Here is a 53,506-nt window from a genome sequence, read left to right as displayed (position 1 = left end):
GGCTGTGGAGGCCGACATCTCCCAGCTCGACATCCTGTTTGCGCTGCACCGGCGCATGGACCCGGTGATCGACACCAGCGAGATCGCCACGGAGATCGGCGCCCGCGTTCGCGAGGAGCTCGACTACCAGCGCGAGGCCAAGCATATCGCGCTGTATCAGGAGGTGCTGGCGCAGACGCCGGAGATCCGCGTGCCGGCGCTGGAGAGCTCGCTGTCGACGAAGCGTCTGTTGACGATGCACTGGCTCGAGGGCGACGGCATCCTGACCCACAAGCAGGACGAGCAACAGGCGCGCGACCGGATCTCGACGGCGATGTTCAAGGCCTGGTGGCGGCCCTTCAGCCATCACGGCATCATCCATGGCGATCCGCATCTGGGCAATTACACGGTCTTCTCGGAGGATGGCGCCCCGCAGGGCATCAACCTGCTCGACTATGGCTGCATCCGCATCTTCCCGCCGTCCTTCGTGGGCGGGGTCGTCGATCTCTATCGCGGCCTGCTGGAGGGCGACGAGGCGCGCGTCGTCCATGCCTATGAGGTCTGGGGCTTCAAGGGGCTGACCAAGGAGCTGGTCGACACGCTCAACATCTGGGCCCGCTTCATCTACGGGCCGCTGCTGGAGGATCGCGTCCGGCGCATCGCCGAGGATGTCAGCCCGGCGGAATATGGCAGGCGCCAGGCCTTCGAGGTGCATCAGGCGCTGAAGACGCGCGGGCCGGTCAAGGTGCCGCGCGAATTCGTCTTCATGGACCGGGCCGCGATCGGGCTCGGCGGGGTGTTCCTGCATCTCGACGCGGAATTGAACTTCCACCGGCTGTTCGAGGCGGAGATCGAGGGTTTCAAGATCGAGACGGTCGCGGCCGATCAGGCCTCGGCCCTGGCGCGGGCGGGGTTGGTGGCGACGGCTTAGGCCGGATCGCACAGCGACCACCCCACCCTCGGCGTCATTCCGGCCAAGCCGCGTCAGCGGCGCAGCGCCGGAATCCATCGTAGTGCAACATCGTGCTTTACGATGGATTCCGGGTCTGCGCTTCGCTTGCCCGGAATGACGGTGTTGGTTGTTCTGGGGCCTTTCGGGTTTTCCACCCGATTCGGCGCTTGCTTCCCCGGCACCGGGCGGTCTAGATCGCGCGCTTCCCGTCCAGCGTTCCGGAAGCGCTTCCCGCCATGGCCAAGCCGTCCCCGCCCGTCGCCATCATCATGGGCAGCCAGTCCGACTGGGCGACCATGCGCCATGCCGCCGAGACGCTCGATGCGCTCGGCATCGGCCATGACGACCGCATCGTCTCCGCCCACCGCACGCCCGACAGGCTGTTCGATTTCGCTCGCGGCGCCAAGGCCGAAGGCTTCAAAGTGGTGATCGCGGGTGCCGGCGGTGCGGCGCATCTGCCGGGTATGGCGGCCTCGCTGACGCCGCTGCCGGTGTTTGGCGTGCCGGTGGAATCCAAGGCACTGTCGGGGCAGGATTCGCTGCTCTCGATCGTGCAGATGCCGGCCGGCATTCCCGTCGGCACGCTCGCCATCGGCCGCGCCGGTGCGGTCAATGCGGCGCTGCTGGCGGCGGCGGTGCTGGCGCTGTCGGATGAGGCGCTGGCGGAGCGGCTCGACGCCTATCGCGCCCGCCAGAGCGCGGCGATCGCCGACCGCCCCGTGAAGGACGAGGCGTGAGCGCGCCGGTGGTCGAGGGCGTGCCTTCTGAGGGACTCGCGCCCGGCGCCGTGCTCGGCATCATCGGCGGCGGCCAGCTCGCCCGGATGATCGCGCTGGCGGCGGCCGATCTCGGCATTGCCTGCCACATCTTCGCGCCGGAGCCGGAGAACCCGGCCTTCGACGTGGCGGCGGCAAAGACGGTGGCTCCTTACGAGGACGAGGCGGCGCTCGCCCGTTTCGCCGATGCTGTCGATGTCGTAACCTATGAGTTCGAGAACGTGCCGGCGGCGACGGCTGCCTTCCTCAGCCAGCGCAAGCCGCTGCATCCTGGCGCGCGGGCGCTGGCGGTGACGCAGGACCGGCTCAGCGAGAAAAGCTTCGTCGCCGAATGCGGGCTTGTGGTCGCGCCGTTCCGCGCGGTCGATTCGTTGGCGGACCTTGAAGCGGCGGTTGCCGTGCTCGGCCGCCCCTGCGTGCTGAAGACGCGCCGCTTCGGCTATGATGGCAAGGGCCAGGTCAAGATCCTGCCGGATACCGATCTGGCGCAGGCCTATGAGGCGATCGGCCGCTCGCCGGCCGTGCTGGAGGGTTTCGTCAGCTTTTCGCGCGAGGTCTCGGTGGTGGCGGCGCGTGGGGCGAATGGGGCTTTTGCGGCCTTCGACCTCTGCGAGAACGAGCATCGCGACCATATCCTCGCCTTCACGCGGATTCCCGCGCAGGTCTCATCGGGAACCGAGGCGGCGGCGATCGAGGCGGCGCGGCGGATCGGCGAGGCGCTCGGCTATGTCGGCGTCTTCGCGGTCGAGCTGTTCGTGGTCGGGGAGGGCGCGGCCGAGAGCGTCGTCGTCAACGAGATCGCGCCGCGCGTGCATAATTCCGGGCACTGGACCAGCGAGGGGGCGCTGACCTCGCAGTTCCACCAGCATGTCCGCGCCGTCTGCGGCTTTCCGCTTGGCTCGGCAAAGCGGCGCGGCCGTGTCGAGATGGAGAACCTGATCGGTGATGCCGCGCTGCGCTGGCGCGAGCTTCTGGCCGAGCCCGGCGCCTATCTGCATCTCTACGGCAAGCGCGAGGCGCGGGCGGGTCGCAAGATGGGCCATGTCACGCGGGTATGGCCCGAGCGGGGCTGAAGGCCCCTCACAGCACGCGCTGCAGCCGCTCGCCACGGGCCAGCCAGAACGCCTTGAGCGGGGCGGGCACGATGCCCAGCTTGCGATAGAGCACCATCGCCAGCGTGCCCGGTTCGGCGCCGCCGGCAGCACGGTAAGGCTCCATCAGCCGCTCCAGCACGATCTTGCGATGGCGCTGGCGCGCGACCGGGCGCAGGCCTGAAGACGGCGTCTGCATCACAAGCTGCACGAGGCGGTCGAGGATGGCGCCCTCGGTCGTTGGGGCGAGGCGCGTCACCTCCTCGTCCAGCACGGCCTGCTTGGCGTCGGCCAGCGTCTTGCCCCTGGCATAGGCCTGTTCGACCCGCTCCCAGGCCGGGTGCGCGAGGTCGCTGGCGAGCAGCATGATGCGGCGCTCGCTCTCCGAATCGGATGGCTGTTCAATAGCGGCATTCTGCATCGATTTTCCCGGTTTCGCGGCGTGGACAGCCAGAGTGATTTCTGGTATCCGCACGATCCTTCGGACGAGCTGCGTCGCAGTGTCGCCCATCCGACCTTTTAGACCAACCCGCTAAAGACGGACACTCCACGTGCAGGTTCTCGTTCGCGACAACAACGTCGATCAGGCTCTCCGCGCCCTCAAGAAGAAGCTGCAGCGCGAGGGCGTTTTCCGCGAGATGAAGCTGCGCGGGCATTACGAGAAGCCCTCGGAGAAGAAGGCACGCGAGAAGGCCGAGGCCGTCCGCCGCGCCCGCAAGCTGCAGCGCAAGAAGCTGCAGCGCGAAGGTCTGCTGCCGGCGCCGGTGAAGCCCAAGCGGCCCTGATCCCGGCCGCTTTGCAACCGCATCGCGCATCGACGATCCCTGTCAGACAAAGCTGCGCCTGGAGTTCTCTCCGGGCGCTGTTGCTTTTCCGGGAACGTTAACCAACTCTTGGCACAAAGCGGGCGTTCTCTTCACCAGGGCGCCCTCGGTTGGGGGGACGCGGCAATGCGGTAGCGGTCCGAGGCGGACCGACGGCGCAGACGAGGCACGGAAACCGGACCGATGAGACAAAACATGATGCGTGGCAGAAACTGGCTGGTCGCGGCGGGCCTGGCGCTGGCGCTGGCCGGTTGCGATACGGTCTCCGGCCTGTCGGGGCCGCCCGTGGCGGAGCTCGACACCGCCTCGGCAGCGGAGGCGAGCGTCAATATCGGCTCGCTGTCGGAGGTCGTCAGCCGCAATCCCAACGACCCCGGCGCCTACAACACGCGCGGCGCGGCGTATGCCCGTGTCGGCCGTTTCTCGGATGCGATCGCCGATTTCACCAAGGCGGTGCAACTCGACCCCAATCTCGCCTCGGCCTACACCAATCGTGGTCTCGCGCTGCGCCAGACCGGCCGCAACGATGCAGCCCTGGCAGATTTCAACCGCGCCACGACGGCGTCTCCGACTTATGCCCCGGCCTTCATCGCAAGGGCCAATCTGCTGCGCGCCCAGGGCAACAGCCAGCAGGCGCTGGCCGATCTCAACACCGCGATCCGCCTGAACCCGGAATCGGCGGAAGCCTTCCATGCGCGCGGGCTGGTCTACCAGAAGGAAGGCCAGCACCAGTACGCGATCTCGGATTTCGATTCGGTGATCGACCGCAACCCCTACAACGCGCCGCCTTATATCGCGCGCGGGCAGAGCCTTAACGCGACCGGCAAATACGACTCGGCGTTGGAGGACTTCACCGCCGCGCTCAATGTCGATAACCGCAATGCCGATGCCTGGGCCGGTCGTGGTTTCTCGCAGGAGAAGCTCGGACAGAAATCCGAGGCGAGCCAGAGCTATCAGCGCGCGCTCGGTCTCGACGGCAACAACGCCGCCGCCCGCGCAGGGCAGGGCCGATTGGGCGGCGGCGGGCTGTTCCGGAGCTGAGGGTTCGCCGGGTCGTCAATCAAGGACGGCGTCATCCCGGTCGGCCTTCGGCCGTCCAGGATGACGGATAGTTGGCTCCCAAACCCCCAGCCGATGATCGGAAACCTCACTCCCCCACGCTGCGGCTTTCCGCGCCCGCAAGCGTCCCGCTGCCCACATCGGCGAGGAAGTGCCTGATCTGCGCCAGCGAGCCATGGGTCGGCAGATCCTCATGGCCGCCCTGTGGGAAGTGCAGGAAGCGCTTGGGTGCGTTGGCGAGGCCATAGAGGGCCTCGCCCTGGGTGAAGGGAATGACCCTGTCCCGCTGCCCATGCAGGACCAGAAGCGGGGCCCGCACCCGGCCGATCACCGCATCCGAGCGGAAGGGGTCGAGCATCAGGAGTTCGACGGGTACGTAAGGGTAGACGCCCTGCGCCACCGCGACGGTTGAGAGATAGGGCGCCTCCAGCACGACAGCCGCCAGCGGCACCTCGGCCGCGAGTTTGAGGACGACGCCGGTGCCGAGCGATTCGCCGTAGCCGACGATTTGTGAGGCGCCGAAGCGATCCGCAGCCGCGCCGTAGGAGGCGCGCGCGTCGAGATGCAGCCCCTCCTCGGATGGGCTGCCGGTCGAGCCGCCATAGCCGCGATAGCTCACCGCGAAGAGGCCCGTGCCGTCCTCCGTCAGTGCCCGGAAGCGCCCGACGCGGCCCGGTCGGCCGAGATTGCCGGCATTGCCGTGGAAATACAAAATCACCGGCTTGCCCGCGCGGGGCGGCACGACCCAGGCGACGAGCCGTTCGCCATCGGCCGCCGTCAGCGTCACCTCCTGGGCGCCGGCCAGCCCGGCCCGGGCGATGTCGGCGCGGGTGGCGTCACGCGGGAAGACCAGATCGCGCTGCCGCAGATAGAGCATGGCGAGCAGCGCGGCATAGACCGCGACGGCAGCGAAGAGCAGACGGGCGAACCAGCGCATTACCAATTCTCGCGGCTCGACACGGCGCCGGGACGGCGGTCAATCGATGATTTTTGCCATTTCAAGCGCAAATCCTTTGAAGCCCGCGCGGCGATAGGCGTTAAGCGCGATGTCATTGCCGGTCAGCACACCAAGGTGCAGCGCCTTGCACCCAGCCTCGCGAGCGAAAAGCTCGGCACGCGCCAGCAGCATCTGGCCGACGCCCGTGCCGCGCCGAGCCGCCGCAACGACGATGTTCTCGATATAGACATGGTCCCGCAGATGGTCATGCAGAAAGGGGCCGGTCCGCCCCAGCCGCAGCGCGAGATACCCGATCGCGCGGCCGTCCATCTCCGCGACGAATTGGCCGCCGCCATGCTCTGTAGCCTTCTCGGTATCATCGGCCAGACAAGCGGCTGCAGCAGCCGGGCCGGTGGCGCGGTCGTCGCTCAGCGTCGCCTCATGATCGGTGAGTTCGCCGAGCAGGCCCAGCACGGCCTCGCGATCGCTCTCCAGCATCCTGCGGATGGTCGTGGTCAAGGGAACGGCTCCGAACGAAAAAGACCGGCACAAAGCCGGTCTTTCGCGACGAGGGAATGACGATGTCGCCTTAGTGCGCCATCGCCTTGACGATGTCGTCGGTGACCTTCTTGGCGTCGCCGAACAGCATCATCGTGTTGGGACGGAAGAACAGCTCGTTTTCGACGCCGGCATAGCCGGCGGCCATGCCGCGCTTGATGAAGAGCACGGTCTTGGCCTTCTCGACGTCGAGGATCGGCATGCCGTAGATCGGCGAGGCCTTGTCGGTCTTGGCGGCCGGGTTCGTCACGTCGTTGGCGCCGATGACGAAGGCCACATCCGCCTGGCCGAATTCCGAGTTGATGTCCTCGAGCTCGAAGACCTCGTCATAGGGCACGTTGGCCTCGGCCAGCAGCACGTTCATGTGGCCCGGCATGCGGCCCGCCACGGGGTGGATGGCGTACTTCACTTCGACGCCTTCCTTCTTGAGCAGATCCGCCATTTCGCGCAGCGTGTGCTGGGCCTGGGCCACCGCCATGCCGTAGCCGGGCACGATGATGACCTTGCCGGCGTTCTTCATGATGTAGGCGGCGTCATCCGCCGAGCCCTGCTTGACCGGACGCGCCTCGACCGCACCACCCGCGCCGGCGGCCGCATCATCGCCGCCGAAGCCGCCGAGGATGACGGAGATGAAGCTGCGGTTCATCGCCTTGCACATGATGTAGGACAGGATGGCGCCCGACGAGCCGACCAGCGCGCCGGTGATGATCAGCGCCATGTTGCCGAGCGTGAAGCCGATGCCGGCCGCTGCCCAACCCGAATAGGAGTTCAGCATCGAGACGACGACGGGCATGTCGGCGCCGCCGATCGGGATGATCAGCAGGACGCCCAGCGCAAACGAGACCAGCACGATCAGCCAGAAGACGACATGGCTCTCGGTCTTCAGGAAGATCAGCAGCAGCACGACGAGCGCAATGCCGAGCCCGATATTGATGCCATGGCGCTGGGGCAGCATGATCGGCTTGCCGCTCATGCGCCCGTCGAGCTTCAGGAAGGCGATGATCGAGCCGGTAAAGGTGATCGCGCCGATGGCGACGCCGAGCCCCATCTCGAACAGGCTGGCGCCGCTGATGCCGCCGACCTTGCCGATGCCGAAGGCACTCGGCGCATAGAGCGCTGCCGCCGCCACCAGCACCGCGGCGAGACCGACCAGCGAGTGGAAGAAGGCCACAAGCTGCGGCATCTGCGTCATCTGCACGCGCTTGGCCATGAAGGCGCCGATGCCGCCGCCGATGGCGATGCCGCCGACGACCAGGAGCCAGCCCGAGAAGCCGCTCGGCGGGAAGAAGACGATGGTGGTGGCGATGGCGATGCCCATGCCGACCATGCCGTAGAGATTGCCCTGGCGGGACGTCGTGGGGTGCGACAGGCCCCGCAGGGCCATGATGAACAGGACGCCGGAGACGACGTAGAGCAGGGCGGAGAAATTCGCGGCCATCGGCGCTCAGCCCTTCTTCTTGTACATGGACAGCATCCGCTCGGTGACGAGGAAGCCGCCGAAGATGTTGACCGAGGCGAGGACCAGCGCGACGAAGCCGAAGATCTTGGCCCAGACCGGCCCGTCGCCGAGCGCAGGCAGGGCCTCGACGCCCACCGCCAGCAGCGCGCCGACGACGATGACCGAGGAGATCGCGTTGGTGACCGACATCAGCGGCGTGTGCAGCGCGGGCGTCACCGACCAGACGACATAGTAGCCGACGAAGACGGCGAGCACGAAGATCGCGAGACGAAAGACGGTCGGGTCGACCACGCCGCCGGTCGCGGCGCTCGCGCCGACCGCGAGGCTGTCGGCGTGTTGCGCGGCGAGATCGGCGGCCTGCCGCGCGGCGGCGGCAACAGAACGCGCCTGTTCGAGAGTCTGCTCGGGTGCCGGATTAGCCATTGGTGGTGCTCCCCTCGACGACAGCTACGGGTTCGACCGGCGTGGGCGCGGGCTCGACCGGTGCCGGCGCAGTTTTGGCTGCGAAGTTCGGATGGATCACGGCGCCGTCTTTGGTCAGGGCGGTCGCCTTCACCAGTTCGTCGTCCCAGTTCACCGCGAGCGCCTTGGTGGACTTGTCGATCAGCGTCTCGACGAAGGCGAAGAGGTTCTTGGCGTAGAGCTGCGACGCGGTGGCGGCCAGGCGGCCTGGCACGTTGAGATGGCCGACGATCCGGACGCCGTTGTCGGTGACGAAGACCTCGCCGGGCTTGGCCAGTTCGCAGTTACCGCCGCGCTCGACCGCGAGATCGACGATCACCGAGCCGGCCTTCATGCTCTCGACCATCGCCGCCGAGATCAGCTTGGGGGCCGGGCGGCCGGGGATCAGGGCGGTGGTGACGACGATGTCCTGCTTGGCGATGTGGCTGGCGGTGAGTTCGGCCTGCTTGGCCTGATACTCTTTCGACATTTCCTTGGCGTAGCCGCCCGCCGTCTGCGCCTGCTTGAACTCGTCATCCTCGACGGCCAGGAACTTGGCGCCGAGCGATTCGACCTGCTCCTTGGTGGCGGGCCGGACGTCGGTGGCGGTGACGATGGCGCCCATGCGGCGCGCGGTCGCGATCGCCTGGAGGCCGGCGACGCCGACACCCATGATGAAGATGCGCGCGGCCGGAACCGTGCCCGCCGCCGTCATCATCATCGGCAGGGCACGGCCATATTCGGCGGCGCCGTCGATCACGGCGCGGTAGCCGGCGAGATTGGCCTGCGAAGACAGCACGTCCATGACCTGTGCGCGGGTGATGCGCGGCATGAACTCCATGGCGAAGGCGGCGACGCCGGCCTTGGAGAGCGCCTCGACGGCGGCCTCGTTGCCATAGGGGTCCATGATGCCGACGACGAGCGCGCCCTTGGGAAGGTCCGCGATTTCGACCTCGGCGGGGCGGCGCACCTTCAGCACGATGGCCGCGCCCGCAAGCGCCTCAGTTGCGGTGGCTGCGATGGTCGCGCCGGCTGCCTGATAATCGGCATCGCTGATGCCAGAGGCCAGACCCGCGCCGCTCTCGACGACGATCTCGGCCCCTAGGCTCATGAATTTGCGGACGGTTTCCGGCGTCACGGCGACGCGGGTTTCCGCCCCTTGCGTTTCGGCTGGCACGGCGATGCGCATGACGGCGTAACCTCTCGGGCGCTGGGGACGGTTCAGTGGCCTGCGGGCAGAAGCAGGAGGGCGAGCATCAGCAGGCCGAAGGGCACCGCCGGCGCGCGCCAACCGATTCCCTTCGAGGCGATGCCGACGCCCGTGCCGACCAGCGTCAGCAGCGTGCCAATGATCGCGATGCCCCAGGCATGCTTGGTGCCGCCGACCGCCAGGGCGGCCACGATCGCCAGGCAGGCGACGGTGCCGACTTCGGCGAAATGCACGAAGCCCTGATAAGTCCGCTCATGCTCGCGATAATCCATCTGCGGGATGTCGGAGGCGGGGTGTCCGTGGTCGGCCATGGTCTGATCCCAGTGAAACACTCGTTGCACTGCCTGTAGCGCACCTGCGGAAGGTCGGCAACGGAGTGCAGGGCGGCGGCGGGTGCGCCTGTTTTGTGTCAGGCGATGATGTCGGGGGTCAGCGCATCCTCGATCTGCGACATGCGGTCCTTCAGGTAGAGCTTGCGCTTCTTCAGGCGCTGGACCTGGATCTGGTTGATGGCGCCGACCCGCTCGAGTGCGTCGATCGCGCTGTCGAGATCGCGGTGTTCTTCGCGCAGGCGCGCCAGTTCGGATGTGAAGGCCTCGACCTCGTCCGGGCTCAACTCGAATCCCATTGCCATCTCATCATCGCCGCGATTGAGCATGACTATGCGGAGACGCCGGGCGCCCCGCAAGTGCGGGAACGACCGGTTCGGGCGCGGTGTGTCGCATTCGCGCTGTCGGGGAAAGGAGCCGGTTAGGATCACAGAATGTCATGCGGCGCTGCGAGATAGCCCCGCAGACGTGAAGCCGGCTCTATGTCAGACTGCCCTGCGTCAACCGCTCATCAGGAGGATCCAGATGTCGCTGCAGACCCATCTCGTCGAACTCGAACGCAAGCATCGCCAACTCGAGGAAGCCATCGCGCAGGCCGCGTCCCGCCCCTCCTCGGACGATCTCTCCGTGGTCGAGATGAAGCGAAAGAAGCTGCTGCTGAAGGAGGAGATCGAGCGCGTGCGACAGACCTTGCCGGATCGAACGCTGCACTGAGGGCCGATCCGGGCAGATGCGGCCCGGCCAATCCAAGCTGATGTCGTCTCGATTGGCCGGTCCCGCAAGGACCGGCTTTTTTGTCGCCGGTTTCTGGCCGTTCGCATCGCTCGCCTGCCACGCGGAACTTCTGCCGGGCGCTTCTGGTTAGGCGGAGACAGGCAGGAACGAATGATGCGACCGCAAGACGACACAGACGCTCCCGGCGCTGATACGACCCTCCGGGCGCCGCGACTGGCGCCGGCCGGGGCTTCGCGGCGCGAGACGCTGGCGCTGCTGTTGTCCTCCTGCGCGCTCGGGCTGAGCCCCGCCTTCGCCCAGACGGTGCCAAATTCTCCCGCACCAAGCCGAGGCTTCAGCTATGAGGACGTCGTGGCCCAGGCCCGCCAGCTCGGCGAACGGCCTTTCGATGCCGATGCGGCCTCGATTCCGGCGGAGCTGTCGAAGCTGACCTATGACAGCTATCGCGAGATCCGGTTCCGGCGCGAGCGGATATTCTGGCGAGAGGGGGGCTCGGATTTCCGGCTGCTGCCGTTCCATCTCGGCTTCCTGCACGACAAGCCGGTGCAGCTTCACATCATCAACGATGGCGCCGCCATGCCCATCCCCTTCACCACCTCGCTGTTCGAGTACGGCAAGGTCCCGGTGCCCAAGGGCTTGTCGCCCTCGATGGGATTTGCGGGCTTTGCCGTCACCACCACGCTCAACGATCCCCGCCGGCAGGACGAGGTCATCTCGTTTCTGGGCGCGAGCTATTTCAGGTTGATCGGGCGGGGGCATCATTATGGGCTGTCCGCGCGGTCGCTGGCGCTGGATATCGGCGGCGCGCAGCCGGAGGAGTTCCCGTTCATGCGGGCGCTCTGGCTGGAGGAGCCTTCCCGCGAGTCGAGCGAACTGGTGATCTATGCCCTGCTCGATTCGCCCTCGGTCTCCGGCGCCTATCGCTATGTCGTCAGGCCCGGCCAGAAGACCCATGCCGAGGTCACCGCGACGGTCTTTCCGCGGCGCAGCATCGAGCGGCTCGGCATCGCGCCCCTGACCTCGATGTTCCAGGCCGGGGAAGGCGATCTGGCCCAGCGCAGCGATTTCCGGCCCGAAATCCATGATTCCGACGGCTTGATGCTGCAGACCGGCCAGGGCGAATGGATCTGGCGGCCGCTCCGCAATCCGACCAGCCTGCGCATATCGAGCTTCAGCGACGACAATCCGCGCGGCTTCGGGCTGATGCAGCGCGACCGGGATTTCGGCAATTATCAGGATCTCGAGGCGCATTATCACGCACGGCCGGGATACTGGGTCGAGCCGCTGGGCAACTGGGGCCAGGGCCGCGTCGAACTGATCGAGATTCCGACGGACAACGAGGCGTTCGACAATATCGGCGCCTGCTGGACGCCGAACACGCCGCTGCCGGTCGGCGAGCCGTCCGAGTTCCGCTACCGGATCACGGCACTATCGACCACGAGGCATCTGCACGACTACGCCCAGACGCAGCACAGCTTCAATGGTTCCGATCTCGAGGACGGGCATGTCGAGGGACATGGCACCAAGCGCTTCATCGTCGATTTCGCCGGTGGAGACCTCGAATATCATCTCGCCGCGCCTGATCGTGTCGAGATCGCGGCGTCGGTCACCGCCGGAACGATCACCTCGACGATCCTGCAGCCCAACCCAGACGCGAAAGGCTTTCGCATGATCGTCGATGCGCGGCTGCCCGAGGGCGAGACGGCGGAGCTGCGGCTCTTCCTGCGTTCGCGTGGGCAAACCCTGTCGGAGACGTGGACCAGCACCTGGTCGGTGCCCGCCAAGCCTGCCGTCCCAGCACCATAGGGCCAAAAAGAAACGTCAGCCGCCGCTGGCGCGATTCGTTGGCGGACCGGGGATCGCTGCGATCCCACGGAACCTCAGGGCGCCCACTGCATTTCTCCTCGGCATATGGGCGCTGACAGCGAGGACAACATGGGCATTCTTGGAACGATCATCATCGGCTTTCTGGCGGGCATCATCGCCAAATTCCTGACGCCGGGCTCGAACGAGCCGTCCGGCTTCATTCTGACCACCATCCTTGGCATCGTCGGGGCGTTCGTCGCGACCTATCTCGGACAAGCGATGGGCTGGTACGGGCCCGGCGAAGGTGCGGGCCTGATCGGTGCCGTCGTCGGCGCCGTGATCGTCCTTGTCGTCTGGGCGATGTTTTCCAACCGCAGAAGCTCGGTCTGAGCAGCTGTTCCACACGCAGGAGGTTTGGCTGTGAACGATAACGCAAATAGCGCTTTCCCATCACTGACGGCGCTGCTGGGCCTCCTGGCTGTCGCGGGCTATCAGAACCGCGACAAGATCGGCGAGTGGTTGCAGGGCGCGACACGTCCCGATGTCGGGCAGGGGTCGATGGCTGGCACGGCAGGGCAGGGCCAGTCCGGACGCAGCGAAGGCGGCATCCTCGGCAATCTCGGCGGCATGATGGGCGCTGGCGGGATCGGTGGAATGCTGGGCGGAGGGCTCGGAGAACTGATCGACAAGTTCAAGCAGGCTGGCCAGGGCGACAAGGCCGATTCATGGGTCAGGCAGGGTCCCAACGCAGAGGTCGCGCCGCCCGATCTCGAGCAGGCGCTGGGCCCGGAGATGATCGAGACGCTGACGCGTCAGACCGGCCTCTCGCGCGACGAGTTGCTCGCGCGACTGTCCCGCGTGGTGCCGGAGGCGGTCGACAGCGCGACGCCCAATGGCACGCTGACCTACGCCGGTGCCTGATCGGCTACGCAAATAGATGGTGCGGGCTAAAGTGCCCGCGCCATCTCGCGCAGCCTGAATTTCTGGATCTTGCCGGTCGACGTCTTGGGGACTTCGGTGAAGACCACCGTTCTCGGGCATTTGAAGGCGGCGAGGTGATCCCGGCACCAGGCGATGATCTCGGCTTGCGTCGCCGTCTTGCCCGGCTTGAGTTCGATGAAGGCGCAAGGGGTCTCGCCCCATTTCTCGTCGGGCCTGGCGACCACGGCGGCGGTCTGAACGGCCGGATGCTTGAAGAGCGCGTCCTCGACCTCGATCGAGGAGATGTTCTCGCCGCCCGAGATGATGATGTCCTTGGAGCGGTCCTTGAGCTGGATGTAGCCGTCCGGGTAGCGCACCCCGAGATCGCCGGTGTGGAACCAGCCGCCGGTGAAGGCGGCCTCCGTCGATTTCGCGTTCTTGAGATAGCCCTTCATCACGACATTGCCGCGCATCATGACTTCGCCCAGCGTGGCGCCGTCGCGCGGGACGGGCTGCATCGTCTCGGGGTCGAGCACGTCGAGCCCTTCGAGCGCCGGATAGCGCACGCCCTGGCGGGCTTTCAGCGCGGCCTGCTCAGGGGCGGGCAGGGCGTCCCACTCGCCGTTCCAATCGTTGACGACGGCGGGACCGTAGACCTCGGTCAGCCCATAAAGATGCGTCACCTCGAAGCCGGCCTGCTTCATGCCGGCAAGCACAGCCTCCGGCGGGGGGGCGGCCGCGGTGAAGAAGGAAACGGTCTGGGAGAAGGCGCGGCGCTCGTCTTCGGGGGCGTTGATGAGGGCGGACATCACGATCGGCGCGCCGCACAGATGCGTCACGCCATGGTCGGCGAGCGCATCATACATCGCCTTTGCGCGGACCTGGCGCAGGCAGACATGGGTGCCGGCGACGAGCGACAGCGACCAGGGGAAGCACCAGCCATTGCAGTGGAACATCGGCAGCGTCCAGAGATAGACCGGGTGCTTGCCCATATTGCCGGTGATGATGTTCGAGGTCGCCAGCAGGTTGGCGCCGCGATGGTGGTAGACCACGCCCTTGGGGTCGCCCGTCGTGCCGGATGTGTAGTTGAGCGTGATGGCATCCCACTCGTCCGCAGGCATCTGCCAGTCGAAATCCGGATCGCCGGCGGCGATGAAATCCTCGTATTCGACCGTTCCAAGCCGTTCGCCTGGGCCATCATAGACCGGGTCGTCATAGTCGATGACCAAGGGCTTGGCCTTGCACAGCGTCAGCGCCTCTCGAATTGTCTTCGAGAACTCCCGGTCGGTGATCAGGACCTTGGCGTCGCCATGGTCGAGCGAGAACGCGATGATCGCGGCGTCGAGGCGGGTGTTGAGCGTGTTCAGCACGGCGCCGCACATCGGCACGCCATAATGGCATTCGAGCATCGCAGGGGTGTTGGGCAGCATGGCGGCGACGGTGTCGTTCTTGCCGACACCATGGCGGACCAGCGCCGAGGCCAGCCGCCGCGAGCGGGCGTAGAACTCCGCGTAAGAGCGCCGCAGCGGGCCGTGGATGATCGCTGTGTGGTTGGGGAAGACCGAGGCCGCGCGCTCGAGGAAGGGCAAGGGCGTCAGCGGCTGGTGGTTGGCCGGGTTGCGGTCGAGATCGGTGTCGTAGGCGGATGTCGTCATGCGGTGTCCCCTCCCGTTCGGCTTAGCCTCTGCGGGCCTTGTGCGTAATCCATCCCTTTGTCCGATGGTGCGCAAGGGGGCGAGGAGAGCAGGCGCCCCTCAGCCCAGCCAGTGCAGGCCTTTCAGCCCGTCATAGGTCAGCTTCAGCCCGACCAGCAGCAGCAGCGTGTAGATGATCCTGTAAAAGCGCTTCACCGGCACACGGCGCACCAGCCAGACGCCGGCCAACGTCGAGACGATGGCGACGGGGAGCAGCGCCAGCGAGGCGGTGAGGTTGGCGGTCGTGAACTGGCCGAGGGCGATATAGGGCACGACCTTGATGATGTTGATCAGCGCGAAGAACAGGGCGCCGGTGCCGACGAAGACGGCCGGCGGTAGCCGCAGCGGCATGGTGTAGATCTGGTAGGGCGGTCCGCCGGCATGGGCGATCATGCTGGTGAAGCCCGACAGCGCGCCCCAGAAGGTGCCTTGCGGATAGTTCGAGCGCGTCGGCGGCAACTCTGCCTTGCCGCCGGAGACGAGATTGCGCAGCGCGAAGACGACCGAGATCAGCCCGATCGCCAGCACCACGGCGCCATCCGCAACCCGCGCCGCCAGAAGATACCCCGCGAAGATGCCGAGCGCGGCGCCGGGCAGCAGCGTCGCCAGCGTGCGGCGGTCGAAATCGCGGCGATAGGACCAGACGGTCACGACATCCTGCGACATCAGCACCGGCAGCATGATCGCGGCGGCCGTCACCGGGGAGACGACTTGCGCCATCAGCGGCAACGAGAGCAGGCCCAGCCCCGAAAAGCCGCCCTTCGACAGCCCCATCAGGATGACCGCCGGCACCATGGCGGCGAAGAAGGCGGGGTCGAGCAGCATGGTCGGGAGAGGTCCGAAAGGCGAAGGGCGGCGATTGCGCCAGATCAACCGTGGCATCTTCCGAGGCGCGGTAGAAGTTCAAGGGCTCAGGGGCGCCATGTGCGAAAGTCGCTCTCGACGGTGCACGCCGCCTCTGTGAAGGGAAGATCATAAAAACAAGATCTGGGGAGGGCGAACGATGACCGAGGCGGGCCGTTACAAGCAGGTCTATGCGCGCTGGCAGGCCGATCGGGAAGGCTTCTGGGCGGAGGCCGCGCAGGCGATCGACTGGGTGTCGTCGCCGCAGCGGATCTTCGACGCCACGCAGGGCGCCTATGGGCGCTGGTTCCCGGACGCGACCTGCAACACCTGCTTCAACGCGCTCGACCGGCATGTTCGCGACGGGCGCGGCGAGCAGCCGGCGCTGATCCATGACAGCCCGGTGACCGGCACCAAGAGCGTCTACAGCTACGCACAGGTGCTCGACGAGGTCTCGGCGTTGGCCGCCGTGCTGCAGGATCTCGGCGTCGGCAAGGGCGACCGCGTCGTCATCTACATGCCGATGGTGCCGGAGGCCGCCTTCGCCATGCTCGCCTGCGCCCGCATCGGGGCGGTGCATTCGGTGGTGTTCGGCGGCTTTGCGGCCAAGGAACTGGCAACGCGCATCGAGGATGCGACGCCCAGGGTCATCCTGGCGGCGACCTGCGGCATCGAGCCCAGCCGCGTGGTCGCCTACAAGCCGCTGCTCGACGAGGCGATCGCGCTGTCCGCGCACAAGCCCCAGGCCTGCCTGATCCTGCAGCGGCCGCAGGTCGAGGCCTCGATGCATGCGACCCGCGACAGGAACTGGCGCATGCTGGTCGCGGCGGCGAAGGCGCAAGGGCGACGGGCGGACTGCGTCGAGGTCGCGGCGACCGATCCGCTCTATATCCTCTACACATCCGGCACGACGGGCAGGCCCAAGGGCGTGGTGCGCGACAATGGTGGCCACATGGTCGCGCTGAAATGGACCATGGACAACCTCTACGGGGTGAAGCCCGGCGAGGTGATGATCACGGCGTCGGATGTCGGCTGGGTCGTCGGTCACAGCTACATCGTCTATGCGCCGCTGCTGCAGGGCGCGACCTCCGTGCTCTATGAGGGCAAGCCGGTGGGCACGCCCGATGCCGGCGCGTTCTGGCGGCTGATCGCCGAACACAAGGCGGTGGTGCTCTTCACCGCGCCGACCGCATTCCGCGCGATCCGCAAGGAAGATCCCGACGCAACGCTGCTGCCAGCCTATGACCTCTCGCATTTCCGGGCGCTGTTCCTGGCGGGCGAGCGGGCCGATCCGGACACGCTGGTCTGGGCGCAGGACATCCTGAAGGTGCCGGTGATCGACCATTGGTGGCAGACCGAGACCGGCTCGCCAATCGTCGGCAATCCGCTCGGGCTAGAACTGCTCCCCGTGAAGCCGGGCTCCCCGAGTGTGCCGATGCCGGGCTACGATGTGCAATGCGTCGACGAGGGTGGGCGGCCGGTGCCGGCCGGGACGATGGGCGCCATCGTCCTCAAATTGCCCTTGCCGCCCTGCGCCCTGCCGACTTTGTGGCAGGCCGACGCGCGCTTCGTCGAGTCCTATCTCGCAGCCTTCCCGGGCTACTACAACACCTCGGATGCCGGCTTCATCGATGCCGATGGCTATGTCTTCATCATGGGACGCACCGACGACATCATCAATGTCGCCGGCCACCGGCTCTCGACAGGCGGCATGGAAGAGGTGCTGGCCTCGCATCCGGCGGTGGCGGAATGTGCCGTCGTCGGCATCCGCGATGCGATCAAGGGCGAGCAGCCCTGCGGCTTCGTCGTGCTGAAATCGGGCGTGACGCAGAGCCCCGACGCAATCGAGCGCGAGCTGGTGGCGCTGGTGCGCGAGAAAATCGGCCCGGTCGCCGCCTTCCGCCTGGCGCTGACGGTCGGGCGGCTGCCGAAGACGCGCTCCGGCAAGATCCTGCGGGCGACGATGAAGAAGATCGCCGATGGCGAGGATTACGCCGTGCCGGCCACCATCGAGGACCCGGCCGTACTCGATGAGATCGGCGTGGCGCTGAAGGGCAGAGGGCTGGGGTAGGCGCTCGCCCGACGTTGGTTCTTATGCGTTCTTGTGAGGAATTGTGAGTTTTGCTAGGATGCGCGCATGAAACACGATGCCATGCGCCCCCTCACCATTTCGCTCTCGCCCAAGCAGTTGGCGCGGTTGAGCCAGGCCGTCGAGAGCGGCGCCTATGCCTCCAACAGCGAGGTGGTGCGCGACGCGCTGCGCCTCTGGGAGCAGCGCGAGGAAATCCGGGCGCTCGAACTGGCGCGGCTGAAGCAGGCCTATGAGGAGGGGATTGCGAGCGGGGAGCCTGTCGACGGCAAAGAGGCTTTCGCCCGCATTCGCGCTGCTGTCTTTGACACACAAGACGCGTAACGCAGACGGGTTTTCGCATTCTGCCCCGGGCGATGAGCGACATCACATCCATCGCCGCCGGAATCAGTGCAGAAAGCCCTTCCGCCGCCCGCAATTGGCTCGACGCGCTCGACCGCCGCTTCGGCCATCTCGGCGATATGCCAGGCCTGGGGCCGTCACGTCCTGATATCGGTCGGGAGGTGAGGCTGTTCCCGCACGGGCCCTACGTCATTTTATACCGGCCAACGCCCGACGGGGTCGATATCGTCCGTGTCATCCACGGCAAGCGAGACCCGGAGAGCTGGCTCTAGGCGCGGCCCTCCGGAAAACCTCGCGCTCAGCCCTCGTCGTCCTCGTCGACCGGACGCTTCATCTGCTTGAGCTTGGAGAACACCGAATCGACGTCGATCGCGGCCTCTTCCTCGCGCTTGGGCTTGCCCATGTCGGCGAAGGTCTGGCCGATCGGTGCGGATGCAGGCGCGGTGGTTTCTTCCGTCGGCAGCAGGGTCGAGCCGGTCTCGACGATCGCGGCGGGGCGGTCCTTGGCGGCGCGGCCGACCTCGAAGTCCAGATCGATCTGCGAGCACAGACCGAGGCTGACCGGATCGATCGGCGACAGGGTCTGGGCGTTCCAGTGCGTCCGGTCACGGATCTGGGCGATGGTCGACTTGGTGGTGCCGATCAGGCGGATGACCTGGGCGTCCTTCAGCTCGGGATGGTTGCGCAGCAGCCAGAGGATGGCGTTGGGCCGGTCCTGGCGCTTGGAGACCGGCGTGTAGCGCGGGCCCTTGGACTTCTTCATCTCCGGCACCTTCACCTTGCGCTCGGCAAGCTTGAGGTGATGGGCGGGGTTGCCGGCGGCGCGCTCGAGTTCTTCGCGGGTGAGCTGTCCCGAATTGATCGGATCGAGCCCCTTGATGCCGGCGGCGACTTCGCCATCGGCGATGCCGCGCACTTCGAGCGGGTGGAGTTTGCAGAACTCGGCGATCTGCTCGAAGGTCAGGGACGTGTTCTCGACCAGCCAGACCGCGGTGGCCTTCGGCATCAGCGGGGGTAACGACACAGGCTGTCTCCTGAATTTCGAAAGCCGGCGATCGGGGCCGGGTCAACGTCGCGGACAATAGCTCTCGGGCGCCGACCGGCCTTGTCGGCCGGCCATCCACATCATCGACGATGAACAGGATGGCGCGGCTTATAGGCGAGGCGGGCGCCGCTGTCCAAGAAAAAGCACGCTGATCGTGCCACCCGGGCGGCGGTGGCGCGGCGGGGCCATCGAGCTTAAACTCCTGGAGCTGTAGCAACGGAGACCCTGATGGCGCTGTTTTCCGACGATGACCGTCCAAGGCCCAAGCCCGTCCACGAGATCGGGCAGGATCTGTCGATGCTCTCGCTCGCCGAGATCGATCTGCGGGTCGCGGCGCTGCAGGCGGAGATCGAGCGGCTGGCCCGGGCGAGGGAGAAGAAGGCAATCTCTCGCGACGCCGCCGATGCCTTTTTCCGGAAAAACGATTGAAACAGCGGCCGATTCGAAAGGCGTTAAGGGCTGATTAACGATTCCAAAGTATGAATCGAACCGTCCAGATCGTCTGGATGTGAGTGGCTCCTGCCCGCTCTGTTTGACGCCTCCCTGTTGACCTTCGAGCCGCCTCCGGGCGGCTCTTTTTTGCGTTCGGCATCGGCGTTAAGGTTAACCGCACCTTAACAGCGCGGCCCCCCGGCATCGGCGCTATCCTTGCGACATCGACGGCATGAACCGTGGCGCGTGCCATGCGAACACGGTGTTGTGTCGATGGGAGACAGTGCGGTGAACGATCTGGCCATGAACGACCTGCTGCGCGCGCGCGACGCCGAGGACGGCGCAATCTCCTTCACCCGGGGGTTTGTGAAGTCGGATGCCTTCATGGCGCTGTTTCGGGAGGGCATGGGGCTCGTCGAGCAGACCGCGGCCTATCTCGACGGTGAGGGGCGGGCCGATTCGGCTGCGCTGCCGCGGGAGGTGGCGCTGAGCTATGCGACCGAGAGCATGCGGCTGACGACACGGCTGATGCAGATCGCGTCCTGGCTTCTGGTCCAGCGCGCCGTCGCCGAGGGCGAGATGACGGCCGAACAGGCGCGGGCCGAAAACGACAAGGTTCGGATTCCAGAGCCCATCGCGTCCGCCGCGCAGCTTGAGACCGAGCGGCTGCCGCAGGGCCTGCGCGATTTGATGGACCACTCCTTTCGGCTGCAGGTGCGCATCCGCCATCTCGAGGGCCAGATGTCGGGCCAGGTGCCCGTCGCCGACAAGGCCAATCCGGTCCAGGACCAGCTTGCCGGCCTCAAGGCCCGGCTGGGAATGGCTGGCTGAGCAGCAAGACAGCGTCTGGCGGCTCGCGACACGTCGTCACGCCGCCAGGCACAGGCCACGATAAATACATGCCAATCAAAACGGCCCGGTCGAAAGACCGGGCCGTTTTGATTGAGATCAGCGCGGACGAAGGCGCCCGCTGTCAGGTCAAAGCCCGACGATCACTTCTTGCCGAGCGCGCCGATGGCGGAAAAGCGCGAATTGAAGCGCGAAACGCGGCCACCACGGTCGAGCATGTGCTGCGTGCCGCCGGTCCAGGCCGGGTGCGTCGTCGGGTCGATGTCGAGGTTGAGGGTGTCACCCTCCTTGCCCATCGTCGAGCGCGTGAAGTATTCCGTGCCATTGGTCATGACGACCTTGATGGTGTGGTAGTCGGGATGGATGCCGGTCTTGGCCATGGCTAAATCCTCAAACGTCGATAAACGGGCGTGGGCGACTAGCAGGCAAAGCCTGCCCGGCCCGTCGAATAATTCGTAAGAGCCTGTCGTGAAGTCGCGAGCACATATCGTAGCCGCGCCGACAGCGCAAGCAGGACTGGACAAAGACGCGTGGCGGAGTTTCAAAAAGACGCCAAGAAGGCCCGGCCCGATCTTCGCTTGCTGGCTTCCTTCTGGCCTTATGCGCTGAAGAACAAGGGGCGGATCGGACTGGCGCTGCTGGCGCTCGTCGTGGCTTCCGCCGCGACGCTGGCGCTGCCGATGGCGGTGCGCCGGGTGATCGATGTCGGGTTCTCGGCCGGCGAACAGCAACTCGCCAACAGCTATTTCATCCTGCTGATCGGCGTCGTCGCCGTCCTGGCGCTGGCCAGTTCCGCGCGGTTCTATCTGGTGATGACGGTCGGCGAGCGGATCGTGGCTGATCTGCGCGCGGATGTGTTTTCGCATCTGACCCGGCTGGAACCGGCCTTCTTCGATTCCAGCCGGGCCGGCGATCTGGTCTCGCGGCTGACCGCCGACACCACGCAGATCAAGTCGACCTTCGGCTCGACGGCCTCGATCGCGCTGCGCAACGTGATCATGACGATCGGCGCGCTCTCGCTGATGATCGTCACCAGCCCGCAGCTGTCGGCGATCGTGATCGGGGCCATTCCGCTGATCGTGCTGCCGCTGGTGTTTTCCGGCCGCTCCGTGCGCAAGCGCGCCCGCGCGGCGCAGGACCGGCTGGCCGATGCCTCGGCTTTTGCGGCCGAAGCGGTCGGCGCGATCCGCACCATGCAGTCCTTCGGGGCCGCGCGGCAGACGGCGGCGCGGTTCGCATCGGCCTCGGACGAGGCCTATGACGCCTCGCGGGCCGCGACGGCAGGACGCGCGCTTCTGTCGGGCGTTGCGATCTTCCTGGTCAGCGCCAGCGTCGTCTGGGTGCTCTGGACCGGGGCGACCGAGGTGTTCGAAGGCCGCATGACCGGCGGGCGGCTGTCGCAGTTCCTGCTCTATGCGGTGCTGGCAGCCAGTTCGCTGGGGCAGCTCTCCGAGGTTTATGGCGAGATCTCGGCCGCGGCCGGGGCGGCGGGGCGGCTGGGCGAGATCCTGGCGATGAAGCCCGCCATCGCGGCGCCGCCAAACCCCGTGGCGATGCCGCAGCCGCCGCGCGGCGAACTCGCTTTCGAGAACGTCGCCTTCAGCTATCCCAGCCGCAGCGTGGCGGCGTTGTCGCAGCTCAGCTTCACGGTGCGGCCGGGCGAGCGCGTCGCGCTGGTGGGGCCTTCGGGGGCCGGCAAGAGCACGGTGCTGCAGTTGGCGCTGCGCTTCTTCGACCCGGCCTCGGGCCGCGTCGTGGTCGATGGCGTGGCGGCGCCGCAAGCCGACCCCGAGGCCTGGCGAGAGCGCTTCGCCCTGGTGCCGCAGGAGCCGACGGTCTTCGGCGTCTCGGTGCGCGACAACATCGCCTATGGCCGTCCCGATGCATCTCTGGCCGAGGTCGAGGAGGCGGCACGGCTGGCGGCGGCCGATGGATTCATCCGGGCGTTGCCGCAGGGCTACGACACGATCGTCGGCGAGCGCGGCGTGACGCTGTCGGGCGGGCAGCGCCAGCGGCTGGCGATCGCGCGCGCGGTCCTCAAGGACGCGCCGATCCTGCTGCTCGACGAGGCGACGAGCGCGCTCGATTCCGAAAGCGAGCGCGCCGTGCAGAACGCGCTCGACGCGCTGATGAAAGGCCGCACCACGCTGGTCGTGGCGCATCGCCTCGCGACCATCCTCTCTGCCGACCGCATCCTTGTGATGGAGGACGGCTGCGTCGTCGAGGAGGGCACCCATGCCGAGCTCAAGGCGCGGGGCGGGCTCTATGCGCGGCTGGCGGCGCTGCAGTTCGGGCTGGAGGCGGCTTGAGCGGCGCCTCGCGATCAGGAGTTCAGGTTGATCGTGTACTTGCCGGCGTTCGGCACGGTGCCCTTGAAGCCGACGCTGCGTTCGCCCGAGGCGCAGGTGCCGCCGACGATCTCGCGGGTGATCGCGCGGGAGGGCACGCAGAAGGTCTTGTCGACGCCGGATTTGGCGGGCCAGTGGACTGTCCGGCCCTCCTTCTCCGCATAATAATAGAACAGAGCGGTGTTCCAGCGGGCGACGCTCTTGCAGCCTCCGGCGGGAATGGTCTGCCAGGCGGTCAGCGTCCATTTCTTGGTCGCCTGGGGGACATGCGCCAGCGCGGTGAAGATCTTCGAGCCGGTCTTATTGCAGAAGACGATTTCGCTCTGCTGCTGGGCGACAACCGGCGTGCCGATCGACATCACGGCGGCGAACGCCGCCAAGCCTGCTATCCGCATTCTGCTTCCCCCCGGAAACCGGTATCCTGCCCGCACGATTTTTTCTCTTCCGTAAGGGCAGGTTTGTCAAACAACGCCTTCTGTCGGGCGTCACCGGCCATGCGTGCGCGGATAGGCGCTGGGCTCCGGCGAGGTCCAGCCGGCCAGCAGCGCCGGCTCGGTGCGATAGATTTCGACCTTGAGAGGGTAGCAGGCGGCGACATCGCTGGAATGGGTCGTGCTGCAATCGCCGCCGGGACAGGCCGAGAGCGCGCCGATGAGGTCGATCTCGGCGAAGAACTCGATGTAGTCGCCCGGGCGCACCGGGCTCGCCTTCATGAAATATTGATGCGTGTCGCGGGTGAAGCCGGTGCACATGAAAACGTTGAGCACGTCGTGGACATGCATCTCGGCCTCCTTCACCGGCATCCCCTTCGCCTTGGCCAGCGCGCGGGTCAGGTTGGAATGGCAGCAATGATGGTAATCGCCGCCCGACAACAGGCGGTTGGTGTAGGGGTCGCAACGCGTGCCGATGACGTCATGGATGCCGCCACCATCGGCGTCGAAGCCGTACCAGGCCAGCGTGTCATGCGTGATCGTGGCCAGGGGCCGCAAGGCCGGCAGGCTGCTCCAGAGCCGGTCGCCGGTCGAGACATGGGTCGCGTGGAGCTGGCGGGTCTTGCCGCTGAAGAACCGCTCCGAGAGGTCGTGCGCGTTCCAGAGGTTGAGATCGCCGACCTGCGGGCCGTCGACGCCGATGATCCGAAAGAAGTGGCCGCCAGGGACCGCGAAGGCCTCGGCGTCACGCGGCGCGACCAGGGTCTCGTCGATCTTCGTCAGCTGCTGCCGGGCCCGCGTCAGCATCGCCATGTCGGGTTTGGGCAGGGCCTCAACAGGATAGCAGACCGTCAGGGGTCTGGCGCGGCGCTGCGCGGCGTCGGCGGGCTCGGCTGTCGACATGGTGCTTTCGTCCCCCGGTCGGCGTCAGTTCAGCGCGGCGGCAGAGCCGCGTAATAGGCGGCGAGCGCCGCGATCTCCTCGACGCTCATATTGCGCGCCATGTAGCGCATCTCCTTATGGACACGCTTGCCGGAGCGGAACGCCATCATCTGGTTGAACAGGTAGCGCTCGTTCTGGCCGGCGAGATGGGGCACCTCGGTGTCGCGCGCGATGCCGTCCACACCGTGGCAGGCGGCGCAGTTCTCGACGGTCGTGGCGCGTGGTTCGGCCATCGCGGGCCCGCCGGCGAGCGTGGCGAGGGCTAGCGCCAGCAGACCGGCCCCGCGCGGGCGAAACATGCAAACGTGTCCGATGGGATGCCTCACCGCTCGGTGATCTTGAACTCGATGCGGCGGTTGCGGCGCCAGGCATCGTCGGTGTTGGCGACGTCGAGGGGCTGGTTGTCGCCGAAGCCGGTCGCGGCGATGCGGTCTGCCGGGATGCCCTTGGTGACGAGGTACTCGACGACGGCGATGGCGCGGCCGGCGGAGAGATGCCAGTTGGTCGGGTACAGCGGGTTGTTGCGGATCGGTCTGTTGTCGGTGTGACCGTCGACGCGCAGGATCCAGGGAATGTCCGGCGGCATCTCGCGGCCGAGATCGGCGATGATGGCGCCGAGCTTGTCGAGTTCGCCGCGTCCATCGGCCTTCAGCACGGCCTGGCCGGCGTCGAAGAAGACTTCGGACTGGAAGACGAAGCGGTCGCCGACGACGCGGATGTCGGGCCTGGTGCCGAGCACCTGACGCAGGCGGCCGAAGAAGTCCGAACGGTAGCGGGCGAGTTCCTGCACGCGCTGGGCCATCGCCACGTTCAGGCGCGATCCGAGTTCGGAGATGCGGGCCTGCGATTCCTTGTCCTTGGCCTCGGAGGCGCCAAGCGCCTCCTCCAGAGCGGCGAGCTGGCGGCGCATCGCGACGATCTGCTGGTTGACCATCTCCACCGTGGCCTGGGCACGGGCGGAGAGCTGCTTTTCGGCTTCGAGCGCCTTCTGGGCCTCGGTGAGCTGGGCCGGCGCATTGCTCGCCTGGGAACTCAGCATGTCCTGGATGCGGCCGCGCTCGGCCTGTTCGCGGGTCAGGGAGGATTGCAGGAGCTGCAGGCTTTCCTGAGCCTGGCGGTTGGAGGAGCGCTCAAGGGCCAGCAGATCGGTGAGCTCCGAGATCTGGCGGTTCAGCCGATCGAGCGCGGTGTCCTTGCCGGTCAGCTCCTGCGACAGGAAGAACTGGCCGAGCACGAAAACCGAGAGCAGGAAGACGATGCCGATCAGCATCGTCGAGAGCGCATCGACGAAGCCCGGCCAGAAATTGACCTCGTCGCGGCGGTGGGAGCGGGAGAGGGCCATGGTGTTTCCTCCCTCCTAGAACTGTTGCCGGGTCAAACGCGTTGTCATCCCGGGCGGAGCGAAGCGCAGACCCGGGATCCATGCCTGAACCGTTCCGGAATAGATCCCGGGTCTCCCTGCGGTCGCCCGGGATGACGGCGCCGTCATGGCAAGTTTGAGGAGCGCCATCACGGCTCCATCACATTGTCGGCGGTGAGGCGCTCCAGCAGCCGCTTCAGATCCTTCTCGCGCCCGGCCTGCGCCTCGACCCAGTCGCGGATGAGCTGCTGCTCCGAGCGCATGTGCTGGACGAGGCCCTGGATGCCCTCAGCCAGGCTGGCCAGCGCCTGGGTCGCGGCGCGGTTGTTGGCGCCGCTCTCGGCCATGGCGGCGCCGAGCCGGTCGAGACGGTCGGAAAGCGGGTCGCCCGTCAGGGGCTGGAGCCCGCCCAGCGGCGCGGCGCCGGCGATGGCAGTGCGGGTGCCGAGCCAGCTTTCGATCTCGTTGCGGAAGCGGCGCTGGGCCTGGGCGACCTGCAATTCGAGAAATCCGAGGATCAGAGAGCCCGCGATGCCGAAGAGCGAGGATGAAAACGACAGGCCCATGCCGGCGAGCGGGGCGGCGAGGCCGGCCTTGAGCTCGTCGAACAGCACGCCGGCCTCGGCGCCGGTGCGCAGGCTCTTGATGACGTTGCCGACGGAGGAGACCGTGTCGAGCAGGCCCCAGAAGGTGCCAAGCAGTCCCAGGAAGACCAGGAGCCCTCCGAGATAGCGCAGCACCTCGCGGCCGTCGTCGAGCCTGACCGCGATCGATTCCAGCACGCTCGCGGCCTGGGATGGCGCAAGGCTGTGGCTGTCGAGCGCCGACAGGACGGGGCTCAGCGGTGCGATGACCGCGCCGCGCCTGATCTGTGCCTGACCGGGATCGACGGCCAGGCGTGTCGCGGCGCGCGCCTCGGAATGGATACGCCAGAGTTCGCGCAGGGCAATCAGCACGCCGACGAAGAGCGAGCCGAGGATCAGGCCGTTCAGGCCCGGATTGGTCATGAAGGCGGTGATCAGCCCGGCCTGCAGGATGAAGCCGAGGAAGCCGATCAGCGCCAGAAAGACGACCGCGCGAATGACGTAGCGCAGGGGCCGCGAGAAGCGTGCCTCCTCCCGAGCGGGCGCGGCCGTCTCTCTCCCGGCCGCAAAATCCACATTCGCCATGCTTCGTCTTCCGTTCGCCATCGTGCCGCAGGGGGACTGTCGCTTTCCCTGCCGCGATGATCAAGCGCGAAAGATCAAAGAGATATGACGCGGTGGCGACCTGTTGCTGCGGTGCGGCGCGCTTCAGGCCGTCTTGAGCGCGGCTCGCAGGGCCGGCTCGCCGATCTCGTTGCCGCAGATGACGTCGCGCGCCATGGTCGGCTGCTTGCCGTCGAGCGTGCCGAAGGTGCCGCCGGCCTCGCGGATCATCACCGCGCCCGCCGCGAAATCCCAGGTGTTGAGATCGCGCTCCCACCAGGCGTCGAAGCGGCCCGCAGCGACATAGGCGATGTCGAGCGCGGCGCAACCCATGCGTCGAACGTTGGAGAAGCGCGTCATGACCGCGCCGAGCTCACGCAGGAAGAGCGGATGGCCGCCCTTGCCGATATGCGGCACGCCCATGCCGATCAGCATCTCGGTCGGCTCGCGGCGGCCCGAGACGCGCATGCGGCGGTTGTTGACATAGGCGCCCTTGCCCTTCTCGGCGATGAAGAGCTCGTCCTTGGCGGCATCGTAGATCACGCCGGCGATGAACTGGTTGTCGCGCTCCAGCGCCACCGAAATGTTCCAGTGCGGGATGCCGCGCAGGAAGTTGTGGGTGCCGTCGAGCGGGTCGATATGCCAGCGGTTGCTCTCGTCGGTGCCGGCGACCGCGCCGGCCTCCTCCATGACGAAGCCATAGCCGGGGCGCGCCTTCTCCAGTGCGGCGCGGATGATCTCCTCGGCCTTGGTGTCGGCCTTGGAAACGAAGTCGCCCGGGCCCTTGGCGAGGACCTGCAGGTTCTCGACCTCGCCGAAATCGCGCTTGAGCGAGCGGGACGCCTTCATCACGGCGTCGGTCATCACGGTCATCAGGGGAGAGCGGATCATCAAAAACCTCGTTCGCGCCGGCTCGGCGCATCCCGCGACGCTCGAATGCGAGCCGCTCGGCGGGCCATCAAAAATTTCAACCGGTCACTTGCTCGCCTGTCAGGGCGACGTCAAGGCCGCGCTCTCGATCCGATCGGCCGCGATGCGGGCGGCGCGGGTCTGCTGCTCCGGCGTCAGCCGGTCGAAAAGCTGCGCCAGCGCGGGATCGTCGAGGCCGCGCGCGCGGGCGGCGAGATGCCACGCTGCCGCCTCGATCGAGTCGGGGGGAATGCCGCGGCCACTCTGGTAGAGCCGCGCGATGCGGTTTTGCGCGATCGGGTTGCCCTTGCCGGCGGCGCGCAGGAACAGCCGGGCGGCGGCGGTTTCGTCGGCCGCGACGCCGGTGCCGTTGAAGAGCATGATCGCGTATTCGATTTCGGCGGGCAGGAAGCCGGCCTCGGCAGCCTGCTTCATCCACTGGGCCGCCTGGACGTCGCTTTTGGGCATGCCGCGGCCCTGTTTCGCCAGGGTGGCGAGCGCGTGCAGCGCATCGGGAATGCCAGCCTTCGCGGCGGACTCGAGATTCCTGATGGCGAGCACGTCGTCCTCCGGCTGCCCGGTGGCGAGCAGGGCGAGCGCGAGGTTGTAGTTGGCGGCAGCATGGCCCGCTTCGGCGGCCCGTCGCAGGAGGATGCCGGCGCGCGCGGGGTCGCGACGGCCGCTGGCCTCGTCGAGCAGGGCGATCGCCAGCGCATAGGTCGCATTGATGTCGCCTCGCTCCGAGGCGCGCTCATACCATTCCGTCGCGACCTTCTGGTCGGGAGGCACGCCGAGGCCCTGCCGGTAGAGCTCGCCGAGAAGCGTCATCGCCGCGGCGTCCCGGCTGTCGGCCTCGATGCGCTTGAGCGCTTCCGACAAGGCGCGGCGGTAATGGCCGGTCTGGTAGGCGGCATAGGCGGCGTCGCTTTGGGGGGCGCTGCTCGGGGCCGCGCCTGCCGGATGCGCGAGGGCCGAGCCTGCCAGCAGCGCGAGGCCGGCGAGGCCGCGGCGCAGGCGCCTCACCTTGCCGCCTTCCGGATGGCGCAGGCGGCAATGGCGGCATTGGCCTGCTCGACCAAGGCGCGGATATCCTGCCCCTCCGCGAAGGCCCAGTCGCCGAGGGCGATGAACTCCGCCCCGGTTTCGACCAGCGCCGGCACGGAGTCGAAATCGGGCGCATAGGCCACGCAAGGGGTCTCGAAGATCTCGGCCCACCAGCCAGCCCGCTCGATCACCGCCGCCAGCGGCGGCAGCGAGCCATCGGGGCGCGGTTCGCCAAACAGCACGTAATCGACACCGGCTTCACCGATATCCATTGCATCGTGCCGGGCGCGCAGGCCACCGGCGCCGATGATGCGCTCGCCCTTCAGGCTGGAGCGCGCTTCGGCCACGGCTTCGGGGCCGCCGGTCAGATGTACGCCGTCGGCGCCACCGCGCGCGGCGACCAGGGCGGACGCTTCGACGACCAGCGCGACATTGGCGGCCTGGACAGGGCCTGCCAGGCGCTTGACGGCCTCGATGCGGCTACGCTCGTCGCTCTCGGCAAGGCGCAGGATCACGGCAGCAAGATCGCCGCCTGCCTGGGCCTGCATCAGCTTGAAAGCCATCGCATCGGCATCCGCCACAGGCGGGGTGACGAGCATAAGGCGGGTGGGTGGGTTTTGCGTGGTCATGATGATGCGCGCAAACGGCCCGCGATGGCGTCCAATGTCAAGACGCCGAGGCCGGCGACGAGGCTCCAGAAGGCCGATCCGACCCCGAAAAGCGTCAGGCTGGAGGCGGCGACGGCAAAGGCGATGATCGCGGCGAAGCGCTCCCGATCCGAGGACATGGCCTGGCCGAGTGCGCCGGTGAGCGAGCCGACGAGGCCGAGACCCGCGACGGCGACGATGAGCGCCTTCGGCATGGCGACGATCAGCGCGAGCAGCAGTCCCGCGCAGGCGGCGATGGCGAGCCAGGCGACGCCATAGACGATCCCCGCCTTCCAGCGCTGTTCGGGATCGCGATGCGTGTCGGGGCCGGTGCAGATCGAGGCGCTGATGGCAGCCATGTTGACCATATGGGCGCCGAACGGTGCGGTGAGGAACGAGGTCAGCCCCGTGACGAACAGGCAGGAGGGCACGGGCGGATGGAAGCCGGCGGCCCGCAGCACGGCGAAGCCGGGAAGATTCTGCGCCGCCATGGTGACGAGATAAAGCGGTATGCCGATGCCGAGCATCGCTGCCATATCGAGGCGCGGTGTGACGAATTCGAGGCCGGTCAGGGCAAACCCTGCCGACGGCCAACTGGCAAGGCCGCTGGCGAAGGAGAGCGCGAGACCGGCGCCGAGTGCGGCGATGACGCCGAGAAACGGGTTGATCAGCCGCGCCATGAGGAAGACCGCGAGCAGAGGCAGGACGAGGCCGGGCGACATCCGCACCTCGTCGAAGACGGCCACGACGAAGCGAAAGATGACGCCTGCGAGCATCGCGGCGGCGATCGGCATCGGGATGCGTTCGATCAGCGCCCCGAGCGGGCGGAAGGCGGCCGTCAGCATCATCAGCGCTGCCGCGACGAGAAACGCACCGACGGCGGCGGCCATGTCGAGGCCGGTACTGGCTGCGATCAGTGCCGCGCCGGGTGTCGACCAGGCGCAGATGATCGGCATGCGGTGGCGGCAGGAGAGCCACAGGCTGGCCACGCCCTTGGCGAGAGCAAGACCTGCGATCCATGACACGGTCTGGCCCGGCGTCGCGCCGAGCGCCTGCGCGGCCGCCAGCACGACCGCAACGGAGGCGGCGAAGCCGACGAAGACCGCGACCAGTGCTGAAAAGACGATCGACATGCAAACCTGCGGCGGAAAGGCCGGATGCGGCGAGGCGGGGGTTCCTTCAACCAGAAACCGTCTTCGCTCGGAAGTGCCTAGGCGAGCGGCAGGCATGTCCAGAGCGAATTCAGGCGCGGCGTCGTCACCACGCCGTCACCGCTCCCGGCTATCCCTCGACTTCTTCCAATGCCAATCTGAAGCTTCGTCAGGAACAGCCCCATGAACGACGAAACGCACTCTGAATCGACCTTCGGCGCCAGCATGCTGGAGCATGAGGATGCCGAGCCCCAGAACCTCAGCAGCAACGCCACGATGGGTGAGTTGATCTCGCAGCGCTTCTCGCGCCGTGGTTTTCTCAAGGGTGCGCTGGCGGTCTCGGCGATCTCCGCGACGGTGGGTACGCTCGCTCTGGAAACGGCCGGGCAGGCCCAGGCGCAGGGCGCGAAATCCGCCTTCGCCTTCAAGGAGGTCGAGTTCGGCGTCGATGCCGACCACCATGTCGCGGATGGCTATGACGCCGACGTGCTGCTGCGCTGGGGCGACCCCGTCACCGCTGATGCGCCGGCCTTCGACCCGGCAAACCAGACGCCGGAAGCCCAGGCCAAGCAGTTCGGCTACAACAACGACTTCGTCGGCTATCTGCCGATGCCGGGCGCGGCCGACGCGTCCGCCCATGGCGTGCTCTTCGTCAACCACGAATACACCAACCCGCATCTGATGTTTCCGGGCGTGGTCGAGATGAAGAACGGCAAGCCCGTCCTGAAGAACGCGACGCCGGAGCGTTTCAAGATCGAGGCGATGGCGCATGGGGCGACTGTTGCCGAGATCCGCCGCACCGACGGCAAATGGGCGCTGGTGAAGGATTCCAAGTACAACCGCCGCATCACGGTCGCGACCGAAATGCAGCTTTCCGGCCCCGTCGCGGGATCCGACCGCGTCAAGACCGGGGCTGACGCCACGGGCCGCAAGGTGCTGGGCACGCTCAACAACTGCGCCGGCGCGATGACGCCCTGGGGCACCTTCGTCTCTGGCGAGGAGAACTTCCACGGCTATTTCTCCGGCAAGCTGCCCGAGGGCCATCGCGAGGAGGTCAACTACAAGCGCCTGGCGATTCCGTCCTCTCCCTATGCCTGGGGCCGCTTCGAGGAGCGCTTCGACATCTCCAAGGAGCCCAACGAGCCCAACCGCTTCGGCTGGGTGGTCGAGGTCGATCCGTTCGATCCGAATTCCGTGCCGAAGAAGCGCACGGCGCTGGGGCGCTTCAAGCATGAAGGCGCCGACATGATCGTGGCAAAGGACGGCCGCGTGGTGGCCTATCTAGGCGACGATGAGCGCTTCGACTATGTCTACAAATTCGTCACGGCTGGGCGTCTCGACCCCAACAACCGTGCCGCCAACATGGACCTGCTGGATTCCGGCACGCTCTATGTCGCGAAGTTCGCGGCGGATGGCGCGGTCGAATGGATGCCGGTCGTGTTCGGGCAGGGACCGCTGACGGCGGCCAACGGCTTCCAGAGCCAGGCCGACGTCCTGCTTGAGACACGCCGCGCCGGCGACCTGCTCGGCGCCACCAAGATGGACCGGCCCGAGGACATCACGCCCAACCCGGTCACGGGCAAGGTCTATGTCATGCTGACCAACAACACCCGCCGTACCGATGAACAGATCGACGGAGCCAATCCGCGCGCCAAGAACGCCTTCGGCCACATCATCGAGATCATCGAGGAGGGCGGCGACCATACGGCGACCAAGGGGCGTTGGGAGATCCTGCTGAAATGCGGCGATCCCTCGGTGGCAGAGGTCGGCGCGACTTTCTCGACCGACACGACCAGGAGCGGCTGGTTCGGGATGCCCGACAATTCGGTGGTCGATTCCGCCGGGCGACTCTGGGTCTCGACCGACGGCAACGGGCCCAAAGTCACCGGGCGCACCGACGGGCTCTGGGCGGTCGACACGGAGGGCGGGGCGCGGCGGACCTCGAAGCTGTTCTACCGCGTGCCGCATGGCGCCGAGCTTTGCGGGCCCTGCTTCACCCCCGACGACACGACGGCGTTCGTGGCCGTGCAGCACCCGGGCGATGACGGCCCGGACTGGCCGGCCTTCGGCCGCCGCTCCTATTACGAGGATCTCTCGACCCGCTGGCCCGACTTCAAGCCCGACATGCCGGTGCGGCCGTCGGTGGTGGCGATCACCCGTAAGGGTGGGGGGAAGATCGGGGTTTGAGCGCACGCGTCATGGTCGGGCTTGACCCGACCATCTCTCAACATGGAAACGCCCGGCAAAGCGCCGGGCGCTTTTTGTGACATCATCACGAGGAGATTCTCGGGTCCGCACTTCGCGCGGCCCGAGAATGACGGCTTGGTCTCAAGCCGCCTTGCCGAAGGTCGGGTCGAGCTCGCCCTTGGCGTAGCGCTTGGCCATTTCGGCGGTGGTCGCGACGCGCTTGATCTTGCTGGCCTGGCCGGCGGTGTTGAACTCCTGCAGGCGCAGGGCGCAAAGCTTGGTCATCGCCTCCATGGCGGGCTTCAGATATTTGCGCGGGTCGAACTCGCCGGGATGCTCGGTGAGGATCTTCCGGATCTGGCCGGTCATCGCCATGCGGTTGTCGGTGTCGATGTTGATCTTCCGGACGCCGTGCTTGATGCCGCGCTGGATCTCCTCGACCGGCACGCCCCAGGTCTGGGGCATCTTGCCGCCATACTGATTGATGATGTCCTGGAGATCCTGCGGCACGCTGGACGAGCCGTGCATGACGAGATGCATGCTCGGCAGCTTCTTGTGGATCTCCTCGATGACGTTCATCGCCAGGATCGCGCCGTCGGGCTTGCGGGTGAACTTGTAGGCGCCGTGCGAGGTGCCCATCGCGATGGCGAGCGCATCGACCTTGGTTTCGGCGACGAACTTCACCGCCTCGTCGGGGTTGGTCAGTAGCTGGTCATGGGAGAGCTTGCCCTCGAAGCCATGGCCGTCCTCCTTCTCGCCCTCGCCGGACTCAAGCGAGCCGAGCACGCCGAGCTCACCTTCGACCGAGATGCCGCCGAGATGGGCCATGTCGACGACCTGCTTGGTCACGCCGACATTGTAGTCCCAGTCGCCCGGGGTCTTGCCGTCGGCATGGAGCGAGCCGTCCATCATCACCGAGGTGAAGCCGGCCTGGATCGCGGTCATGCAGGTCGCGGCCTCGTTGCCGTGGTCGAGATGCACGCAGACGGGGATGTGGGGGTAGATCTCGGTGACCGCGTCCATCATGTGCTTGAGCATGATGTCGTTGGCGTAGGAGCGGGCGCCGCGCGAGGCCTGGATGATGACGGGGGCGTCGGTGGCATCCGCCGCCGCCATGATCGCCAGCGCCTGCTCCATGTTGTTGATGTTGAAGGCGGGCACGCCATAGTCGTTTTCGGCGGCGTGATCGAGCAGTTGGCGAAGCGTGATGCGGGCCACTTTGGCACTCCCCTTGAAGGCAATGGATAGGGGGAGGGTTTAAAGGCGAACTGCGACAAAGGTAAAGCGAAAGCGGAAAAAGCCCCTGAAATCAGAGGCCGCGCGCTTCCAGCACGCGCACGCGCTCCTCGACGGCGGCGAGGTCCTCGGCAAATTGTCCGGCGGCGCCCTTGGCCATCACCATCAGGCCAGCGGTGTCGCGGCGATGCTTGCGGACGAGGTCGCCCATTTCGTCGAATCGCTTCTCGACCCCTTCGAAACGGGCGTTCATATCGGTTCGAAGCGACGACATGTCGGCCTGAATCTTTTTCAGGATTTCGAACATCGCGGTCTGCACGTTTTCACTCATCGTAGCGCTCTCCGAGACGATGAGAACATAGCATAAACATGCGCTGCCGCAAGAGCCAGGGCGACGTCAGCCCTTCCGCAGCGCCTCGACGCCCGGCAAGGCCTTGCCTTCCATCCATTCGAGGAAGGCGCCGCCCGCCGTCGAGACATAGGTGAGGTCGTCGGCGACGCCGGCATGGTTCATCGCCGAGACCGTGTCGCCACCACCCGCGACCGCGACCAGGGTGCCGGCCTTGACCCGCTTGGCCGCAGCCTTGGCGACCGTGACGGTGGCGGTATCGAAGGGCGGCAGCTCGAAGGCGCCGAAAGGCCCGTTCCAGACCAGCGTCTTGATGCCGTCGAGCTTGAGCACGACCTCGGCAACGCTCATCGGACCGGCGTCGAGGATCATTTCGTCTGCCGCGACATCGCCCACCGTCACGACCCGGTGGCCCGGGTTGGCCTTGAATTCGCGGGCGACCAGCGCATCGACCGGCAGCATGATCTCGCAGCCGGCAGCTTTCGCCTTGTCGAATATCTCGCGGGCGGTGGCGGCGAGATCATGTTCACAGAGCGACTTGCCGACATCGACGCCTTCGGCGGCGAGGAAGGTGTTGGCCATGCCGCCGCCGATGACGAGGACATCGACCTTCTTCACGAGGTTGCCGAGCAGATCGAGTTTGGTCGAGACCTTGGCGCCGCCGACGATCGCCATCACCGGGCGGGCGGGGTTGTCGAGGCCAGCCGAAAGCGCTTCCAGCTCCGCCTGCATGGTGCGACCGGCGAAGGCCGGCAGGACATGGGCCAGGCCCTCGGTGGAGGCATGGGCGCGGTGTGCGGCCGAGAAGGCGTCGTTGACGAAGAGGTCGCCATTGGCGGCGAGCGCCTTGACGAAATCCGGGTCGTTTTTTTCGTCGCCAGCGTGAAAACGGGTGTTTTCCAGCAGCAGGACATCACCGTTCTTAGCGGCGGCAATGGCCTTGGAGACGTCATCGCCGATGCAGTCAGCCACGAAGGTGACGGGCTGGCCCAGCGCATGGGCCAGCGCCGGCACGACCTGCTTCAGGCTGTTGGCCTCGTCGACGCCCTTGGGCCGGCCGAAATGGGCGAGCAGAACGACCTTGGCGCCCTTGGCCGACATCTCGCGGATCGTCGGCAGGATGCGGTCGATGCGGGTGGTGTCGGTGACCTTGCCGTCTTCCATCGGCAGGTTGAGATCGACGCGCACGAGCGCGCGCCTGCCAGCAAGGTCGGCGTCGTCGAGCGTCTTGAAATTCATCGAACCAGCAAGCTCCCGAACAGGCCCGGCACGCCGAAGCGCAGGACCAGAACCGTGAGGGCGACGGTGAGCACGGCCGTGACGATCGCAGTCACGAAAAGCGTGCCGGCGCGCGGCGTGGCATCGACGCGGTCGCGCAGGGCGGCCATCTCGCCGCGGATCGCGGCGAAGTCCATGGTGCCGGCGGCGGCATCGACCTTGTGGGCGCTGCGCTCCAGCGAAGCCTCGGCGCGGGTCAGCACGGCCTCGTAGCGGGCGAACTTCTCCTCGATGCGCGCGGCCTTCTCCTCGATGCGGGAAAGCTGGTCGAGCTGGCGCGGCTCGGTGACGGAGGCAGGCTCGGCTGCGGGCGCGGCGCCGCGCGCATCAAGCGGCGTGCCATTGCTGGGCGCGGAATTGACGGTCATCGGCATTGAAGCGTCGGCAGGCGACGCGACCGTCGGCTCGATCTTGGCCATGGTCGTTCCGTTCGGTTTCGAGAAGATGGCGGGGCCGCGCCAGACCGGCGCGGACCCGAGAGGCGTCAAAATCAGAGCAGCTTGCCCATGGCGACGGCGGTGTCGCTCATGCGGTTCGAGAAACCCCACTCATTGTCGTACCAGGCGACGACGCTGACGAACTTGTCGTCCATGACCTTGGTCTGGTCGAGCGCGAAGGTCGACGAGGCGGGGTCGTGGTTGAAGTCGATCGAGACGTTGGGCTGGTCGGTGACGGCCAGGATGCCCTTGAGTGGGCCGCGTCGGCTCGCCTTGAGGATCGCCTCGTTGACCTTCTCGACCGTGGTCTTGCGCTTGGCGAGGAACTTGAAGTCCACCATCGATACATTGGGGGTGGGCACGCGCACCGAGGAGCCGTCGAGACGGCCCTTGAGCTCGGGGATGACGAGGCCGATCGCCTTGGCGGCGCCGGTCGAGGTCGGAATCATCGAGAGCGCCGCGGCGCGGCCGCGGTAGAGATCCTTGTGCATCGTGTCCAGCGTTGGCTGGTCGCCGGTATAGGCATGGATCGTGGTCATGAAGCCCTTGTCGATGCCCATCGCGTCATGGAGCACGCGCACGACCGGCGCGAGGCAGTTGGTCGTGCAAGACGCGTTCGAGACGACGACATGGTCGCTGGTCAGCGCGCCGTCATTGACGCCGAAGACGACGGTGAGGTCGGCGCCGTCGCAGGGGGCCGAGACCAAGACGCGCTTCGCGCCGGCCGCCAGATGGGCCGAGGCCTTCTCCTTGGTGGTGAAGATTCCGGTGCATTCCAGCGCGATATCGACGCCGAGCGCCTTGTGCGGGAGGTCCTTGGGGTCGCGGACGGCGGTGACCTTGATCGGGCCGCGGCCGACATCGATCGTGTCGCCGGAGACCGTCACCGTGCCGGGGAAGCGGCCATGGACGGAATCGAAGCGGAAGAGATGGGCATTGGTCTCGACCGGGCCGAGATCGTTGATCGCTACGACCTCGATGTCCTTGCGCTTCGACTCGATGATCGCGCGCAGCACGTTGCGCCCGATGCGGCCGAAGCCGTTGATCGCCACCTTGACCGTCATCTCAAAGCTCTCCTTCGCCGAAGCCCGGCGCTCGCACGCCATTCACGCGGGCAATTCGGCCAAAGCGTGGCCGAACGCAAGTGTCTCTGCGGGAATATCGGGCGCGTTTTGCGAATATCCGTCCCGCTTGGTGGATATCAGCCGTTATGGCGCTTCATCGCGGCATCGACGACGGCTTCCGTCGTGATGCCGAAATGCTTGTAGACCTCCTTGTAGGGCCCGCTGGCGCCGAAGGAGTTCATGCCGACGAAGATGCCGTCATGGCCGATCACGGCATCCCAACCGAAGCGGACGCCGGCCTCGATCGCGATCCTGACCGGGGCGTCGCCGATGACGGCTCCTTGCGTGGCCTCATCCTGGGCCAGCAGCAATTCGAGCGAGGGCACGGAGACGACGCGGGCCTTGACGCCCTTCTGCGCGAGCTGATCACGGGCGGCAACCGCAATCTCGACCTCGGAGCCCGAGGCGAAGAGCGAGACCTGCGCCTTGCCGCCCTCGGCTGCCAGCAGTTCGTAACCGCCCTTGGCGGAGCGGTTGGTCGCGGTGGCGTCGGTGCGCAGCTGCGGCAGGTTCTGGCGCGAGAGGGCGAGCACGGTTGGGCCCTTGGTGTTCTCGATCGCGAACTGCCAGGCTTCCGCCGTCTCGATTGCGTCGGCCGGACGGAAGACATGCATGTTGGGCATGGCGCGCAGCGAAGCGACATGCTCGACCGGCTGGTGGGTCGGCCCGTCCTCGCCAAGCCCGATCGAGTCATGGGTCATGACATAGACGATCGGCAGGCCCATCAGGGCGGCCATCCGCATCGAGGGGCGGGCATAGTCGGAGAAGACCAGGAAGGTGCCGCCGCCGGTGCGGAAGCCGCCATGGAGCGTGATGCCGTTCATGGCGGCGGCCATGCCGTGCTCGCGGATGCCGTAGCGGACATAGCGGCCCTTGGGGGTCTTGGGCGTGAAGTCCTCGGCAGCCTTGGTGCGGGTGTTGTTGGACGGTGTCAGATCGGCCGAGCCCATGACGAGGTCGGGCAGCACCGGCACGATTGCCTCGAGCGCGAGTTCGGAGGCCTTGCGGGTGGCGATAGCCTGCGGCGCCGCGATCAGCGCCTTCTTGTGGGCGAGGATCGCCTTGTCGAGCTTCGCCGGCACGCCATGCACCTGGCGGCGGTCGAATTCGGCGCGCTTGCGCTCGGACATCGCCTCGTAGCGGCTCTTCCAGTCGGCATGGGCGGCGGCGCCGGCCGCGCCGAAACCCCGCCAGGCCTTCAGCGTGTCGGCCGCGACCTCGAAGGGGCCGCCGGTGATGCCGAGGTTCTTCTTGGCGGCGGCGAGTTCCTCGGCGCCGAGCGCCTCGCCATGGGCCTTGGAGGTGCCCTGCTTCTTCGGCGCGCCGAAGCCGATGATCGTCTTGCAGGCGATCATCGTCGGCTTGTTCGACTTCTGCGCGCGACGGATCGCGGCTTCGATCGCGTCGGGGTCATGGCCGTCGACACGCTCGGCGCGCCAGCCGCAGGCCTTGAAGCGCGCGACCTGATCGACATTGTCGGAGATCGAGAGGGGGCCGTCGATCGAGATGCCGTTGTCGTCCCACAGCACGATCAGCTTGTTCAGCTTCTGGTGGCCCGCGAGCGCGATCGCCTCATGGCTGATGCCCTCCATCAGGTCGCCGTCGGAGGCCAGCACATAGGTGTGGTGATCGACGATCTTCTTGCCGTATTCGGCGGCGAGCATGCGCTCGGCCATCGCCATCCCGACCGACATGGCGAGACCCTGGCCGAGCGGGCCGGTGGTGGTCTCCACGCCCAGCGTCATGAAGTTCTCGGGATGCCCAGGGGTCTTGGATTCAAGCTGGCGGAACTTCTTGAGGTCGGCGATCTCCATTCCGGGAACGCCGGTGAGATAGAGCAGGGCGTAGAGCAGCATCGAGCCATGGCCGGCCGAGAGCACGAAGCGGTCGCGGTCGGGCCAGCGCGGATCGGCGGCATCATAGGTCATGATGCGGGTAAAGAGCACGGTCGCGACGTCGGCTGCGCCCATCGGCAGGCCGGGATGGCCGGACTTCGCCTGCTCGACACCGTCCATCGCCAGCGAGCGGATGGCGTTGGCGAGCTTGTCGTGCTGGGCGCGGTCGATCGTGGTCATGGCTGTCTCAGGCTCCGTCTGGCGGGAAGGACGGGGCCGCTGCCAATCCTGCGCGCGGGCAGGCGGAGGACGGTCCGGCATTCCGAAGTCGCGTTGTCGCGGCGAATGGTGGCTCGATTAGGCCGTCGGCTTGCTGGGAGTCAATTCGCCCGGCCCTCTCTACGGGGCCCGCGGAGCGAGAACGCGCGGCGTCTTCGCAAGCGCGACCACAGCAAGCGGGCACAAGCCGTTGAGATCGGGCGCCATATCGCAAGGCCGGAGCGATTCACGTTTTAGATCGACATAAGCTAGTGTCCCGAATCGTGTGAGCCGGCTTCGATCTGAAGGAGAGCGACGGTGGCGAGCCTGATGCTGGAGAATGCCCTGATGCGCCTCGATGGCGCGCTCGGTCAGCTTGAAGCGGCAGCCCGGCGGCGTGTCGAAGCGGAGCGGGGCCGGGCCAATCTGGAAACCGAGCTGGCGCTGATGCAGGACGACCGGGCGCGGCTTGCGGCCGAGCTGGACGGGGTGACCGCCAGGCTCGGCGATGTCGAGACCGCCGCGGCGGATGTCGATCAGCGTCTCGAGCGCGCGATGAGCGTCATCGGTGCCGTGATCGCCCGCGCCCAGGCCGAGGCCCTGCCGCCGGAAACGCAGGACGAGGCGCAGGACGATCTGGAACCGGCCTATCCGGAGCCAGCCGAACCCGACGCCGGCGTCCGGGACCACTGAACGAGGAGCGCCATGCCGCAAGTCAACGTCACCATTGCCGGCAAGGCCTACCGCATGGCCTGCGGCGAGGGTGAAGAGCCGCATCTGGAAGGGCTGGCGCGTCTCTATGACGGCAAGATCCAGGAGATGCGCGAAGCCTTCGGCGAAATCGGCGATATGCGCCTGCATGTGATGGCGGCGCTGATGGTCGCCGACGAGGCCTCCGAGCTGCAGCGGCGCGTGGCGCGGCTCGAGGCCGATCTGGCGGCGATGCAGGGCGATGCGGGCGTCGCCGATCGCCGCCTCGGCGAGGTGGAGGACCGGGCGGCCGAGGCGCTGGCGGCAGCGGCGGAGCGGATCGAAGGGATTGCCCGAAGCCTCATTCCCACGGCCGTCGGCTGAGTTGCCGGCGGATTGTTGTCCGACTGCCCGTGTGTTGCGATTTCGCGGGATGGGGCGCCGCGTACACTGGCGCTTTGCCGGCGCATTCCCTACATTGATCCGGCTGGGCTGCCTGGTGCGTGCGAGAACTGTATTCCCGGGCCCATACGACTCCCTAGGGAGCTGTCCCTGACCGGGTCCCTGGACCCGGACACACGGCGCCCACCTACTTTAGTAGGTGTCCCGGGATCGAAATCTCCACGGCCGAGGTGGCTCAGCACTGTTGCCATGATGGATGTATCCGCTTCAGACGATCTCGCCCGCCGGAAGGCCGCCCTGCGCGAAGCCGCTCTGGCGCACCGCGACGCGCTCGAGATCGATGACAGGCTGATCTGGGACGAGGCGATCGCCGGGCGCGTGCTGGCGCTTCCCGTGTTCGACGATGCGCAAGGCTCCGTCTCCGCCTATTGGCCGATGCGCTCGGAGGCCGATCCGCGCCCGATCCTGGAGGCCCTGCACGAGCGCGGCGTGCGGCTGTGCCTACCGGCGATCATCGACAAGCGAATGCTGTTTCGGCGCTGGGCGCCCTATGAGCCGATCGTGCCCGGCGGCTTTGGCACGCTGGTGCCCGATCCGGCGCAGCCGCAGGTCGCGCCCGCCATTCTGATCGTGCCGCTCGCGGCCTTCGACCGGCGCGGCTACCGCATCGGCTACGGCAAGGGGCATTTCGATGCCAAGTTGACCGAACTCGGCCCCGTCATCAGCATGGGCATCGCCTATGCCGCGCAGGAGATCGCGGCGGTTCCTGACGAACCGCATGACCGGCGGCTCGACTGGATCGTCACCGAGCGCGAGATCATCCGCTGCGGGTGAGTGGGGTGCTCTGTCGATTTCCCCTCCGCGTCATTCCGGGCAAGCGAAGCGCAGACCCGGAATCGATCGTAAGGCCCGACGGTGCTTTATGATGGCTTCCGGCGCTGCGCCGCTGCGCGGCTTGGCCGGAATGACGATGCGGGTGGCGCAGGGGTCCAGTGACGCGACTGCGCCGGTTGATTCCGCGCCGCATTCGCGCGACGGAGAGGGCCGCTCCTTTCCGGACTCTTCCCCATGCGCTTTCTCTTTCTCGGTGACATTGTCGGCCGCCCCGGGCGGATCGCGGTTCAGGACCGTCTGCCGCGGCTACGCGACCAGTGGAAACTCGATTGCGTCGTCATCAATGGCGAGAACGCGGCCGGGGGCTTCGGCATCACCGAGGCGATCTGCGACGAACTGATCGCGGCCGGCGCCGACGCCGTGACGCTCGGCAACCATTCCTGGGATCAGCGCGAGGCGCTGGTCTTCATCGAGCGGCAGGACCGGCTGGTGCGGCCGGCGAATTATCCCAAGGGCACGCCGGGGCGCGGTGCGACCGTGGTCGAGGCGCGCAACGGCGCCCGCGTGCTCGTCGTCAATGTGATGGGTCGCATCTTCATGGAGGCGTTGGACGATCCCTTCGCGGCGATGGAGCGCGAATTGTCGGCCTGCCCGCTGGGCGAGGTGGCGGATGCCGTGATCGTCGATTTCCATGCCGAGGCGACCAGCGAGAAGCAGGCGGCGGGGTATTTCCTCGACGGCCGCGCCAGCCTCGTCGTCGGCACCCATACCCATGTCCCGACCTCGGACACGCGCATCCTGCCGGGCGGCACCGCCTATCAGTCCGATGCCGGCATGTGCGGCGACTATGACTCGATCCTGGGCATGCAGAAGGAAGAGCCGGTGCGGCGCTTCCTGCAGAAGACGCCGGGCGCACGGCTTGAACCCGCGACCGGCGAAGGCTCGCTGTCGGGCGTCGCGGTTGAGATCGACGATGCGACCGGCCTGGCGAAGGCCGTCTGGCCGGTACGGCTGGGCCCGCATCTGTCGGAGGCCGTGCCGCCCTGGGCGCAGGGCTGAAATGCTGAAAGGCTGAGACGCGCAAGGCCCCGACGAGCAGCGCCCGCGCGTCAGCCGGCCTGGCTGCGCTGCATCAAACCATCGAAGGCATCCGACAGCGAAGCTGCCTCGCGCGCCAGCGTGCTCGCCACGTCCAGCACCTCGCCGACGCTGTGGCCCGCAGCCGCTGCCATTTCACTCACGCCGGAGGCGGTCTGCGCCACCTCCTGGGTTCCGATCGCGGCACGGTCGACGCTGCGGGCAATCTCCTGCGTCGCCGAGCGCTGCTGTTCGAGGGCGCCCGACACGGACGCTGTGGTGTCGTGCATCTGGCGGACATAGGCGACGATGCTGTCGATCGCTTCCACGGCCTCGCGCGTCGCAGCCTGCATGGCCGGAACCTGCGCTGCGATTTCGTCGGTGGCCTGCGCCGTACGCGATGAGAGCTGCTTGACCTCGGTAGCGACCACCGCAAAACCCCGCCCGGCCTCGCCGGCGCGGGCCGCCTCGATCGTGGCGTTGAGTGCCAGCAGATTGGTCTGCGCCGCGATGTCGCGGATCATCTCGACGATGGAGCCGATGGTCTGCGCCGATTGGGCAAGGCTTTTGACGATGACGTCGGTCTTGATCGCGGCGGCGTTGGCGCTATTGGCCATGCTCGCGGCGCGCGTGACCTCGAGCGCGACATGGTCGAGCGAGACCGACAATTCGCTGGCCGCGCTCGCGACGTTCTGGACGTTCATCGAGGCGTCGTCCGAGGCGCGGGCGGCGACGAGAGCCTGTGCGCCGGTATCCTGGACCATATGGTTCATCGTGCCGGCCAGAGCCTCGACTGTGCCGGCGCCGCTTTTCACGGCCCCGACGACCTGACGCACCGTGACGGCAAAGGCCGCGATCTCGGCGCGCGTGTGCTCACGGCTCTGTTCCTGCACATGGGCGTAGGTTTCGAGCAGCAGTTCGAGGTCGAGCGCTGCGCATTTGTTGAGGGCCGAGCGCGTCGCGATGCGCCGGTTGCGGTCGCGGCTGTGCCACCAGCCGAACAGTTTCTGCAGCGACTGGCGATCCAAACCCAGTTCGAGGCCGATCTGGTTGACCACCAACGCATGGTCGATCGCGATGCCATAAGCCGGGACATGATGGCGATGGAAGGCCGAGGCCAGACGATGCGCGGAGTGCGTAAAATCATCGCCGAGCGCGCCGGACACCAAGCTGGTCCAGTGGGCAACCCGCAGACCGTGAATCTCCGGGATGCGGAAGGCCCGGGCGGTTTCCGGCCAGGGGGCCAGGTCGTCATGCATGTCTTCCAGCATGAACGGCAGCCGCGCCCGGGCAAAATCCGCAAGCGGGCGTAAGGAGGCAAGATCGCTCTCGGCGATCTGGAACGCGCGGAAGCGCAGGTCCTGCTGCGCGATCGGTGTGCTGGACTGGGTGGTCATGAAGGCCCGTCATTCGTCCAGAAGGGAGTGCCCCCGGGTCGTGCAGTTAGTCTGCGGCGCTTCTGGCAAAGAATGACTTAACGTCAGGTTTCTCCGATCGCGCGATTGCCGGAGATCGATGCGACTGCCCCGGTGGGCGCATGCGGAACGCCTGCCGGTCGCGATCGCTTGCGCGCCGGCGAAGCCGCCGCCTATAAGGCCGATCTGCCCCGCGCCGGACCGCCCAAGGCCTTCCGGGGGGCAGATCGATTGAAGGCAGCAGAGGCTCAGGTTCCATGGCCGGTCATTCCCAGTTCAAGAACATCATGCACCGCAAGGGCAAGCAGGACGCCGTGCGCGCCAAGCTGTTCTCGAAACTCGGCCGCGAAATCACCGTCGCGGCCAAGATGGGCATGCCCGACCCGGCGATGAATCCGCGCCTGCGCATGGCGGTTCTCGCCGCGCGCGCCGAAAACATGCCCAAGGACAACATCCAGCGCGCCATCATGAAAGCGGCCGGCGGCGAAGGCGACAACTATGACGAGGTTCGCTACGAGGGCTACGGGCCCGGCGGGGCCGCCGTCATCGTCGAGGCGCTGACCGACAACCGCAACCGCACCGCGTCGGCCGTGCGCTCCTACTTCACCAAGTCGGGCGGGGCGATGGGCGAGAGCAACTCGGTCTCCTTCATGTTCAATCGTGTCGGCGAGATCGCCTATCCGCCGGAGACCGGCGATGCCGACAAGCTGATGGAAGCGGCGATCGAGGCGGGCGCCGACGACGTTATTTCGGATGAAAACGGCCACACCATCCTGTGTGCTTTCGATTCGCTGAACGAGGTCTCGAAGGCGCTGGAAGCGGCGCTCGGTGCGCCGGCCTCAGCCAAGCCGGTCTGGCGGCCGACGACCTCGGCCCCGCTCGACGAGGAGAAGGCGGCTTCGATGATGCGGCTGATGGAGGCGCTCGACAATGACGACGACGTCCAGAACGTCTTCGCCAATTACGAGATTTCCGACGAGGTGATGGCGAAGCTGGGGGGGTGACGGGCGCCGCCGTCATTGCGAGCGCAGCGAAGCAATCCAGATCGTCGGGCGTAGCGGCTCTGGATTGCTTCGCTACGCTCGCAATGACGTGCCAGGTCCCTACCGCCCCACGAGTCCATCCCACAGCGGCAGGCTGATCAGCGCGCTGAGGAAGATCACCGCATAGGCGATGCGGCGGAAGGTCATTTCGTTGGCCAGCCGGAAGCCATGCGTGCCCGCCCACATGCCGGCGCCATAGACCGCCATCAGCGGCAGGGCCATCATGAGCGCGGTCATCGTCAGGATGTCGTTGCGCCAGAGGATCGCGCCCGAGATCAGCGTCGAGAAGCCGAAGAAGGTCTGCAGATTGGCACGGGTCTTGTGGCGGTCGTTGCGCTGGGCGCCGAGCCAGAACACGGCGAGCGGCATGCCGCCAATGCTCGCCATGCCGTTGAACAGCCCCGACAACACGCCGACACCCAGCGAAAGCGGAATGCCCGGCCGGCCGTGATAGCGCCAGCCCGAGGCCATCAGGGCGACGGCGGTCAGGATCAGCCCGGCCAGGATCCAGCGCATCGTCTCGCGGTCGAGCCAGATCAGGAGCCAGATGCCGGCTGGCAGCGCCAGCGTCGCGGTCAGCAGCAGGGGTGCGACCTCGCGCCATTCGGCCTGCCTGGCATTGCGGGCGGCGATCGGCAGGGCGAAGGGCGCATCGATGCACCAGATCAGCCCGAGCGCCGCGACCGGGCCGATTACCATCGATGCCAGCGGCATGAACACCATGGCGAAGCCGAAGCCTGTAAAGCCGCGCACCAGCCCACCGAGCAGCGTCGCGACGAGGAGGACGGCGAGGCCGGTCGGCGAGACGGCGGGAAAGAGGAGGCTGAGGAGATCTGACATCGGCCTGAGGGATAAGGGAGCAAGGTCCCTGGGAGGGCAGGAGCCAATCGCACCAACAGCCTGCCGCGCGCCGGGGCAACCCCCATCCGCGTGATGCGACCGATGCGCAGCGTTCATCGATCGGCTGTGGGTGGGAAGGGATCGTTAGGACACGCCATGGAACAAAGCGTGTCCAAGGTTTAGGCTGCGCCCGACATGAACCCACCGATTCGCATTCTCGGCATCGACCCCGGCCTCCGGAAGACGGGTTGGGGCGTCGTCGTGTCGGAAGGCAGCAAGCTCGGCTTCGTCGCCTGCGGCTGCGTCGAGAGCGATGCCGGCCTGCCCCTGTCGGAGCGGCTGCGGCAGTTGCATGACGGGCTGACGCGGATCGTGATGTCCCACATGCCCGACGAGGTCGCGGTCGAGGAGACCTTCGTCAACCGCGATCCGCAATCGGCGCTGAAGCTCGGCCAAGCGCGGGGCGTCGCGCTGGTGGTGCCGGCCCTTGCGGGCCTCAGCGTCGCGGAATATGCCGCCAACCTCGTCAAGAAGACGGTGGTCGGCGTCGGCCATGCCGACAAGAAACAGGTCCAGATGATGATCCGCGTGCTGCTGCCCAAGGCGGAGACCCGGTCGGCCGATGCGGCGGATGCCCTGGCGGTGGCGATCTGCCACGCCCAGCATCGCGGCATGCGCGCGCTGGTGGCGCAGATGCGGGTGGGGTGATGATACAGCCGGTCGTCTCACCCACAGCCCTCATCCTGAGGAGCGGGCGCAGCCTGCGTCTCGAAGGATGTTTAAGTGCGCACTGGAGCATCCTTCGAGACGCCGCCCCGCGGCTCCTCAGGATGAGGGCTGGTGGGTTCGAGAGTGGGGCTGACGCGGACGGTGAGGCGAGACGATGATCGGCAAGCTGAAGGGGGTCGTCGATTCCTATGGCGAGGACCATGTCATCCTCGACGTGCAGGGCGTCGGCTATGTCGTGCAATGCTCGGCCAAGACCTTGCAGCGGCTGCCCAAGCCCGGCGAGGCGGCGGTGCTGTCGATCGAGACGCATGTCCGCGAGGATGCGATCCGGCTCTACGGCTTCATGTCCGACAATGAGCGCGACTGGTTCCGGCTGATGCAGGCGGTGCAGGGCGTCGGCGCCAAGGTCGCGCTCGCCATCCTCTCGACGCTGGAGCCCGGAGCGCTGGCGACGGCGCTCGCCACCAACGACAAGGCCGCTGTGGCACGCGCTCCGGGCGTCGGCCCCAAGCTTGCCCAGCGCATCTGCGCCGAGCTCAAGGACAAGGCGCCGGCCTTCGGCCATGTCGATCCGGGCGTGGCGCAACTGGCCGGCGCGCTAGCGGAACGCAAGCTGCCGCAGCCGGTGGCGGACGCCGTCTCGGCGCTCAGCAATCTCGGCTATCCGCAGGCGCAGGCCGTGGCGGCCGTCGCGGCGGCGTCGCGCGAGGCGGGCGAGGGCGCGGGGACGGCTCAACTCATCAAGCTGGGCTTGCGGGAACTGGCGAAGTGAGCGGCGATGGCGCTTTGACCATCCGCCCGGTCAAGGACAAATCCGCCTTCCTGAAGGTGATGCTGGCGAGCTGGGGTTCGCACAGCATGATGATCGATTTCACGGTCTATGATTGCGCGGAACTCGATCTGCTCGGGATCGCCGGCAAGGACGGGACCTTCATGGCCTATGCGAGCTGGACGATGCAGGGCGAAGTCGCGCTGCTCTGTGCGCTGCATTCGGTGGCGCGGGGGCAGGGCGCCGCGATCCAGTTGCTCGAAGGGGTCAAGGCGGCGGCGCGGGGGCGCGGGGCCGTGCGGCTGAAGGCGATGCTGACCAATGACAACATGCCGGGCATGACGTTTTACCAGAAATGCGGCTTCCGCTTCTCGCGGCTGCATATCGAGGCGATCGACAATTTCCGCTCGGTGGTGCCGAGCATCGTGAAGACCGGCTACATGGACATCGAGATCCATGACGCGCTCGAACTGGAGATCGCGCTGTGAGCGAGACCCGCCGCCCCGGCCTGCTCTCCGCCGAAAAGCGCGACGACGACGCCGAGACCACGCTGCGGCCGCTGTCGCTGTCGGAGTTCACCGGCCAGGCGGCGGCGCGGGCCAATCTTCAAGTTTTTATCGAGGCTGCCAAGGCGCGCGGTGATGCGCTCGACCATGTGCTGTTCGTCGGCCCGCCCGGGCTCGGCAAAACCACGCTGGCGCAGATCGTGGCGCGGGAGCTCGGCGTCAATTTCCGCTCGACCTCGGGACCGGTGATCGCCAAGGCCGGCGACCTCGCGGCGCAGCTGACCAATCTCGAGGAGCGCGACGTGCTCTTCATCGACGAGATCCACCGGCTCAATCCGGCGGTCGAGGAAATCCTCTACCCGGCGATGGAGGACTATCAGCTCGATTTGATCATCGGCGAGGGGCCGGCGGCGCGCTCGGTCAAGATCGACCTGCCAAAGTTCACGCTCGTCGGCGCCACCACCCGCGCCGGCCTGCTGACAACGCCTTTGCGCGACCGCTTCGGCATCCCGATCCGGCTGCAGTTCTACACCGTCGAGGAGTTGCAGAGTATCGTGGCGCGGGGCGCGCGGGTGCTCGGCGTGCCGATGTCTGACGACGGCGCCAACGAGATCGCCAAGCGTTCGCGAGGGACCCCGCGCATCGCTGGACGGCTGCTACGCCGGGTGCGCGATTTCGCCATCGTCGATGGCGATGCGATCGTGACGCGCAGCGTCGCCGACAAGGCTTTGAGGCTGCTCGATGTCGACGCCATCGGCCTTGACCAGATGGACCGGCGCTACCTGACCACCGTGGCGATCAATTTCGGGGGCGGGCCGGTCGGGATCGAGACGATCGCCGCCTCCCTGTCGGAGCCGCGCGACGCGATCGAGGAGATCATCGAGCCCTTCCTGCTGCAGCAGGGCTTCATCCAGCGCACGCCGCGCGGCCGCATCCTGACGCCGCACGCCTTCCGGCATCTGGGCATGCCCGAGCCGACGCGGGAGGGCGCGCAGTTCGGGCTGTTTGGGGATGGGGAGGAATAGGAGGCTGGTTTGCGAGCGGTGCGGCGTCATAATATGATACGGAGCGCAGCGGCCTGATGGATGAAGGTGCGAACGGATGACGCTCAATCTGCCCAAGGACATCGAGACGCTGGTGCTCGCGCGGGTCGAGAGCGGCGACTTCGCCAGCGCTGAAGAAGCGCTGCGTGATGCGATGAAGCCTTGGCTCGATGCGGAGCATTCGCGGCAGGAGAAGCTACAATCCATCAGGGCCAAGATCGCCGAGGGGGATGCCGATCCGGCCGACCTGACGCCGGCGGAGGTCGCGTCGCGGCTCGACAAGCTTGCCGAGACGGTGACCAAGCGCCCGCATGATGCCGTATGAACTGTTCTATTCGGCGAAGGCACTGTCCGATCTCGAAGCGATTTTGAACCATGTCGCGCTGGACAGTCCAAGACAGGCGCGGCGGTGGGTGGCTGCCATCGAAAGGCGTTGCGCCTTGTTATGCGAATTTCCGGAACTTGGCGTCGAGCGGTCGGATGTCTCGCCGGGCCTGAGGATCTTTCCATACAGACGGGCTGTGATCGCCTACCGCATTCAGATGACGCGGGTCCGGATCGTTCGTGTCTTCTATGGTGGTCAGGACTATTCGGTGCTGATGGAGATATGATCATGCGGATTGCAACGCGCGTGCAATTCACGATGGCCGGCCTGCTGGCGTTCTCGGTCACGCTCGCGCGGGCCGCGGAGCCCTCTCCCGAGGCCCCCATCCGCGAAGCCTATGCCATCACGATTCGACAACTCGCCGGCAGCGGCGCCAGGCCCGTCGCGGCTCCGTGGCAGCCGCCCAACCGCGACAAGCTGATGAGCAGATCGCTTGCCGCCCTGTTCGCACGCGACGAGCTGTTTCAGACGGAAAGCGGCGATATGGGCCATGTCGGCGCCGATCCGTTCCTCAGCGGGCAGGATGGCGAGATCAAGAACCTGAAGGTCACGGTCTCCGAGAAGCCCGCGAACGGCAAGGCGCTCGTCACGGCCGCCTTCCGCAGTTTCGGGCAGCCGATCAGCGTGCGATTTCGCATGGTCGAGGAAAATGGCGCGTGGAAGATCGACGACATCGTCAACCGCGTCGATGGCAAGGATTATCCGATCCGCGCCGAACTCTCGCAGCCTTATGAGTGCGGGTCTTTCATGAAGAAGCCCTGCAAGCGCTGAGCGCTCGCAGGGCTGTCCTTGTCGAGCCGACTGGGTCAGCGGGCGAATTTGGAGCGGTGCATCGCCGAGCGCTGGCCGGCATGGTCGAGCGCGCCGGACTTGGCCGATTTGCGGTTGACGATCGGCTGCATGCCCTCGTCTCGCGTGCGGCTGAGCGGACGCTCCAGCGCCTGCTTGCGCATCTTCATCGCCAAAGCCTTGCGAGCGAGCGAACGCTGGCTCGGCTGACGCAGCTTTTCCGTCCGCCGGGTCTGCTCGGCACCGACGCGCTTGAGGGCGACGGTCAGTGCATCCGCCTTGACCTTGGTGCCGCTGTTGTCGGAGGCGCGCTCGGCGCCCTGGGGCGCGACCTTGCCGCGAAATTCACGGCGCTGGCGGCGGGCGACGTCACGGGCCTTGTCGCGGCGGTCGCGCAGGTTCTTCGCCAGATCGCGCAGGTCGCCGTCGGGCACGTCTCCGATCGCGCGGCTGCGGGTGCGAGCGACCAGGTCCCATTCGTCCTTGTCGAGGACACGTTCCAATTGCTTGGTCGAGAGCGACATGAAGAATTCCCTTTTCTTGTGGTTGTAATCTCCCTGGGGCAACGCCTTCCGCGTGGGCAACGCCTTCCGCGTGGGTGCGTTCCCCGGCGCGGCGGTCTGTCCCAGCCCACTATGCCGCGCCTGCCGCGCGGTTTAAAGCTCCGCCCTCCCGCCATTTTCTCCTGCCCAGAGCCATGACCGCCTCACACAGCCTTTCCGTCCGCGTCTATTACGAGGACACGGATTTCTCCGGTGTCGTCTATCACGCGTCCTATCTTCGCTTCATGGAGCGTGGGCGCACCGAGTTGATCCGCTCGCTCGGGATCGCACAGCGTGAATTGTTCGACGGCGAGACGGCGCTGGGCTTTGCGGTGCGCAGCATGACCATCGACTTCCTTCGGCCGGCCGTCATGGACGATCTTCTGACGATCGAGACGGTTTCGGTCGCCGCGCGCGGCGCGACCATGGATGTCCAGCAGCGCGTGCTGCGCGGCGAGGAGGTGCTGGTGACGGCGAAGGTCAAGGTCGCCTGCGTCGGCGGCGGGCGGGCGCGGCGGATTCCCGACGGGCTGCGTCAGCGCTTGGGGATCGAGAGCTGAACCTCGGTCGACGCCCGCATGGCGCCATGTTAGCGCTCGTCACATGAGCTGGAAACGCGACAAGCCCGAGCCTGCCCCCCGCGGTTATCACCATGGTAACCTCAAGGAGGAACTGGTGCGCGCCGCTTTGGGGCTGATCGGCGAGAAGGGGCCCAACGGCTTCACCTTCGCCGAGGCCGCGCGCGTCGCAGGCGTCAGCCCGGCCGCGCCCTACCGGCATTTCCGCGACCGCGACGATCTTCTGGCCGATGTCGCGGCGCGCGGCTTTGCCGTGTTCGAGGCGGCGCTGGCGCGGGCCTGGGACCAGGGGCGCCCGGACCCCGAGGCCGCGTTTCATAGGTTGGGGCGCGCCTATCTCGCTTTCGCCCATGACGAGCCGGCCTATTATTCGGCGATGTTCGAGGCGGGCGTGCCGCTCGATGCCAGCCCCGAGCTGCGCGCTGCGGCAGACCGCGCCTTCCAGAACCTGCGCGCTGCCTCCGAGGCGCTGATCGCCCTGCTTCCCGCCGGCAAGCGCCCGCCGGCGCTGATGATGGCGCTGCATGTCTGGTCGATGTCGCATGGTGTCGCCGCCCTGTTCGGCCGGGCCGATGGCGGGCGCCGGCCCTTGCCGATGTCGGCGGCCGAGCTGCTCGAGGCCGGCATGCTGATCTATCTGCAGGGGCTGGGCATCGGGCGCGGCACAGGCGGCAGCGCCGCCGACTGATCTCGTTGTCGGCGATCTTGACAAGCGGATCGCCGTTCCCCATTTATGTAAATGTGATTTACATTCACGCTCTGTCATGGTGAGGGATCAATGCCGATCGTCGAGAAGCTCGATGAATATGGGAAGGGAGCCTGGATCGCCTTCGCGGTTCTCGGCTTCATCGTGTTCTGGCCTCTGGGTCTCGCGACCCTGGCCTTTTTGTTCTGGAGTGGACGCATGGGTTGCGGAATGGGCGGCGCGGACCGCTACGAACACAGGATGAGCCGTCTGCAAAGCAAGATGGAGCGTCTGAAGGAACGGATGGGCGGCCGTGAGAGCGGTTTCGGCGGCTGGGGCCGCGGCCCGTCGAGCGGCAACCGCGCCTTCGACGAGTATCGTCAGGAGACGCTGCGGCGCCTTGAGGACGAGCAGAAGGAGTTCCAGGACTTCCTCGGCCGTCTGCGGATGGCCCGCGACAAGGCCGAGTTCGACCAGTTCATGGCCGACCGCCGCAGCAACGGCGCCGAGCCGCAGGGCAACGCCGGCTGAGCCCTCCGCCAGCTGCCGCTGCGACATCGTCGAGGCCCGTCCCGGGAAACTGGGGCGGGCCTTTTTTCGCTTGGCATGCTGGGACTAAACGGCAAGGCCCGGCCGAGGCGTATACCCGGCATTAACCTTGCTGGAGGCTTAACTCGATCGCGCGCCTGCGTTCCGGAGGATACCCCGTTTGCGCCCATCTTTCGCCGGATTCACAGGCGATTGAGGGACACGGCATTCCCCGGATCGCGGATCGGGCGGCGTCGCGGGGTCACCCGTGGTGCGTAGGGCGGGCATTGGCCGAAACACCGGCCGCGCCGCCGGGCAGAAGGACGACGCAGATGAACCCCGCCGATGTCGCGCAGGCCGCGCCGCAAATCGACATGTCGTTCTGGACCCTGTTCTGGCACGCCCATATCGTGGTCAAGCTGGTGATGATCGGGCTGCTGGCAGCCTCGGTTTGGTGCTGGTCGATCATCATCGACAAAACCCTGCTGTTTCGCCGCACCCGCAAGGAGATGGACGCCTTCGAGGAGGTGTTCTGGTCCGGCCGTTCGCTGGAAGAACTCTATCGCGAACTTGCCGCCAAGCCGGTCTCGGACATGTCGGCCGTGTTCGTCGCGGCGATGCGGGAGTGGAAGCGGTCCTTCGAGAATGGCGGACGTTCCGTCGCCAGCCTGTCGCAGCGCATCGACAAGGTGCTCGACGTGACGATCCAGCGCGAGACCGAGCGCTTCGAATCCAAGCTTCTGGTGCTGTCGACGATCGCGTCGGCGGCGCCCTTCATCGGCCTGTTCGGCACGGTCTGGGGCATCATGAACTCATTCACCGCCATCGCGGTCTCGAAGAATTCGTCGCTTGCGGTTGTAGCGCCTGGCATCGCCGAGGCGCTGTTTGCCACGGCGATCGGCCTGTTTGCCGCGATTCCCGCGCTGATGGCCTACAACAAGCTGCAGTCCGAGGTCGGCAAGGCGTCGAGCCGGCTCGAAGCCTTCGCCGACGAGTTCTCCGCGATCCTGTCGCGGCAGATCGACGAGCGGCTGGCGGCTTGAGGAATCACTGACATGGGCATGTCCGCAGCATCCGGCGCCAAGGCCGGTGGACGACGGGGCCGGCGCAGCCGCCGGCACGCGGCGATCGCCGAGATCAACATGACGCCGTTCATCGACGTCATGCTGGTTTTGCTGATCATCTTCATGGTCGCGGCGCCGCTGATTGCGACCGGGGTGCCGCTCGATCTGCCCCAGACGGGCGCCAAGCCGATCAATGTCGACCAGAAGCCGATCACGATCGCGATCGACGGCAAGGGCCAGATCTTCCTGCAGGATCAGCCGACGCTGGAACCGGATCTGGTGGTCAAGCTGCAGGGCCTGGCCAAGCAGGGCTTCGACGAGCGCATCTATGTGCGCGGTGACCGCATGGTCGATTACGGGCGGGTGGCGTCGGTGATGTCGACGATCACCTCGGCGGGTTTCAAGCGGGTCGCGCTCGTCACCGAGCCGGCGCGCTGAGGGTGATGGAAGCGAGGTTGCGACGGCTGTGAAGCTTTCCTCCGAACCGGGCATG

64 protein-coding genes and 1 other RNA gene (2 of these 65 cut by a window edge) are annotated in these 53,506 nt (G+C 66.9%); 35 read left to right on the top strand and 30 right to left on the bottom strand.

What is annotated here, in order from left to right; all coding sequences use genetic code 11:
* The 3 genes from IP69_RS00850 to IP69_RS00840 form a co-directional block, all read left to right on the top strand.
* A protein-coding gene (locus IP69_RS00850; RefSeq protein ID WP_054140903.1) for an AarF/UbiB family protein crosses the window boundary here: on the top strand, positions 1-910 show its 3' portion. It extends 458 nt beyond the left edge of the window; only the last 910 of its 1,368 coding nucleotides appear in the window; its start codon lies off the left edge, out of view; the stop codon is at positions 908-910.
* Positions 911-1,167: 257 nt separating this feature from the next.
* Positions 1,168-1,668, top strand: coding sequence for a 5-(carboxyamino)imidazole ribonucleotide mutase (gene purE, locus IP69_RS00845; protein ID WP_054140902.1), 501 nt, complete (start codon positions 1,168-1,170; stop codon positions 1,666-1,668).
* The gene (locus tag IP69_RS00840) at positions 1,665-2,780 is read left to right on the top strand and encodes a 5-(carboxyamino)imidazole ribonucleotide synthase (RefSeq protein ID WP_282568221.1); all 1,116 of its coding nucleotides are present in this window, start codon (positions 1,665-1,667) and stop codon (positions 2,778-2,780) included. Before purE ends, IP69_RS00840 begins: the two co-directional genes overlap by 4 nt.
* 7 nt (positions 2,781-2,787) lie before the next feature.
* On the opposite strand, the gene IP69_RS00835 is transcribed toward IP69_RS00840, so the two are convergent.
* On the bottom strand, positions 2,788-3,219 hold the full coding sequence (locus IP69_RS00835; RefSeq protein ID WP_054140901.1) for a hypothetical protein: 432 nt from the start codon (positions 3,217-3,219) through the stop codon (positions 2,788-2,790).
* 130 nt (positions 3,220-3,349) lie between these two features.
* Here IP69_RS00835 and rpsU point away from each other — a divergent pair, with 130 nt between their 5' ends.
* Together rpsU and IP69_RS00825 are read left to right on the top strand one after the other, a co-directional pair.
* Positions 3,350-3,583: a 30S ribosomal protein S21 gene (rpsU, locus tag IP69_RS00830; protein WP_054140900.1), complete on the top strand. Its 234-nt coding sequence runs from the start codon at positions 3,350-3,352 to the stop codon at positions 3,581-3,583.
* Between the two features lie 234 nt (positions 3,584-3,817).
* Positions 3,818-4,663 (top strand): tetratricopeptide repeat protein, encoded by an 846-nt coding sequence (locus tag IP69_RS00825; RefSeq protein ID WP_248306657.1) that lies wholly within the window; start codon positions 3,818-3,820, stop codon positions 4,661-4,663.
* Positions 4,664-4,769: 106 nt separating this feature from the next.
* On the opposite strand, the gene IP69_RS00820 is transcribed toward IP69_RS00825, so the two are convergent.
* The 7 genes from IP69_RS00820 to IP69_RS00790 all read right to left on the bottom strand — a co-directional run bounded on the left by IP69_RS00820 (position 4,770) and on the right by IP69_RS00790 (position 9,914).
* Entirely contained in the window at positions 4,770-5,618 is an 849-nt protein-coding gene (locus IP69_RS00820) for an alpha/beta fold hydrolase (RefSeq protein ID WP_054140898.1), read from the bottom strand.
* A gap of 39 nt (positions 5,619-5,657) precedes the next feature.
* Positions 5,658-6,137 (bottom strand): GNAT family N-acetyltransferase, encoded by a 480-nt coding sequence (locus IP69_RS00815; RefSeq protein ID WP_156323221.1) that lies wholly within the window; start codon positions 6,135-6,137, stop codon positions 5,658-5,660.
* Positions 6,138-6,207: 70 nt separating this feature from the next.
* On the bottom strand, positions 6,208-7,614 hold the full coding sequence (locus tag IP69_RS00810) for an NAD(P)(+) transhydrogenase (Re/Si-specific) subunit beta (RefSeq protein ID WP_054140896.1): 1,407 nt from the start codon (positions 7,612-7,614) through the stop codon (positions 6,208-6,210).
* Between the two features lie 6 nt (positions 7,615-7,620).
* Positions 7,621-8,058, bottom strand: coding sequence for an NAD(P) transhydrogenase subunit alpha (locus tag IP69_RS00805; RefSeq protein ID WP_054140895.1), 438 nt, complete (start codon positions 8,056-8,058; stop codon positions 7,621-7,623).
* The gene (locus tag IP69_RS00800; protein WP_054140894.1) at positions 8,051-9,265 is read right to left on the bottom strand and encodes a Re/Si-specific NAD(P)(+) transhydrogenase subunit alpha; all 1,215 of its coding nucleotides are present in this window, start codon (positions 9,263-9,265) and stop codon (positions 8,051-8,053) included. Before IP69_RS00800 ends, IP69_RS00805 begins: the two co-directional genes overlap by 8 nt.
* A gap of 32 nt (positions 9,266-9,297) precedes the next feature.
* Positions 9,298-9,597, bottom strand: coding sequence for an aa3-type cytochrome c oxidase subunit IV (locus IP69_RS00795; RefSeq protein ID WP_054140893.1), 300 nt, complete (start codon positions 9,595-9,597; stop codon positions 9,298-9,300).
* Positions 9,598-9,695: 98 nt separating this feature from the next.
* Positions 9,696-9,914, bottom strand: coding sequence for a DUF465 domain-containing protein (locus tag IP69_RS00790; RefSeq protein ID WP_054140943.1), 219 nt, complete (start codon positions 9,912-9,914; stop codon positions 9,696-9,698).
* Between the two features lie 226 nt (positions 9,915-10,140).
* Here IP69_RS00790 and IP69_RS00785 point away from each other — a divergent pair, with 226 nt between their 5' ends.
* The 4 genes from IP69_RS00785 to IP69_RS00770 all read left to right on the top strand — a co-directional run bounded on the left by IP69_RS00785 (position 10,141) and on the right by IP69_RS00770 (position 13,077).
* Positions 10,141-10,329 carry a DUF465 domain-containing protein gene (locus tag IP69_RS00785; RefSeq protein WP_054140892.1) on the top strand — a complete coding sequence of 63 codons (189 nt, stop codon included), beginning with the start codon at positions 10,141-10,143 and terminating at the stop codon, positions 10,327-10,329.
* 174 nt (positions 10,330-10,503) lie between these two features.
* Complete coding sequence (locus IP69_RS00780) at positions 10,504-12,156, top strand: glucan biosynthesis protein (RefSeq protein WP_082358722.1); 1,653 nt, start codon at positions 10,504-10,506, stop codon at positions 12,154-12,156.
* A gap of 129 nt (positions 12,157-12,285) precedes the next feature.
* Entirely contained in the window at positions 12,286-12,546 is a 261-nt protein-coding gene (locus IP69_RS00775) for a GlsB/YeaQ/YmgE family stress response membrane protein (RefSeq protein ID WP_054140942.1), read from the top strand.
* Positions 12,547-12,576: 30 nt separating this feature from the next.
* Positions 12,577-13,077: a YidB family protein gene (locus IP69_RS00770; RefSeq protein WP_248306656.1), complete on the top strand. Its 501-nt coding sequence runs from the start codon at positions 12,577-12,579 to the stop codon at positions 13,075-13,077.
* A 26-nt stretch (positions 13,078-13,103) separates the two neighbouring features.
* Here the strand turns inward: IP69_RS00770 and IP69_RS00765 are convergent, their stop codons facing one another.
* Positions 13,104-14,732 carry an acyl-CoA synthetase gene (locus tag IP69_RS00765; protein ID WP_054140890.1) on the bottom strand — a complete coding sequence of 543 codons (1,629 nt, stop codon included), beginning with the start codon at positions 14,730-14,732 and terminating at the stop codon, positions 13,104-13,106.
* A 99-nt stretch (positions 14,733-14,831) separates the two neighbouring features.
* The gene (locus IP69_RS00760; protein ID WP_054140940.1) at positions 14,832-15,596 is read right to left on the bottom strand and encodes a sulfite exporter TauE/SafE family protein; all 765 of its coding nucleotides are present in this window, start codon (positions 15,594-15,596) and stop codon (positions 14,832-14,834) included.
* A 178-nt stretch (positions 15,597-15,774) separates the two neighbouring features.
* On the opposite strand from IP69_RS00760, the gene IP69_RS00755 reads away from it, so the two are divergent.
* The 3 genes from IP69_RS00755 to IP69_RS00745 all read left to right on the top strand — a co-directional run bounded on the left by IP69_RS00755 (position 15,775) and on the right by IP69_RS00745 (position 18,317).
* Complete coding sequence (locus IP69_RS00755) at positions 15,775-17,685, top strand: propionyl-CoA synthetase (RefSeq protein WP_054140889.1); 1,911 nt, start codon at positions 15,775-15,777, stop codon at positions 17,683-17,685.
* 66 nt (positions 17,686-17,751) lie between these two features.
* Complete coding sequence (locus IP69_RS00750) at positions 17,752-18,027, top strand: type II toxin-antitoxin system ParD family antitoxin (protein ID WP_054140888.1); 276 nt, start codon at positions 17,752-17,754, stop codon at positions 18,025-18,027.
* 17 nt (positions 18,028-18,044) lie between these two features.
* Entirely contained in the window at positions 18,045-18,317 is a 273-nt protein-coding gene (locus IP69_RS00745) for a type II toxin-antitoxin system RelE/ParE family toxin (RefSeq protein ID WP_349236283.1), read from the top strand.
* 26 nt (positions 18,318-18,343) lie between these two features.
* Here IP69_RS00745 and IP69_RS00740 read toward each other — a convergent pair whose 3' ends face one another.
* Positions 18,344-19,069 (bottom strand): cell cycle transcriptional regulator TrcR, encoded by a 726-nt coding sequence (locus IP69_RS00740; RefSeq protein WP_054140886.1) that lies wholly within the window; start codon positions 19,067-19,069, stop codon positions 18,344-18,346.
* A 249-nt stretch (positions 19,070-19,318) separates the two neighbouring features.
* Here IP69_RS00740 and IP69_RS00735 point away from each other — a divergent pair, with 249 nt between their 5' ends.
* Positions 19,319-19,519, top strand: a complete 201-nt coding sequence (locus IP69_RS00735; RefSeq protein WP_054140885.1) for a DUF1192 domain-containing protein — start codon at positions 19,319-19,321, stop codon at positions 19,517-19,519.
* Between the two features lie 291 nt (positions 19,520-19,810).
* A complete protein-coding gene (locus IP69_RS00730) occupies positions 19,811-20,353 on the top strand; it encodes a DUF1465 family protein (RefSeq protein ID WP_248306655.1) in 543 nt (180 codons plus the stop codon).
* Positions 20,354-20,514: 161 nt separating this feature from the next.
* Here IP69_RS00730 and rpmE read toward each other — a convergent pair whose 3' ends face one another.
* Positions 20,515-20,751 carry a 50S ribosomal protein L31 gene (rpmE, locus tag IP69_RS00725; protein WP_054140884.1) on the bottom strand — a complete coding sequence of 79 codons (237 nt, stop codon included), beginning with the start codon at positions 20,749-20,751 and terminating at the stop codon, positions 20,515-20,517.
* Between the two features lie 198 nt (positions 20,752-20,949).
* Between rpmE and IP69_RS00720 the strand changes: the two genes are divergently transcribed.
* Positions 20,950-22,680, top strand: a complete 1,731-nt coding sequence (locus IP69_RS00720) for an ABC transporter transmembrane domain-containing protein (protein WP_054140883.1) — start codon at positions 20,950-20,952, stop codon at positions 22,678-22,680.
* A gap of 14 nt (positions 22,681-22,694) precedes the next feature.
* Here the strand turns inward: IP69_RS00720 and IP69_RS00715 are convergent, their stop codons facing one another.
* From IP69_RS00715 to IP69_RS00675, 9 genes are all read right to left on the bottom strand, one after another.
* A complete protein-coding gene (locus IP69_RS00715; RefSeq protein WP_054140882.1) occupies positions 22,695-23,099 on the bottom strand; it encodes a DUF1036 domain-containing protein in 405 nt (134 codons plus the stop codon).
* Between the two features lie 105 nt (positions 23,100-23,204).
* Positions 23,205-24,053 carry a DUF1989 domain-containing protein gene (locus IP69_RS00710; protein WP_054140881.1) on the bottom strand — a complete coding sequence of 283 codons (849 nt, stop codon included), beginning with the start codon at positions 24,051-24,053 and terminating at the stop codon, positions 23,205-23,207.
* A 29-nt stretch (positions 24,054-24,082) separates the two neighbouring features.
* Complete coding sequence (locus IP69_RS00705) at positions 24,083-24,391, bottom strand: c-type cytochrome (protein WP_054140880.1); 309 nt, start codon at positions 24,389-24,391, stop codon at positions 24,083-24,085.
* A gap of 23 nt (positions 24,392-24,414) precedes the next feature.
* Complete coding sequence (locus tag IP69_RS00700) at positions 24,415-25,434, bottom strand: peptidoglycan -binding protein (protein ID WP_054140879.1); 1,020 nt, start codon at positions 25,432-25,434, stop codon at positions 24,415-24,417.
* A gap of 167 nt (positions 25,435-25,601) precedes the next feature.
* The gene (locus IP69_RS00695) at positions 25,602-26,621 is read right to left on the bottom strand and encodes a hypothetical protein (RefSeq protein WP_054140878.1); all 1,020 of its coding nucleotides are present in this window, start codon (positions 26,619-26,621) and stop codon (positions 25,602-25,604) included.
* A gap of 123 nt (positions 26,622-26,744) precedes the next feature.
* Positions 26,745-27,530: an inositol monophosphatase family protein gene (locus IP69_RS00690; protein ID WP_054140877.1), complete on the bottom strand. Its 786-nt coding sequence runs from the start codon at positions 27,528-27,530 to the stop codon at positions 26,745-26,747.
* Between the two features lie 99 nt (positions 27,531-27,629).
* Positions 27,630-28,571, bottom strand: coding sequence for a sel1 repeat family protein (locus IP69_RS00685; protein ID WP_248306654.1), 942 nt, complete (start codon positions 28,569-28,571; stop codon positions 27,630-27,632).
* Positions 28,568-29,191, bottom strand: coding sequence for a thiamine phosphate synthase (locus tag IP69_RS00680; RefSeq protein WP_282568222.1), 624 nt, complete (start codon positions 29,189-29,191; stop codon positions 28,568-28,570). The genes IP69_RS00685 and IP69_RS00680 overlap by 4 nt, the downstream gene beginning before the upstream one ends.
* A 26-nt stretch (positions 29,192-29,217) precedes the next feature.
* Positions 29,218-30,372, bottom strand: coding sequence for a benzoate/H(+) symporter BenE family transporter (locus IP69_RS00675; RefSeq protein WP_054140876.1), 1,155 nt, complete (start codon positions 30,370-30,372; stop codon positions 29,218-29,220).
* Between the two features lie 243 nt (positions 30,373-30,615).
* Here IP69_RS00675 and IP69_RS00670 point away from each other — a divergent pair, with 243 nt between their 5' ends.
* Positions 30,616-32,577: a PhoX family phosphatase gene (locus tag IP69_RS00670; RefSeq protein WP_248306659.1), complete on the top strand. Its 1,962-nt coding sequence runs from the start codon at positions 30,616-30,618 to the stop codon at positions 32,575-32,577.
* 141 nt (positions 32,578-32,718) lie between these two features.
* On the opposite strand, the gene fba is transcribed toward IP69_RS00670, so the two are convergent.
* The 6 genes from fba to tkt all read right to left on the bottom strand — a co-directional run bounded on the left by fba (position 32,719) and on the right by tkt (position 39,076).
* Complete coding sequence (gene fba / locus IP69_RS00665; RefSeq protein ID WP_054140874.1) at positions 32,719-33,795, bottom strand: class II fructose-bisphosphate aldolase; 1,077 nt, start codon at positions 33,793-33,795, stop codon at positions 32,719-32,721.
* A gap of 91 nt (positions 33,796-33,886) precedes the next feature.
* A complete protein-coding gene (locus IP69_RS00660) occupies positions 33,887-34,144 on the bottom strand; it encodes a hypothetical protein (RefSeq protein WP_054140873.1) in 258 nt (85 codons plus the stop codon).
* A gap of 66 nt (positions 34,145-34,210) precedes the next feature.
* The gene (locus IP69_RS00655; protein WP_054140872.1) at positions 34,211-35,401 is read right to left on the bottom strand and encodes a phosphoglycerate kinase; all 1,191 of its coding nucleotides are present in this window, start codon (positions 35,399-35,401) and stop codon (positions 34,211-34,213) included.
* Positions 35,398-35,859, bottom strand: coding sequence for a hypothetical protein (locus IP69_RS00650; protein WP_156323219.1), 462 nt, complete (start codon positions 35,857-35,859; stop codon positions 35,398-35,400). The genes IP69_RS00655 and IP69_RS00650 overlap by 4 nt, the downstream gene beginning before the upstream one ends.
* A 71-nt stretch (positions 35,860-35,930) precedes the next feature.
* On the bottom strand, positions 35,931-36,941 hold the full coding sequence (gene gap / locus IP69_RS00645) for a type I glyceraldehyde-3-phosphate dehydrogenase (RefSeq protein ID WP_054140937.1): 1,011 nt from the start codon (positions 36,939-36,941) through the stop codon (positions 35,931-35,933).
* 137 nt (positions 36,942-37,078) lie between these two features.
* A complete protein-coding gene (gene tkt, locus IP69_RS00640) occupies positions 37,079-39,076 on the bottom strand; it encodes a transketolase (protein ID WP_054140870.1) in 1,998 nt (665 codons plus the stop codon).
* A 336-nt stretch (positions 39,077-39,412) separates the two neighbouring features.
* Here tkt and IP69_RS00635 point away from each other — a divergent pair, with 336 nt between their 5' ends.
* From IP69_RS00635 to IP69_RS00620, 5 genes are all read left to right on the top strand, one after another.
* Positions 39,413-39,787 (top strand): DUF4164 domain-containing protein, encoded by a 375-nt coding sequence (locus tag IP69_RS00635; protein ID WP_349236281.1) that lies wholly within the window; start codon positions 39,413-39,415, stop codon positions 39,785-39,787.
* A gap of 12 nt (positions 39,788-39,799) precedes the next feature.
* Entirely contained in the window at positions 39,800-40,168 is a 369-nt protein-coding gene (locus IP69_RS00630) for a cell division protein ZapA (protein WP_054140869.1), read from the top strand.
* A gap of 102 nt (positions 40,169-40,270) precedes the next feature.
* Positions 40,271-40,427: non-coding RNA, 6S RNA (ssrS, locus tag IP69_RS21250), on the top strand.
* A gap of 8 nt (positions 40,428-40,435) precedes the next feature.
* Positions 40,436-41,020 carry a 5-formyltetrahydrofolate cyclo-ligase gene (locus IP69_RS00625; protein WP_082358709.1) on the top strand — a complete coding sequence of 195 codons (585 nt, stop codon included), beginning with the start codon at positions 40,436-40,438 and terminating at the stop codon, positions 41,018-41,020.
* A 234-nt stretch (positions 41,021-41,254) separates the two neighbouring features.
* Positions 41,255-42,079, top strand: coding sequence for a TIGR00282 family metallophosphoesterase (locus IP69_RS00620; protein WP_054140868.1), 825 nt, complete (start codon positions 41,255-41,257; stop codon positions 42,077-42,079).
* 50 nt (positions 42,080-42,129) lie between these two features.
* On the opposite strand, the gene IP69_RS00615 is transcribed toward IP69_RS00620, so the two are convergent.
* Positions 42,130-43,494 (bottom strand): globin-coupled sensor protein, encoded by a 1,365-nt coding sequence (locus IP69_RS00615; protein ID WP_054140867.1) that lies wholly within the window; start codon positions 43,492-43,494, stop codon positions 42,130-42,132.
* A gap of 275 nt (positions 43,495-43,769) precedes the next feature.
* Here IP69_RS00615 and IP69_RS00610 point away from each other — a divergent pair, with 275 nt between their 5' ends.
* A complete protein-coding gene (locus IP69_RS00610; RefSeq protein ID WP_054140866.1) occupies positions 43,770-44,516 on the top strand; it encodes a YebC/PmpR family DNA-binding transcriptional regulator in 747 nt (248 codons plus the stop codon).
* 99 nt (positions 44,517-44,615) lie between these two features.
* Here IP69_RS00610 and IP69_RS00605 read toward each other — a convergent pair whose 3' ends face one another.
* Complete coding sequence (locus tag IP69_RS00605) at positions 44,616-45,395, bottom strand: sulfite exporter TauE/SafE family protein (RefSeq protein ID WP_054140865.1); 780 nt, start codon at positions 45,393-45,395, stop codon at positions 44,616-44,618.
* Between the two features lie 195 nt (positions 45,396-45,590).
* Between IP69_RS00605 and ruvC the strand changes: the two genes are divergently transcribed.
* The 7 genes from ruvC (at position 45,591) to IP69_RS00570 (ending at position 49,598) form a co-directional block, all read left to right on the top strand.
* Positions 45,591-46,103 carry a crossover junction endodeoxyribonuclease RuvC gene (ruvC, locus tag IP69_RS00600; protein ID WP_054140864.1) on the top strand — a complete coding sequence of 171 codons (513 nt, stop codon included), beginning with the start codon at positions 45,591-45,593 and terminating at the stop codon, positions 46,101-46,103.
* Positions 46,104-46,278: 175 nt separating this feature from the next.
* A complete protein-coding gene (gene ruvA / locus IP69_RS00595; RefSeq protein ID WP_054140863.1) occupies positions 46,279-46,896 on the top strand; it encodes a Holliday junction branch migration protein RuvA in 618 nt (205 codons plus the stop codon).
* Positions 46,893-47,381, top strand: coding sequence for a GNAT family N-acetyltransferase (locus tag IP69_RS00590; protein WP_054140862.1), 489 nt, complete (start codon positions 46,893-46,895; stop codon positions 47,379-47,381). The genes ruvA and IP69_RS00590 overlap by 4 nt, the downstream gene beginning before the upstream one ends.
* Positions 47,378-48,424 carry a Holliday junction branch migration DNA helicase RuvB gene (ruvB, locus tag IP69_RS00585; RefSeq protein ID WP_054140861.1) on the top strand — a complete coding sequence of 349 codons (1,047 nt, stop codon included), beginning with the start codon at positions 47,378-47,380 and terminating at the stop codon, positions 48,422-48,424. The genes IP69_RS00590 and ruvB overlap by 4 nt, the downstream gene beginning before the upstream one ends.
* Before the next feature lie 76 nt (positions 48,425-48,500).
* Positions 48,501-48,767 carry a hypothetical protein gene (locus tag IP69_RS00580; RefSeq protein ID WP_054140860.1) on the top strand — a complete coding sequence of 89 codons (267 nt, stop codon included), beginning with the start codon at positions 48,501-48,503 and terminating at the stop codon, positions 48,765-48,767.
* Positions 48,757-49,053: a type II toxin-antitoxin system RelE/ParE family toxin gene (locus IP69_RS00575; RefSeq protein WP_054140935.1), complete on the top strand. Its 297-nt coding sequence runs from the start codon at positions 48,757-48,759 to the stop codon at positions 49,051-49,053. Before IP69_RS00580 ends, IP69_RS00575 begins: the two co-directional genes overlap by 11 nt.
* Positions 49,054-49,055: 2 nt before the next feature.
* Complete coding sequence (locus IP69_RS00570; RefSeq protein WP_197279603.1) at positions 49,056-49,598, top strand: DUF3828 domain-containing protein; 543 nt, start codon at positions 49,056-49,058, stop codon at positions 49,596-49,598.
* A gap of 35 nt (positions 49,599-49,633) precedes the next feature.
* Here the strand turns inward: IP69_RS00570 and IP69_RS00565 are convergent, their stop codons facing one another.
* Positions 49,634-50,140 (bottom strand): hypothetical protein, encoded by a 507-nt coding sequence (locus IP69_RS00565; protein ID WP_054140858.1) that lies wholly within the window; start codon positions 50,138-50,140, stop codon positions 49,634-49,636.
* Positions 50,141-50,313: 173 nt separating this feature from the next.
* On the opposite strand from IP69_RS00565, the gene ybgC reads away from it, so the two are divergent.
* The 6 genes from ybgC to tolA all read left to right on the top strand — a co-directional run.
* Positions 50,314-50,718: a tol-pal system-associated acyl-CoA thioesterase gene (gene ybgC, locus IP69_RS00560; protein ID WP_054140857.1), complete on the top strand. Its 405-nt coding sequence runs from the start codon at positions 50,314-50,316 to the stop codon at positions 50,716-50,718.
* Between the two features lie 43 nt (positions 50,719-50,761).
* Positions 50,762-51,424: a TetR/AcrR family transcriptional regulator gene (locus tag IP69_RS00555; RefSeq protein ID WP_054140856.1), complete on the top strand. Its 663-nt coding sequence runs from the start codon at positions 50,762-50,764 to the stop codon at positions 51,422-51,424.
* Positions 51,425-51,514: 90 nt separating this feature from the next.
* Positions 51,515-51,952 carry a DUF2852 domain-containing protein gene (locus tag IP69_RS00550; RefSeq protein WP_054140855.1) on the top strand — a complete coding sequence of 146 codons (438 nt, stop codon included), beginning with the start codon at positions 51,515-51,517 and terminating at the stop codon, positions 51,950-51,952.
* A gap of 329 nt (positions 51,953-52,281) precedes the next feature.
* Positions 52,282-52,992, top strand: a complete 711-nt coding sequence (tolQ, locus tag IP69_RS00545; RefSeq protein ID WP_054140854.1) for a protein TolQ — start codon at positions 52,282-52,284, stop codon at positions 52,990-52,992.
* A gap of 12 nt (positions 52,993-53,004) precedes the next feature.
* Positions 53,005-53,451, top strand: a complete 447-nt coding sequence (locus tag IP69_RS00540) for a biopolymer transporter ExbD (RefSeq protein ID WP_054140853.1) — start codon at positions 53,005-53,007, stop codon at positions 53,449-53,451.
* A 28-nt stretch (positions 53,452-53,479) separates the two neighbouring features.
* A protein-coding gene (gene tolA, locus IP69_RS00535; protein ID WP_054140852.1) for a cell envelope integrity protein TolA crosses the window boundary here: on the top strand, positions 53,480-53,506 show its 5' end (the start). 1,176 nt of this gene lie beyond the right edge of the window; the window shows 27 of its 1,203 coding nt (coding positions 1-27); its start codon is at positions 53,480-53,482; its stop codon lies off the right edge, out of view.

It is taken from the genome of Allobosea sp. AAP35 (assembly GCF_001295925.1).
Classification (GTDB): Bacteria; Pseudomonadota; Alphaproteobacteria; order Rhizobiales; family Beijerinckiaceae; genus Allobosea.
This window is presented reverse-complemented; position numbering and strand designations above follow the sequence as displayed.

Bases quoted from the DNA above. Each gene is read 5' to 3' on its own strand.
- purE (WP_054140902.1), top strand. From the start codon at position 1,168: ATGGCCAAGCCGTCCCCGCCCGTCGCCATCATCATGGGCAGCCAGTCC.
- IP69_RS00680 (WP_282568222.1), bottom strand. From the start codon at position 29,191: ATGCTCGTCACCCCGCCTGTGGCGGATGCCGATGCGATGGCTTTCAAG.
- IP69_RS00750 (WP_054140888.1), top strand. From the start codon at position 17,752: ATGAAACACGATGCCATGCGCCCCCTCACCATTTCGCTCTCGCCCAAG.
- IP69_RS00605 (WP_054140865.1), bottom strand. From the start codon at position 45,395: ATGTCAGATCTCCTCAGCCTCCTCTTTCCCGCCGTCTCGCCGACCGGC.
- IP69_RS00790 (WP_054140943.1), bottom strand. From the start codon at position 9,914: ATGGGATTCGAGTTGAGCCCGGACGAGGTCGAGGCCTTCACATCCGAA.
- IP69_RS00820 (WP_054140898.1), bottom strand. From the start codon at position 5,618: ATGCGCTGGTTCGCCCGTCTGCTCTTCGCTGCCGTCGCGGTCTATGCC.
- IP69_RS00765 (WP_054140890.1), bottom strand. From the start codon at position 14,732: ATGACGACATCCGCCTACGACACCGATCTCGACCGCAACCCGGCCAAC.
- IP69_RS00825 (WP_248306657.1), top strand. From the start codon at position 3,818: ATGATGCGTGGCAGAAACTGGCTGGTCGCGGCGGGCCTGGCGCTGGCG.
- IP69_RS00800 (WP_054140894.1), bottom strand. From the start codon at position 9,265: ATGCGCATCGCCGTGCCAGCCGAAACGCAAGGGGCGGAAACCCGCGTC.
- IP69_RS00710 (WP_054140881.1), bottom strand. From the start codon at position 24,053: ATGTCGACAGCCGAGCCCGCCGACGCCGCGCAGCGCCGCGCCAGACCC.
- IP69_RS00690 (WP_054140877.1), bottom strand. From the start codon at position 27,530: ATGATCCGCTCTCCCCTGATGACCGTGATGACCGACGCCGTGATGAAG.
- IP69_RS00610 (WP_054140866.1), top strand. From the start codon at position 43,770: ATGGCCGGTCATTCCCAGTTCAAGAACATCATGCACCGCAAGGGCAAG.
- IP69_RS00630 (WP_054140869.1), top strand. From the start codon at position 39,800: ATGCCGCAAGTCAACGTCACCATTGCCGGCAAGGCCTACCGCATGGCC.
- IP69_RS00735 (WP_054140885.1), top strand. From the start codon at position 19,319: ATGGCGCTGTTTTCCGACGATGACCGTCCAAGGCCCAAGCCCGTCCAC.
- gap (WP_054140937.1), bottom strand. From the start codon at position 36,941: ATGACGGTCAAGGTGGCGATCAACGGCTTCGGCCGCATCGGGCGCAAC.
- IP69_RS00810 (WP_054140896.1), bottom strand. From the start codon at position 7,614: ATGGCCGCGAATTTCTCCGCCCTGCTCTACGTCGTCTCCGGCGTCCTG.
- IP69_RS00675 (WP_054140876.1), bottom strand. From the start codon at position 30,372: ATGTCGATCGTCTTTTCAGCACTGGTCGCGGTCTTCGTCGGCTTCGCC.
- IP69_RS00670 (WP_248306659.1), top strand. From the start codon at position 30,616: ATGCTGGAGCATGAGGATGCCGAGCCCCAGAACCTCAGCAGCAACGCC.
- IP69_RS00785 (WP_054140892.1), top strand. From the start codon at position 10,141: ATGTCGCTGCAGACCCATCTCGTCGAACTCGAACGCAAGCATCGCCAA.
- ruvA (WP_054140863.1), top strand. From the start codon at position 46,279: ATGATCGGCAAGCTGAAGGGGGTCGTCGATTCCTATGGCGAGGACCAT.
- IP69_RS00780 (WP_082358722.1), top strand. From the start codon at position 10,504: ATGCGACCGCAAGACGACACAGACGCTCCCGGCGCTGATACGACCCTC.
- ybgC (WP_054140857.1), top strand. From the start codon at position 50,314: ATGACCGCCTCACACAGCCTTTCCGTCCGCGTCTATTACGAGGACACG.
- IP69_RS00760 (WP_054140940.1), bottom strand. From the start codon at position 15,596: ATGCTGCTCGACCCCGCCTTCTTCGCCGCCATGGTGCCGGCGGTCATC.
- IP69_RS00775 (WP_054140942.1), top strand. From the start codon at position 12,286: ATGGGCATTCTTGGAACGATCATCATCGGCTTTCTGGCGGGCATCATC.
- IP69_RS00700 (WP_054140879.1), bottom strand. From the start codon at position 25,434: ATGGCCCTCTCCCGCTCCCACCGCCGCGACGAGGTCAATTTCTGGCCG.
- ruvC (WP_054140864.1), top strand. From the start codon at position 45,591: ATGAACCCACCGATTCGCATTCTCGGCATCGACCCCGGCCTCCGGAAG.
- IP69_RS00580 (WP_054140860.1), top strand. From the start codon at position 48,501: ATGACGCTCAATCTGCCCAAGGACATCGAGACGCTGGTGCTCGCGCGG.
- IP69_RS00565 (WP_054140858.1), bottom strand. From the start codon at position 50,140: ATGTCGCTCTCGACCAAGCAATTGGAACGTGTCCTCGACAAGGACGAA.
- IP69_RS00570 (WP_197279603.1), top strand. From the start codon at position 49,056: ATGCGGATTGCAACGCGCGTGCAATTCACGATGGCCGGCCTGCTGGCG.
- IP69_RS00555 (WP_054140856.1), top strand. From the start codon at position 50,762: ATGAGCTGGAAACGCGACAAGCCCGAGCCTGCCCCCCGCGGTTATCAC.
- tolQ (WP_054140854.1), top strand. From the start codon at position 52,282: ATGAACCCCGCCGATGTCGCGCAGGCCGCGCCGCAAATCGACATGTCG.
- IP69_RS00805 (WP_054140895.1), bottom strand. From the start codon at position 8,058: ATGGCTAATCCGGCACCCGAGCAGACTCTCGAACAGGCGCGTTCTGTT.
- tkt (WP_054140870.1), bottom strand. From the start codon at position 39,076: ATGACCACGATCGACCGCGCCCAGCACGACAAGCTCGCCAACGCCATC.
- IP69_RS00655 (WP_054140872.1), bottom strand. From the start codon at position 35,401: ATGAATTTCAAGACGCTCGACGACGCCGACCTTGCTGGCAGGCGCGCG.
- IP69_RS00755 (WP_054140889.1), top strand. From the start codon at position 15,775: ATGACCGAGGCGGGCCGTTACAAGCAGGTCTATGCGCGCTGGCAGGCC.
- IP69_RS00540 (WP_054140853.1), top strand. From the start codon at position 53,005: ATGGGCATGTCCGCAGCATCCGGCGCCAAGGCCGGTGGACGACGGGGC.
- IP69_RS00795 (WP_054140893.1), bottom strand. From the start codon at position 9,597: ATGGCCGACCACGGACACCCCGCCTCCGACATCCCGCAGATGGATTAT.
- IP69_RS00615 (WP_054140867.1), bottom strand. From the start codon at position 43,494: ATGACCACCCAGTCCAGCACACCGATCGCGCAGCAGGACCTGCGCTTC.
- IP69_RS00550 (WP_054140855.1), top strand. From the start codon at position 51,515: ATGCCGATCGTCGAGAAGCTCGATGAATATGGGAAGGGAGCCTGGATC.
- IP69_RS00695 (WP_054140878.1), bottom strand. From the start codon at position 26,621: ATGGCGAATGTGGATTTTGCGGCCGGGAGAGAGACGGCCGCGCCCGCT.
- IP69_RS00620 (WP_054140868.1), top strand. From the start codon at position 41,255: ATGCGCTTTCTCTTTCTCGGTGACATTGTCGGCCGCCCCGGGCGGATC.
- rpmE (WP_054140884.1), bottom strand. From the start codon at position 20,751: ATGGCCAAGACCGGCATCCATCCCGACTACCACACCATCAAGGTCGTC.
- IP69_RS00660 (WP_054140873.1), bottom strand. From the start codon at position 34,144: ATGAGTGAAAACGTGCAGACCGCGATGTTCGAAATCCTGAAAAAGATT.
- IP69_RS00835 (WP_054140901.1), bottom strand. From the start codon at position 3,219: ATGCAGAATGCCGCTATTGAACAGCCATCCGATTCGGAGAGCGAGCGC.
- IP69_RS00705 (WP_054140880.1), bottom strand. From the start codon at position 24,391: ATGTTTCGCCCGCGCGGGGCCGGTCTGCTGGCGCTAGCCCTCGCCACG.
- IP69_RS00650 (WP_156323219.1), bottom strand. From the start codon at position 35,859: ATGGCCAAGATCGAGCCGACGGTCGCGTCGCCTGCCGACGCTTCAATG.
- IP69_RS00625 (WP_082358709.1), top strand. From the start codon at position 40,436: ATGATGGATGTATCCGCTTCAGACGATCTCGCCCGCCGGAAGGCCGCC.
- IP69_RS00575 (WP_054140935.1), top strand. From the start codon at position 48,757: ATGCCGTATGAACTGTTCTATTCGGCGAAGGCACTGTCCGATCTCGAA.